The organism is Vibrio sp. 14N.309.X.WAT.E.F5 (genome assembly GCF_030397615.1).
Taxonomy (GTDB): domain Bacteria; phylum Pseudomonadota; class Gammaproteobacteria; order Enterobacterales; family Vibrionaceae; genus Vibrio; species Vibrio lentus.
Window position 1 is genome coordinate 230,686 of sequence record NZ_JAPNXR010000004.1, and the last position, 57,671, is coordinate 288,356.

Annotated in this window: 48 protein-coding genes and 1 pseudogene (2 of these 49 only partly in view); 12 read left to right on the forward strand and 37 right to left on the reverse strand. The window is 43.9% G+C overall.

What is annotated here, in order from left to right; translation table 11 throughout:
- Positions 1-361, forward strand: the 3' portion of a protein-coding gene (locus tag OW495_RS07255; RefSeq protein ID WP_102513552.1) for a symmetrical bis(5'-nucleosyl)-tetraphosphatase. 443 nt of this gene lie to the left of the window's left edge; only the last 361 of its 804 coding nucleotides appear in the window; its start codon lies off the left edge, out of view; its stop codon occupies positions 359-361.
- A 63-nt stretch (positions 362-424) separates the two neighbouring features.
- On the opposite strand, the gene folA is transcribed toward OW495_RS07255, so the two are convergent.
- From folA to rplU, 6 genes are all read right to left on the reverse strand, one after another.
- Positions 425-904, reverse strand: coding sequence for a type 3 dihydrofolate reductase (gene folA / locus OW495_RS07260; protein ID WP_099167444.1), 480 nt, complete (start codon positions 902-904; stop codon positions 425-427).
- Positions 905-944: 40 nt separating this feature from the next.
- On the reverse strand, positions 945-1,418 hold the full coding sequence (locus tag OW495_RS07265) for a threonine/serine exporter family protein (RefSeq protein WP_065113131.1): 474 nt from the start codon (positions 1,416-1,418) through the stop codon (positions 945-947).
- Positions 1,418-2,185: a threonine/serine exporter ThrE family protein gene (locus OW495_RS07270; protein WP_017109334.1), complete on the reverse strand. Its 768-nt coding sequence runs from the start codon at positions 2,183-2,185 to the stop codon at positions 1,418-1,420. The genes OW495_RS07265 and OW495_RS07270 overlap by 1 nt, the downstream gene beginning before the upstream one ends.
- Positions 2,186-2,513: 328 nt before the next feature.
- Positions 2,514-3,686 (reverse strand): Obg family GTPase CgtA, encoded by a 1,173-nt coding sequence (gene cgtA, locus OW495_RS07275; protein ID WP_009847831.1) that lies wholly within the window; start codon positions 3,684-3,686, stop codon positions 2,514-2,516.
- 323 nt (positions 3,687-4,009) lie between these two features.
- The gene (gene rpmA, locus OW495_RS07280; RefSeq protein WP_004735905.1) at positions 4,010-4,267 is read right to left on the reverse strand and encodes a 50S ribosomal protein L27; all 258 of its coding nucleotides are present in this window, start codon (positions 4,265-4,267) and stop codon (positions 4,010-4,012) included.
- 19 nt (positions 4,268-4,286) lie between these two features.
- Positions 4,287-4,598 carry a 50S ribosomal protein L21 gene (gene rplU / locus OW495_RS07285; RefSeq protein ID WP_004740823.1) on the reverse strand — a complete coding sequence of 104 codons (312 nt, stop codon included), beginning with the start codon at positions 4,596-4,598 and terminating at the stop codon, positions 4,287-4,289.
- 268 nt (positions 4,599-4,866) lie between these two features.
- Here rplU and ispB point away from each other — a divergent pair, with 268 nt between their 5' ends.
- A complete protein-coding gene (gene ispB, locus OW495_RS07290) occupies positions 4,867-5,838 on the forward strand; it encodes an octaprenyl diphosphate synthase (protein ID WP_102513553.1) in 972 nt (323 codons plus the stop codon).
- Between the two features lie 81 nt (positions 5,839-5,919).
- Here the strand turns inward: ispB and OW495_RS07295 are convergent, their stop codons facing one another.
- Together OW495_RS07295 and mdh are read right to left on the reverse strand one after the other, a co-directional pair.
- Positions 5,920-6,111 carry a hypothetical protein gene (locus tag OW495_RS07295; RefSeq protein WP_009847833.1) on the reverse strand — a complete coding sequence of 64 codons (192 nt, stop codon included), beginning with the start codon at positions 6,109-6,111 and terminating at the stop codon, positions 5,920-5,922.
- A gap of 129 nt (positions 6,112-6,240) precedes the next feature.
- Complete coding sequence (gene mdh, locus OW495_RS07300) at positions 6,241-7,176, reverse strand: malate dehydrogenase (RefSeq protein WP_010434414.1); 936 nt, start codon at positions 7,174-7,176, stop codon at positions 6,241-6,243.
- Positions 7,177-7,508: 332 nt separating this feature from the next.
- Here mdh and argR point away from each other — a divergent pair, with 332 nt between their 5' ends.
- The 4 genes from argR (at position 7,509) to OW495_RS07320 (ending at position 12,667) form a co-directional block, all read left to right on the forward strand.
- Positions 7,509-7,979: a transcriptional regulator ArgR gene (argR, locus tag OW495_RS07305; RefSeq protein WP_004735909.1), complete on the forward strand. Its 471-nt coding sequence runs from the start codon at positions 7,509-7,511 to the stop codon at positions 7,977-7,979.
- Between the two features lie 342 nt (positions 7,980-8,321).
- On the forward strand, positions 8,322-9,290 hold the full coding sequence (locus OW495_RS07310; protein WP_017078819.1) for a TAXI family TRAP transporter solute-binding subunit: 969 nt from the start codon (positions 8,322-8,324) through the stop codon (positions 9,288-9,290).
- A gap of 255 nt (positions 9,291-9,545) precedes the next feature.
- A complete protein-coding gene (locus tag OW495_RS07315; RefSeq protein WP_017109337.1) occupies positions 9,546-12,125 on the forward strand; it encodes a TRAP transporter permease in 2,580 nt (859 codons plus the stop codon).
- Positions 12,126-12,229: 104 nt separating this feature from the next.
- On the forward strand, positions 12,230-12,667 hold the full coding sequence (locus OW495_RS07320) for a universal stress protein (protein WP_029223337.1): 438 nt from the start codon (positions 12,230-12,232) through the stop codon (positions 12,665-12,667).
- 109 nt (positions 12,668-12,776) lie between these two features.
- On the opposite strand, the pseudogene OW495_RS07325 reads toward OW495_RS07320, so the two are convergent.
- Both OW495_RS07325 and rluA read right to left on the reverse strand, forming a co-directional pair.
- Positions 12,777-13,738: pseudogene (locus OW495_RS07325) on the reverse strand (D-2-hydroxyacid dehydrogenase).
- 34 nt (positions 13,739-13,772) lie between these two features.
- Positions 13,773-14,507, reverse strand: a complete 735-nt coding sequence (gene rluA / locus OW495_RS07330) for a bifunctional tRNA pseudouridine(32) synthase/23S rRNA pseudouridine(746) synthase RluA (protein ID WP_102513555.1) — start codon at positions 14,505-14,507, stop codon at positions 13,773-13,775.
- A gap of 158 nt (positions 14,508-14,665) precedes the next feature.
- On the opposite strand from rluA, the gene OW495_RS07335 reads away from it, so the two are divergent.
- Positions 14,666-15,937, forward strand: a complete 1,272-nt coding sequence (locus OW495_RS07335; RefSeq protein WP_102327024.1) for a divalent metal cation transporter — start codon at positions 14,666-14,668, stop codon at positions 15,935-15,937.
- Positions 15,938-16,064: 127 nt separating this feature from the next.
- Here OW495_RS07335 and rapA read toward each other — a convergent pair whose 3' ends face one another.
- Positions 16,065-18,974: an RNA polymerase-associated protein RapA gene (gene rapA / locus OW495_RS07340; protein WP_102513556.1), complete on the reverse strand. Its 2,910-nt coding sequence runs from the start codon at positions 18,972-18,974 to the stop codon at positions 16,065-16,067.
- Positions 18,975-19,430: 456 nt separating this feature from the next.
- Here rapA and OW495_RS07345 point away from each other — a divergent pair, with 456 nt between their 5' ends.
- A complete protein-coding gene (locus tag OW495_RS07345; RefSeq protein WP_289885802.1) occupies positions 19,431-20,810 on the forward strand; it encodes a PhoH family protein in 1,380 nt (459 codons plus the stop codon).
- A gap of 120 nt (positions 20,811-20,930) precedes the next feature.
- Here OW495_RS07345 and tldD read toward each other — a convergent pair whose 3' ends face one another.
- The 26 genes from tldD to OW495_RS07475 all read right to left on the reverse strand — a co-directional run bounded on the left by tldD (position 20,931) and on the right by OW495_RS07475 (position 51,978).
- Positions 20,931-22,376 carry a metalloprotease TldD gene (gene tldD, locus OW495_RS07350; RefSeq protein WP_102513558.1) on the reverse strand — a complete coding sequence of 482 codons (1,446 nt, stop codon included), beginning with the start codon at positions 22,374-22,376 and terminating at the stop codon, positions 20,931-20,933.
- Between the two features lie 19 nt (positions 22,377-22,395).
- Positions 22,396-23,208, reverse strand: coding sequence for a carbon-nitrogen hydrolase family protein (locus OW495_RS07355; RefSeq protein ID WP_099167454.1), 813 nt, complete (start codon positions 23,206-23,208; stop codon positions 22,396-22,398).
- Between the two features lie 74 nt (positions 23,209-23,282).
- Entirely contained in the window at positions 23,283-27,155 is a 3,873-nt protein-coding gene (locus OW495_RS07360) for a YhdP family protein (protein ID WP_102513559.1), read from the reverse strand.
- A 10-nt stretch (positions 27,156-27,165) separates the two neighbouring features.
- Positions 27,166-28,635 (reverse strand): ribonuclease G, encoded by a 1,470-nt coding sequence (gene rng, locus OW495_RS07365; protein WP_017105386.1) that lies wholly within the window; start codon positions 28,633-28,635, stop codon positions 27,166-27,168.
- 20 nt (positions 28,636-28,655) lie between these two features.
- On the reverse strand, positions 28,656-29,279 hold the full coding sequence (locus OW495_RS07370; protein ID WP_102513576.1) for a Maf family protein: 624 nt from the start codon (positions 29,277-29,279) through the stop codon (positions 28,656-28,658).
- 7 nt (positions 29,280-29,286) lie between these two features.
- The gene (mreD, locus tag OW495_RS07375; RefSeq protein ID WP_017073030.1) at positions 29,287-29,775 is read right to left on the reverse strand and encodes a rod shape-determining protein MreD; all 489 of its coding nucleotides are present in this window, start codon (positions 29,773-29,775) and stop codon (positions 29,287-29,289) included.
- A complete protein-coding gene (gene mreC / locus OW495_RS07380) occupies positions 29,765-30,652 on the reverse strand; it encodes a rod shape-determining protein MreC (RefSeq protein WP_017109347.1) in 888 nt (295 codons plus the stop codon). The genes mreD and mreC overlap by 11 nt, the downstream gene beginning before the upstream one ends.
- 94 nt (positions 30,653-30,746) lie before the next feature.
- Positions 30,747-31,790 (reverse strand): rod shape-determining protein, encoded by a 1,044-nt coding sequence (locus OW495_RS07385; RefSeq protein ID WP_017062957.1) that lies wholly within the window; start codon positions 31,788-31,790, stop codon positions 30,747-30,749.
- Positions 31,791-32,030: 240 nt separating this feature from the next.
- A complete protein-coding gene (locus tag OW495_RS07390; RefSeq protein ID WP_198599787.1) occupies positions 32,031-36,137 on the reverse strand; it encodes a LamG domain-containing protein in 4,107 nt (1,368 codons plus the stop codon).
- Entirely contained in the window at positions 36,127-36,552 is a 426-nt protein-coding gene (locus tag OW495_RS07395) for an MSHA biogenesis protein MshP (RefSeq protein ID WP_102513561.1), read from the reverse strand. Before OW495_RS07395 ends, OW495_RS07390 begins: the two co-directional genes overlap by 11 nt.
- Entirely contained in the window at positions 36,524-37,291 is a 768-nt protein-coding gene (locus OW495_RS07400; RefSeq protein WP_076670570.1) for a prepilin-type N-terminal cleavage/methylation domain-containing protein, read from the reverse strand. Before OW495_RS07400 ends, OW495_RS07395 begins: the two co-directional genes overlap by 29 nt.
- On the reverse strand, positions 37,291-37,896 hold the full coding sequence (locus tag OW495_RS07405; RefSeq protein ID WP_076676236.1) for a prepilin-type N-terminal cleavage/methylation domain-containing protein: 606 nt from the start codon (positions 37,894-37,896) through the stop codon (positions 37,291-37,293). Before OW495_RS07405 ends, OW495_RS07400 begins: the two co-directional genes overlap by 1 nt.
- A complete protein-coding gene (locus OW495_RS07410) occupies positions 37,886-38,386 on the reverse strand; it encodes a prepilin-type N-terminal cleavage/methylation domain-containing protein (protein WP_076670562.1) in 501 nt (166 codons plus the stop codon). Before OW495_RS07410 ends, OW495_RS07405 begins: the two co-directional genes overlap by 11 nt.
- A 142-nt stretch (positions 38,387-38,528) precedes the next feature.
- A complete protein-coding gene (locus OW495_RS07415) occupies positions 38,529-38,996 on the reverse strand; it encodes a type II secretion system protein (RefSeq protein WP_076670559.1) in 468 nt (155 codons plus the stop codon).
- A 35-nt stretch (positions 38,997-39,031) separates the two neighbouring features.
- The gene (locus OW495_RS07420) at positions 39,032-39,607 is read right to left on the reverse strand and encodes a prepilin-type N-terminal cleavage/methylation domain-containing protein (RefSeq protein WP_065105534.1); all 576 of its coding nucleotides are present in this window, start codon (positions 39,605-39,607) and stop codon (positions 39,032-39,034) included.
- Positions 39,608-39,687: 80 nt separating this feature from the next.
- A complete protein-coding gene (locus tag OW495_RS07425) occupies positions 39,688-40,143 on the reverse strand; it encodes an MSHA biogenesis protein MshF (protein WP_102513562.1) in 456 nt (151 codons plus the stop codon).
- Positions 40,144-40,146: 3 nt separating this feature from the next.
- Positions 40,147-41,370, reverse strand: coding sequence for a type II secretion system F family protein (locus OW495_RS07430; RefSeq protein WP_102513563.1), 1,224 nt, complete (start codon positions 41,368-41,370; stop codon positions 40,147-40,149).
- Positions 41,371-41,382: 12 nt separating this feature from the next.
- Positions 41,383-43,107 carry a GspE/PulE family protein gene (locus OW495_RS07435; protein WP_102513564.1) on the reverse strand — a complete coding sequence of 575 codons (1,725 nt, stop codon included), beginning with the start codon at positions 43,105-43,107 and terminating at the stop codon, positions 41,383-41,385.
- Positions 43,097-44,281, reverse strand: coding sequence for a tetratricopeptide repeat protein (locus OW495_RS07440; RefSeq protein WP_102513565.1), 1,185 nt, complete (start codon positions 44,279-44,281; stop codon positions 43,097-43,099). The genes OW495_RS07435 and OW495_RS07440 overlap by 11 nt, the downstream gene beginning before the upstream one ends.
- A gap of 2 nt (positions 44,282-44,283) precedes the next feature.
- On the reverse strand, positions 44,284-45,123 hold the full coding sequence (locus OW495_RS07445; protein WP_076670543.1) for an AAA family ATPase: 840 nt from the start codon (positions 45,121-45,123) through the stop codon (positions 44,284-44,286).
- A gap of 53 nt (positions 45,124-45,176) precedes the next feature.
- On the reverse strand, positions 45,177-46,814 hold the full coding sequence (gene mshL / locus OW495_RS07450) for a pilus (MSHA type) biogenesis protein MshL (RefSeq protein ID WP_102513566.1): 1,638 nt from the start codon (positions 46,812-46,814) through the stop codon (positions 45,177-45,179).
- Positions 46,815-46,829: 15 nt separating this feature from the next.
- Entirely contained in the window at positions 46,830-47,159 is a 330-nt protein-coding gene (locus OW495_RS07455; protein ID WP_102513567.1) for an MSHA biogenesis protein MshK, read from the reverse strand.
- Positions 47,152-47,799, reverse strand: coding sequence for a type 4a pilus biogenesis protein PilO (pilO, locus tag OW495_RS07460; protein ID WP_081276345.1), 648 nt, complete (start codon positions 47,797-47,799; stop codon positions 47,152-47,154). Before pilO ends, OW495_RS07455 begins: the two co-directional genes overlap by 8 nt.
- Positions 47,799-49,241, reverse strand: coding sequence for an MSHA biogenesis protein MshI (locus OW495_RS07465; protein WP_102513568.1), 1,443 nt, complete (start codon positions 49,239-49,241; stop codon positions 47,799-47,801). The genes pilO and OW495_RS07465 overlap by 1 nt, the downstream gene beginning before the upstream one ends.
- 2 nt (positions 49,242-49,243) lie before the next feature.
- Complete coding sequence (gene csrD, locus OW495_RS07470) at positions 49,244-51,259, reverse strand: RNase E specificity factor CsrD (protein WP_065113111.1); 2,016 nt, start codon at positions 51,257-51,259, stop codon at positions 49,244-49,246.
- A 161-nt stretch (positions 51,260-51,420) separates the two neighbouring features.
- On the reverse strand, positions 51,421-51,978 hold the full coding sequence (locus tag OW495_RS07475) for a single-stranded DNA-binding protein (RefSeq protein ID WP_102281886.1): 558 nt from the start codon (positions 51,976-51,978) through the stop codon (positions 51,421-51,423).
- Positions 51,979-52,256: 278 nt separating this feature from the next.
- Between OW495_RS07475 and OW495_RS07480 the strand changes: the two genes are divergently transcribed.
- The 4 genes from OW495_RS07480 to OW495_RS07495 form a co-directional block, all read left to right on the forward strand.
- Positions 52,257-52,904 (forward strand): LuxR C-terminal-related transcriptional regulator, encoded by a 648-nt coding sequence (locus tag OW495_RS07480; protein ID WP_065105522.1) that lies wholly within the window; start codon positions 52,257-52,259, stop codon positions 52,902-52,904.
- A 158-nt stretch (positions 52,905-53,062) separates the two neighbouring features.
- Positions 53,063-53,935, forward strand: coding sequence for a UTP--glucose-1-phosphate uridylyltransferase GalU (galU, locus tag OW495_RS07485; protein ID WP_102513569.1), 873 nt, complete (start codon positions 53,063-53,065; stop codon positions 53,933-53,935).
- 149 nt (positions 53,936-54,084) lie between these two features.
- Positions 54,085-56,916, forward strand: coding sequence for an excinuclease ABC subunit UvrA (gene uvrA, locus OW495_RS07490; protein ID WP_102513570.1), 2,832 nt, complete (start codon positions 54,085-54,087; stop codon positions 56,914-56,916).
- 96 nt (positions 56,917-57,012) lie between these two features.
- Positions 57,013-57,671, forward strand: partial view of a PglL family O-oligosaccharyltransferase gene (locus OW495_RS07495; protein ID WP_102513571.1) — the beginning only. The gene runs 1,105 nt beyond the window's last position; the window shows 659 of its 1,764 coding nt (coding positions 1-659); it begins with the start codon at positions 57,013-57,015; its stop codon lies off the right edge, out of view.

Consider the following 57,671-nt stretch of genomic DNA (forward strand, 5'->3'; position numbering starts at 1 on the left):
GCTTATCGAGAACATGTACAGCAACACGCCAGACCTCTGGAGTGAAGAGTTGCAAGACATAGAGCGCTATCGCTATGCGATCAACAGTTTCACTCGAATGCGCTTTTGCTCTCCCGATGGCCGACTCGACATGGCGTGCAAACTGCCGCCCAATGAAATTACGGATGAACCTTTGATACCTTGGTTTGATCTTTCACAACGTATTACGCTTGATAAAACCGTGCTCTTTGGACACTGGGCAGCCTTAGAAGGCTATTCCGGAAAAGATGTGATTGGCTTAGATACGGGATGTGTTTGGGGAGGAGAATTGACGATAGTTCGCTGGGAAGATAAAAAGTTTTTCACTCAAGATGCGTTATAAAAACACGAGATACGAGAAGCTTGCGTTACTGTTACAGTAACGCAAACATTTTAATTTCAGAACTTAACGCTCGAGAATCACAAACTCCATGTTGTGTTTATTCTTCTCATCGGCTTGATAAGTTTCACTAAAGCTCTGCTTCCAACCTTCTCCCCAACTAGGGAACTGTGTATCGCCATCAACTTCGAGGTCGATATAAGTCAGGTATAGCTTGTTCGCTTTAGGTAAGCAGCTTTCATAGATAGAACCGCCACCGATGATCATCACTTCATCAACATCACTTACCAGCTCTAGTGCTTTTTCAATCGAAGTTACCGTCGTTACGCCTTCGATTTCTAAACTCTCATCGCGGCTGATTACAACGTTCAACCTCCCCGGTAAAGGACGTCCAATTGAATCGTAAGTCTTACGTCCCATCACGACAGGTTTACCCATCGTTGAGCGTTTAAACCATGCGAAATCTGCAGGTAAATGCCATGGCATCTGATTATCTTTACCAATTACACGGTTGTTTGCCATTGCCGCTATCATACTGATGATCATAAATAGAAAGTCCTGTCCTTACCTGAAAATGAAATTGAAGTTAGACGATAGGTCTACGACGATAGAATAACAGCCCCGGCACCGCCAAGCCAATCGCTAGCCCTGCGATAATGAACATCGACTTTAAGAAGTTCTCCATCAACATGGCGAGCAACTCTGGGTTATACCCTGCTCTGTTGATTTCTACCATAGCGATCATCGCTTTGAACGCAAAGACTCCTGGAACCATCGGAATCAAAGCGGCGACGGTAAATACCTTTGGGTGCGCCAACAGTTTATGTGACCAATGAACCCCAATCATCCCGACAATAGTCGCAGCGAAGAACGTTGCCCATTCGATGGGGATGCCGAAATGCATCATTAAGTAACGGCTACCGTGGCCAATGGATCCTCCAAGAGCACAATAGATCAACGCACGTTGTGGCACGTTAAAGACCAGTGCAAAACCGACGGCAGGTATCGCCGCAAAAAACATATCATTCAAAAGGCCGAGCAATAATTCAAAGATAGTCATTAGCTTGCCCACCCCCACACGTCCGAAAGGCTCATAGCCGCAACAATGCCTAAGCTTGTTGCCAACGTTAACAAACTGGCCATGGTGAAGCGGGCTAGCCCCATATTAATATGGCCTTTAAGCATATCCGCAACAGAGTTAATTAAAGGGAAACCGGGTACAAGCATCAGCACAGAAGAAGCCATGACGATAGTGGGTTGGCCACCGATGTTATAAAGAACCGCTTGCGCTGAAATAGTTGTCGTAACAAACGCTGTGATAGCAAAGTTTAATAAGGGATTAAAATGGCGATGACCAATTTCTTGTCTGACGATCATGCCGCAAGCTGATGCGATAAAAGTCATCATGAAGACTTGCCAGTCTCCGCCCGCAAGGTGGCTAAAAGAGGCGCACGACAACCCTATCATCACAACCACTAACCAACGGTTGTAGCGCTCGGGGCTGATGTTTTGAATTTTTTTATACGCCAAATCATAATCGAGAATTCCCTTCTCCATCATGATGCAAATGCGTTGAATGTCGGTGATAACCTGCATGTTAATGCCACGATCAGCACAGCTTCGAGTAGTCGTTATGCAATGATCATCCATTACTGTTGTCACGACCAACGCATTGGCTGACAGTGCAACTTCAACCTCATTCACCCCACAAGCAATACCGATGCGGCGCATAATATCACCGACCAGTGTGCTCTCGGCGCCGTGTGCCAATAACATTTGTCCTGACTGAGCGACTAACCTTGAGATCGCTCTTTGTTCTGATGCCATGATTTCCTTCCCATAGGCGTTATACCAATCACAGTAAGTAAGTGATCAGAAATAGCGCAGAAAAAAAGCTTGAGAACAAGGCAGAGATTTTCGATAAGTAGTTATTCTACAATCAAAATCTCTAACGCAGTTATCGAGCGTTTTAACAAGCTAGGGTGACCAGTTATTTACTACGATTGGTAATAATTATCTAGAAATAAATTCTGCATTAAAATTCGACAAGACATAATGATTTAGATACAAAAAACCGCAATTTTCATTGCGGTTTAGTAAACTATCAGTGTGCTTAAGAAGAAGCGACCAAAGTATTTATAAGAAACTCTGAGGCTTAGTCACGAACATAGATAACATGACCGTCATCTTCTTCGTCATCCCAGTCATCCCAATCGTCGTCATCTTCAGTAACGACATTCTTACCGGCCATCGCATCTTTATGGTAGTCATCCCACATAAAGTTAACTTTTTCTTCTTCTTCAATTGCTTCGACTTCACGAGGTAGGTTCTCCATGAACTCACCCAGTTTAAAGCAAAGATCTTTCGTGCCGATCTTGTTTACAGCAGAGATCTTGAAGTACTCGCCTTCCCAACCTAAAGCTTCGACGATTTCTTGAATCTTTTCGTCCGCTTCTTCTTCAGGCATTAGATCAACTTTGTTGAATACTAACCAGCGAGGTTTCTGTGCCACTTTTTCGCTGTATTGCTCAAGCTCGTCAATGATCGTCAGTGCATTCTGAATAGGATCAGAACCATCAATCGGCAAAATATCGATCATATGCAGAAGAACACGACAACGCTCAAGGTGTTTCAAGAAACGAATACCCAGACCAGCGCCATCTGCAGCACCTTCGATTAGACCAGGGATATCAGCAACAACGAAGCTCTTTTCAGGGACAACACTAACAACACCTAAGCTAGGGATTAGCGTGGTGAACGGGTAATCAGCAACTTTCGGTTTCGCAGCAGATACTGAGCGAATAAAAGTAGATTTACCAGCGTTTGGCAAGCCAAGCATACCAACATCCGCTAATAGAAGAAGCTCTAAACGCAGTTCGCGAACTTCACCTTTAGTACCCATTGTCTTTTGACGAGGAGCACGGTTAACCGACGACTTAAAACGCGTGTTACCAAGACCGTGCCAACCACCTTTACCAACCATGACTTTCTTGCCATGTTCAGCAACTTCAGCAACGATTTCATTAGTGTGGATATCAACAGCGCGAGTACCTACAGGTACTTTCATGGTCATATCTTTACCACGTTTACCAGTACAGTTACCACCGCGGCCATTTTCGCCACGCTCTGCATTGTAAAAACGTTGGAAACGGTAATCGATCAGTGTGTTTAAGTTTTCATCCGCTTGAATGTAAACATCACCACCATCACCGCCATCACCGCCGTCAGGACCACCTTTAGCGACGAATTTTTCGCGCCAAAAGCTTACTGTACCATTACCGCCATCACCGGCTTCTATTTTTACTGATGCTTCATCAACGAATTTCATTTTTTAACTCCGCACTTACGTTGCGTTACCACTCATCAAGGAGTGATATAAATTCTAGCAGATCCGTGTTTAGATCGATCACCTAAGATCTAGATCGATCTGCAACCAAGGAACAAATAAGGAGAGGTTCTTTGCTTTCTGTTTCTTAAAAAACAAACGGCTTCTTGAAACTAAACGGTTTCTCAAACACCAAACTGCTTCTCAAAACTAAAGCCAGAGCGTCTACTTTTTTATTCTCGCTATAAATAAAAAACCCTGCCGAATCGGCAGGGCTTTTGAATTCAGCTTGAAAGCTAGTATAAATAATCTAATAAAAGATTAAATTACTCAGCTTCGATGCTTACAAACTTACGGTTTTTAGGACCTTTTACTGCAAATTTCACTTTACCTTCAGTAAGAGCGAAAAGAGTATGGTCTTTACCGATGCCAACGTTTGTGCCAGCGTGGAACTTAGTACCACGTTGACGAACGATGATGTTACCTGCAAGAACAGATTCACCACCAAAACGCTTAACACCAAGACGTTTGCTTTCTGAATCGCGGCCGTTATTAGTAGAACCGCCAGCTTTTTTATGTGCCATTGTTAAACTCTCCTAATACTTAAGCGTTAATGCCAGTGATTTTCACTTCTGTGAACCACTGACGGTGACCAGCTTGCTTACGCGAGTGCTTACGACGACGGAACTTAACGATTTTTACTTTATCGCCACGACCGTGTTGTACTACTTCTGCAGTAACCTTGCCACCTTCAACAAGAGGTGCACCAACAGCGATTTCTTCGCCGTTAGCAACAAGAAGAACTTTATCAAATTCTACAGTTGCACCAGTTTCAACGTCTAATTTCTCTAAACGAAGTGTTTGACCTTCGCTTACTCGGTGTTGTTTGCCACCAGATTGGAAAACAGCGTACATATTTTACTCCGCTTTTTCCGCACAGCCTATGGTTGTTAATTCTACAACTCGGGTGTGCGCTAAACTAATCAATAGGGCGCAGATTCTACGGGAATCATGCCGCTATGACAAGCCATATTTTTAAAATATTGGCGAAAACATGTTCGCCAAAGAAAAGTGCGGCAATGATGCCTTTAAGTGATGTATTAATCAACGTTTTTTAGTGTATTATTCAACAATTAAATACAACGTATAAGCCTTACAGGGTCTAACTTCAGCCGGATGAACAATGGATTTTAAAGCTATCCAAACGCTTACTGCCAATGATATGGCAAAAGTGAATGAAACAATTCAAGCCCAACTTAATTCTGACGTAAGTTTAATCAACCAGCTTGGTTTTTATATCGTTAGCGGTGGTGGCAAACGCCTACGCCCTTTGCTTGCTCTTTTATCAGCTCGCGCACTTGGTTACCAAGGAGAGGCTCATATAACCTCAGCCGCGTTTATTGAGTTTATCCACACAGCAACACTGCTTCATGACGATGTTGTCGACGAATCAGACATGCGACGTGGTAAAGCGACAGCGAATGCTGCTTTTGGTAATGCAGCCAGCGTTTTGGTTGGTGATTTTATTTACACCCGCTCATTCCAGATGATGACGACGCTAGGATCTTTAAGGATCCTTGAGCTAATGAGCGAATCAGTAAACGTGATTGCCGAGGGTGAAGTTCAACAATTGATGAACTGTAATAACCCAGACACCACAGAAGAAAGCTACATGCAGGTGATCTATTCAAAGACCGCTCGTTTGTTTGAAGCCGCAACCCAAATCGGCGCGATTCTTACAGAGTCTTCTCCTGAAATCGAAACAGCAATGCAAAACTACGGTAAGTACCTAGGCACTGCATTCCAGCTTATTGATGATGTAATGGACTACACCGCTGATGGTAAAGAGATGGGTAAAAATGTTGGTGATGACCTAGCAGAAGGCAAACCGACGTTACCGTTGCTTTACGCAATGCGTAATGGCTCACCAGACCAAGCGAGCATGATTCGTGAAGCGATTGAAAAAGCCAATGGTATGGAACGTCTCGACGACATTATGTCTGTAATGAAAGAGACAGGCTCGTTAGAATACACGACCAATAAAGCCTATGAAGAAGCTGATAAAGCCATTGCTGAGCTTTCTGTTCTTCCTGATTCCGAATATAAGCAGGCTTTAACTACGCTAGCTCACCTTGCAGTAAAACGTAGTAAGTAAATAGAAGCTAAGTAGACAGCTAAATAATAAAAAAGAGCCGCTTGGCTCTTTTTTTGATCCTGCTTGATATGACTCTGGCTTTCAATAACGACTCGATTCTAATGACAAAGGTAATTGCGCTTCGATCTCTTCAAGTTCTTCCAATGGAACCGCATATTGCTTATGACTATTATAAGACTCAAACAAAGCGAACTGCTCTTGCTCATCGATAACCAATATCTTGCCCAGGCGACCTAGATAGTTAACATTCATTCCTTTTTGTACTCTAGTCATCATTCAATACCCTAATTCTTCGTGGTTAGAAAAAGATTACGAGCGAGTTGAATGCAAGGATCAAAAAAGCCGATCATCATGATCGGCTTTCGTTAACTGTCTGTTTAGCAGAGTTCAGTTATCTATCGCTTATTTAGCGAATTCAACACCAATTTCAATATCGCCGTTTAGCGTTTCTAGCATGCTGTCTAGTGCATTGCGTTCGAAGTCGCTCAGTTCACCGTAGCTAAGAATCGCTTCTGCGCCCTCTTTGCCAAGTTTAACTGGTTGTGCGAAGAATGGTGCGTGCTCGCCTTCACCTTCAACGTATGCACATTCAATCACATTCTCTTCGCCTTGAAGTGCTTTCACTAGAGCAAGACCAAAGCGACAAGCCGCTTGACCCATAGATAGAGTAGCACTACCGCCACCCGCTTTAGCTTCTACTACTTCTGTACCCGCGTTTTGAATGCGAGTTGTTAGCGCTGCGATTTCTTCGTCAGTAAACTCAACACCTTCAACTTGAGAAAGAAGAGGAAGAATCGTTACGCCAGAGTGACCACCGATAACAGGAACACGAACATCACCTGGATCTTTATCTTTCAGCTCAGCAACGAACGTTTCAGAACGAATGACATCAAGAGTAGTAATACCAAATAAACGACGCTTGTCGTAAACGCCTGCTTTCTTAAGTACTTCAGCAGCGATTGGCACTGTTGTGTTTACTGGGTTAGTAATGATACCAACACAAGCAGTAGGACAAGTAACAGCAATTTTTTCAGCTAGAGACTTAACAATGCCAGCGTTCACATTGAAAAGATCCGCACGATCCATACCAGGTTTACGAGCAACACCCGCAGAAATAAGCACAACATCCGCACCTTCAAGTGCTGGAGTTGGATCTTCACCCGCGTAACCTTTGATCGAAACAGGCGTTGGGATGTGGCTAAGATCGGCAGCAACACCCGGAGTTACCGGAGCGATGTCGTAAAGAGCAAGATCTGAACCAGCAGGCAGGCGGTTCTTTAGTAGTAGGGCTAGGGCTTGACCGATGCCACCAGCGGCACCAATAACAGCTACTTTCATTGTTATTCTCCTTGAGAGATTTCTCTTATAGATTCTTTGTAGAGTAATTCTTGAGCTAAATTTAAGTTAAAAAACTATATTAATCACAAAGTGATTACAATCAATTAACGCCAGCTTTGCGACTTCGCGCAAGTCAATAAAACCGTGCCACACAGCGAGTTGGCATTATGGGGATAATCATCTGAAATAACAAAATAAGTCGTCACTAATAACACATTATTCTATTAAATTTTTACAGTGATATGACTAACAAATTACCGTGATATTTTGGCTAAGATTGAATATGTATGCGAGAATATGCAGATATCTTTATTAATGAATAAGAATGACATATGCGCAATACAGAAAAACAAGACAACTTAGTTCGTGCTTTTAAATCATTATTAAAAGAAGAACGTTTTGGTTCGCAAGGCGAGATTGTCGATGCCCTCAAACATGAAGGTTTTGAAAGCATCAACCAATCTAAAGTTTCGCGTATGTTAACTAAGTTTGGCGCTGTTCGAACGCGCAATGCAAAAATGGAGATGGTTTACTGCCTTCCAGCTGAACTTGGCGTCCCGACAGTTTCAAGCTCTTTAAGAGAGTTGGTGCTAGACATTGACCACAACAATGCATTAGTTGTGATACACACTGGCCCTGGTGCTGCGCAGCTTATTGCCCGCTTATTGGATTCATTAGGTAAGTCAGAAGGTATACTGGGCGTAGTCGCAGGCGATGACACTATCTTTATAACTCCAACCTTATCCGTGACCACTAAGCAACTGTTTGATTCAGTGTGCGAACTGTTTGAATACGCTGGATAATTGTCATAGTTTCATAACCATCACAGCTACTAATGGATCACGAACATCTATTCGCTTCGTGATCCAAATCACATCCTAAGATATCCATCCCCTCCTCTATTAAAACCCACTAAACCATTGATTTTAAAAAACTCAATAGCAAATTAAACACGAGATCTAACCATCATTTGTTAGATTTTTTAGCTATATCTTTTAACATTTGAGTAATTTTCTGCCAATTTTTGATATTATTCAGCCACTTTTTCATCACATGGATTGAAAAAGGTGCCGTTTCCAAATAGGAAACTCCAGAAACGACTACAATTGTTTCAGGGTTAATAATGAATAAAGGAAGGGAAATTCATGGCATTTACCAAACTTATTAAAGTTGGGGCTATTGCAGCTGCTGTAATGGGCGCTGGCGCAGTTAACGCTCAAGAGTTCATCACAATTGGTACTGGTTCAGTAACGGGTGTTTACTACCCAACTGGTGGTGCTATTTGTAAGCTAGTGAACAAAGGCCGCAAAGACCACAACATTCGTTGTTCTGTCGAGTCTACTGGTGGTTCAATCTACAACGTTAATACCATCCGTGCTGGTGAACTAGATTTCGGTGTTGTTCAATCGGATTGGCAATACCACGGCTACAACGGTACAAGTAAGTTCAAAGATCAGGGCGAATACAAGAAACTTCGCGCTATGTTCTCTCTACATACAGAACCGTTCAACATCATCGCTCGTACCGATGCTGGCATCAACAATGTGTCTGACCTAGCTGGTAAGCGTGTAAACATTGGGAACCCAGGTTCTGGTGACCGTGCAACGATGGGTGTTGTAATGGACGCTATGGGTTGGACTAACGATAGCTTCAAGCTTGCTTCTGAACTAAAAGGTTCTGAGCGTTCACAAGCACTTTGTGATAACAAGATTGATGCATTCATCTACATGGTTGGTCACCCGAACGGTTCAATCAAAGAAGCAACGACTTCTTGTGATGCAAAACTGGTTTCAGCAACTGGTCCACAGATCGACAAAATCGTAGCTGAAAACCCATACTACGCATACAGCACAGTTCCAGCTGGTATGTACCGTGGTACAGACGCTGACGTAAACAGCTTCGGTGTTGCTGCAACTATGGTAACAACGTCTGACGTTTCTGATGAAGTAGCATACAACGTTGCTAAAGCAGTATTTGAAAACTTCGCTACATTCAAACGCCTGCACCCAGCATTTGCGAACCTGAAGAAAGAAGACATGGTTAAAGCGGGTATCTCAATCCCTCTTCACCCTGGCGCAGTAAAATACTACAAAGAAGTAGGCCTTCTAAAGTAACTCTACTTTAAGCCTACTCTACCAATAAGGAGGCATGTCCTCCTTATTGGCTTTTCACGTTTTATAAAAATAACCCAAGTGAAAAGAGACAAACCTTTAAGTTTCTCCAATTTGGCGAACTTACCTTCGTATCAAGCCTAAGACAAAGACGAACAAAAAACGCATTTCCCTATCGATTCACTACACTAGATAGGAGATAAATAACGTCTCGTTGTTCGTAAGAAAGGCAGACCATCAATAATAAGGATAAAGTACATGACGCAGACAACATCACCGTCTCCAGATGTGCAAGAAATGGTGGCACAATCAGACACTGGTGCGCGTAGCCCTCGCGGTATCCAAGGCCGTATTTTATGGTTTGTGCCTCTATGTTGGTCATTGTTCCAACTTTGGTATGCTTCTCCGCTGCCGTTCATTTTTAACTTCGCAATTTTAAACGACACTGAAGCTCGAGCAATTCACCTTACGTTTGCCATCTTCCTAGCCTTTACCGCTTACCCAGCCATGAAAAATTCGCCTCGGGATAGAATTCCTGCGGTCGACTGGGTATTAGCGCTTGTAGGTAGTTTTTCAGCTTCGTATATCTATATTTTCTATACGGAACTTGCCGGTCGTTCAGGCGCGCCAACAACATTCGATATTGTTGCGGCTGTGTTCGGTATGATTCTACTGCTTGAAGCAACTCGACGCGCTTTGGGTCCACCTCTTATGGTTGTGGCAGCAGTATTCCTACTTTACACCTTTGGCGGTCCTCATATGCCAGACGTGATTGCCCATAAAGGTGCGAGCCTTAACAAGGCAATGTCACATCTATGGCTAACAACAGAAGGTGTATTCGGTGTTGCTCTTGGCGTATCTACGTCATTCGTATTCTTGTTTGTACTGTTTGGTGCAATGCTAGAGCGTGCAGGCGCAGGTGCTTACTTCATCAAAGTAGCATTCTCCTTGCTTGGCCACATGAAAGGCGGCCCAGCAAAAGCAGCCGTTGTTGCATCTGGCCTATCAGGTCTAGTGTCTGGTTCATCTATTGCTAACGTGGTTACTACGGGTACTTTCACAATCCCTCTAATGAAAAGAGTCGGATTCTCAGGTGAAAAAGCTGGTGCTGTAGAAGTAGCCGCTTCAACCAATGGTCAGTTAACCCCGCCAATCATGGGTGCTGCTGCATTCTTGATGGTTGAATATGTGGGTATCTCGTACGTAGAAGTGATTAAAGCGGCGCTATTGCCTGCTCTTATCTCTTACATCGCCCTGATTTACATTGTTCACTTAGAAGCATGTAAAGCTGGCATGACAGGCCTACCTCGTCGTCACACACCCACTATCGTACAAAGCCTACTGTCTTTCACTGGTACCATTCTTGGGCTATGTGTCATCAGTGCTGCGGTTTACTACGGTGTCGGTTGGACAAAAGATGTGTTTGGCGATGCAGCAACCCCAATTGTTACCGTTGCTCTATTGATCGCTTATGTAGCCTTGGTTCGAGTTTCAGCAAAATATGCGGCTGAAGGCGGTATGGACATTGATGCTGAGCTAACAGAAGTGCCAGATCCAGGCCCAACCATTAAGTCTGGTTTACATTTCCTATTGCCTATCGTGGTGCTTGTTTGGTGTCTGACTGTAGAGCGATTCTCTCCAGGTCTTTCTGCCTTCTGGGCAACGGTATTCATGATCTTCATTTTGATCACGCAGCGTCCTTTGATGACTCTGATGAACAAATCGGACGATCTTGCAGAGCAAACTAAAGCGGGTTTCGTTGACCTATTAGAAAGCTTGGTTTCAGGTGCACGTAACATGATCGGTATCGGTGTAGCAACAGCTGCAGCAGGTACGGTTGTCGGTGTGGTAACTCTGACGGGTATTGGCTTGGTAATGACGGACTTCGTTGAGTTTATCTCAGGCGGTAGCATCATTCTTATGCTGCTATTCACTGCGGTAATCAGCTTAATCCTAGGCATGGGCTTACCAACAACGGCAAACTACATCGTTGTATCAACGCTGATGGCTCCGGTAATTGTTACCTTAGGCGCTGCGCATGGCCTAATCATCCCTCTGATTGCGGTTCACTTGTTCGTGTTCTACTTCGGTATCTTAGCCGATGATACGCCTCCAGTTGGTTTGGCAGCCTTTGCGGCCGCCGCGATTGCAAAATCAGACCCGATTCGAACCGGTATTCAAGGCTTTACCTACGATATCCGAACAGCAATATTGCCATTCATGTTCATTTTCAATACTCAACTACTATTGATGGGCATTGATTCTTGGTGGCATCTATTCCTCACTATTTTCTCTTCTGTAACTGCGGTACTTATCTTTGCAGCTGCAACGCAAGGTTGGTGGTTTACCAAGAACAAATGGTGGGAAACGATCCTATTATTGGTTCTAACTTTCTCTTTCTTCCGCCCAGGCTTCTGGTGGGACATGATTTATCCAGAGAAAGTTCTTTCACCTGGAGTTGAGATCGCTCAAATCACAGAAGGTCTATCTGTGGGACAATCTCTTGAATTAAGAGTGGGTGGCGAAAACTTAGAAGGTGACTATTCTGAGAAGACGGTTCGCCTTCCATTTGAAGATTCTGCGACAACAAGTGAAGACCGCATTGCTTCAATGGGCTTAATGCTGACGAAATCTGAAGGCAAGATGATTGTCGACATGGTTGAGTTCGGTAGCCCAGCAGAAGCGGCTGGCATTGACTTTGATTGGGAAATTAAATCAGTTATCCAAGACGCGGAAAGACCAATGAAAGAGTGGGTATTCTTACCATCCCTACTGATTCTAATTGGCTTAGCGATGAACCAAAGAAGGCGTGCTCGTAAGGATGAGATTAGCGCGTAATGGATAGAGCCAAGTAGTGCTCAACTCTATTTGGCTTTATTACATGGAAAGGATAATCACAGCGCTTGGTCAATACTCAGCGCTGATAAAAAAGAGAAAAACACATGTATAAACAAATCCTTGTTCCTGTTGATCTTAACGACAAAGGCTTTTCTGACAAAGCTGTTGAATTAGCGGTCTGGCACGCAAAGCACAGTAATGCTGAAATCCACATCTTGAACGTATTGCCAGGCATTCACATGTCGATGGTTGCGTCTTACTTCCCGAAAGATGCCGCGAATCAAATGAAGCTTGATGTAAAAAATCAGCTAAAAGAGTTTGCTGACAAATACATCGACGATGAAGTGGTTTATAAGGTTCACGTTGCAGAAGGTAAAACCTACACAACGATTCTAGATTACGCAGAAAAGCTTGGGGCAGACCTGATTGTGATGCCTAGTCATAAGCGCTCGAAAATCGACAAAGTGGTATTGGGTTCAGTGGCGAGTAAAGTCGTACAGAATTCACCAATCAATGTATTGGTAGTTAAGCCGCAAGGCTAATGGCTTCTGGCTAATAGCTAAGTCGAATTGAAGAAAAACATCAAAAAAAGGTTGGCTCAAAGCCAACCTTTTTCTTTCTGAAACTTAGTCTACAACCGCTTACTATGAATTAACCGACGATATTCTGCGGCTTCCCTTCAGCAAACCTATCAATGTTATCGATCAGAATGTCTGAAAGTTTTTGAATTGAGCTATCACTGCCCACGCTACGTGTGGTGTTAATAACAGATTCGGTAAGTGACTATTCGCCAATAACGGATTCGAAATATCTGCGGGTTCTTGTGTGAACACATCCATGCCCGCACCAGCAATATCATGATTTATCAATGCTTCAACTAAGGCTTGCTCATCAACTAATCCACCGCGGCCAGCATTAATTAACACCGCACTTGGTTTCATCATTGTTAGCTCTCGCTCCGAAATCAGATTTCGGGTCGCTTCGGTGAGCGGGCAATGTAAGCTGATCGCATCTGCTTGCTGCAACACAGTCTCAAGAGGTAGATACCCTTTTCGACAAGAATCTGCCCCTTTACGCTCAGCAAAGATGACATTCATACCAATCGCCTTTGCTAATATTGCTGTCGCTTGTCCTAAGCCACCACTACCGATTAAGCCTAATGTACTGCCTGCAACATCTTGAATAGGATGAGTAAAGAAGCAGAATTGTTTGTCCTTTTGCCACTCGCCAGCCTCGATATCTTGATGATAACCAACGAGGTTTCGCTTAAGCGTAAACAGCATCGCGATAACATGTTCAGGTACCGATTGAGTCGCATAGCCTTGCACGTTTGTCACCGCTATGTTGTTACTCTTGCAGTAGCCAACATCGACATTGTTCACACCCGTTGCTGAAACAGCTATCAGCTTCAGTTGTTGTGCTTGAGCTAAATTATCAGCGTTGAGCACAACCTTATTGGTGATAACAACATCAGCGTCTTCAACTCGTTCAGACACTTGCTCCGGCGAAGTGAAATCATACTCAACCCATTGATGTTCAAAGCTGAGAGGTTTTAAATGGATTTGAGATGGGATGGTCGCTCGGTCGAGAAAGACCACTTTCAACTTCTGCATTGTACGTCCTTGAATTTATGTCAATTAAGTCATTCTAAGCTTTTAGCTTACTGTAGTCTGGAAGCTCAGGCGCAATTTCAAAGTGCTGTTCGATTTGTGGTGAAGCTTGAGGATAAAAATCACATGGCACGAAGGCTTTGAAAAGCTGGTTATTAACTGGATGATAAAAACTCAGTTCACATGCGTGCAAAGCTAGCCTATCGCTATACTCAAACGCCTCTGGCGTAGCATAAAACTCGTCGCCAACGATTGGGCTCCCTAGTTCCATGCAGTGAACACGCAACTGATGAGAGCGACCAGTAATCGGCAGCAATTTCAATAATGTCGTTTGAGGCTCTTGTTGCTCCACAATATATCGAGTCTGTGATGGTTTACCCTCGTCAAAACAGACTTTCTGCCTAGGGCGATTTGGCCAATCACAGATAAGCGGCAGATCAATCAAACCTTCAGCTTCACCTACTGAACCCCATACTCGCGCGTAATAGAGTTTGTGTGTCAGTCGATATTGGAATTGCTTCTTAAGATGGCGCTCAGCCTGCTTATGCTTAGCCAATAGCATCAAGCCCGATGTCGACATGTCCAACCGATGTACAACCTGAATCTCCGGAAAATCCACAACCAACCGACTCCACATACTGTCGTAGTGCTCTGGTAGTCTCCCCGGCACCGAAAGTAGACCTGCTGGCTTGTTCACCACAAGAATATCATCATCTTGATAAACAATATCAGTCCACGGTTCACGTGGTGGTGTGTACTGTTCTAACGCCATTAGAGCCTCTTAATTACTGGTTAATAAATAATTCACGATCGATTCGTTTATTAATAAATACAATTTCCAACATTTTCGTACATAAAAGTTGACGAAATTACGAAACATGGTATTGATAAGGTAACGGAAAACAAGAACTAAGCCTCAAAGGAAAAACGATGGAAAGTACGGCTAAAACCACCACAACACCAACCTCCGCACCACTTTCAAGCCTGATTAAGTCTCTTGGCCCAGGAATCATGATGGCCGCTGCTGCGGTCGGTGGATCTCACTTAGTCGCTTCAACGAAAGCTGGCGCTATTTATGGTTGGCAACTAGCCGCACTGATTCTTTTAGTTAACGTATTTAAGTACCCATTTTTTAGAGCCGGCATCCAATATACCCTTGGTACTGGGCAAAGCTTGGTGGAAGGATATTCTAACCTCGGTCGACCTTACCTTGTTATCTTTTCGATACTAAGTGCCATTTCCGCCGTGGTAAATACCGCGGCCTTACTGCTATTCAGTGCAAGCTTACTGAGTTACTTTATTCCTTTTGATTTAGCCACCAGCACGCTGTGCATGATCGTTTTAGCGACGTGCTTGATCATTCTATTCGCTGGCCATTATCGCGCGCTCGATACGCTGTCCAAAGCGATCATGGCGATCCTGACCATCACAACCTTGGCTGCCGTCGCCATTGCTATCGGCTCTCCAGTTGAACCTGATGCGGCTTTTGTTCCACCATCACCTTGGTCATTGGCGGCTATTGGCTTTATCGTTGTCACTATGGGTTGGATGCCTGCGCCTATCGAGATTTCAAGCATCACCTCTATGTGGCTAAAAAGCCAAAAAGAGAAGCAAGAGGTGACCGCTCAGTCTGCACTGTTCGATTTCAACGTAGGCTACATTGGTACGGCACTGCTTGCTTTGGTATTCGTTGCTTTAGGCGCACTGGTACTTCACGGAACAGGCGTTGAACTGTCTCGCTCTGGTGTTGGCTTTACCCATCAATTGGTCGGCATCTATGCTTCTACGATTGGTGAATGGTCGCGCCCACTGATCGCTCTTATCGCCTTCTTCTGTATTTTTGGCAGTACCATTACCGTTATCGATGGTTACTCACGCGTGCTTGCCGAATCACAGCGCCTGTTATTGAAAAAAGAATCGAGCCCAAGAATGCTGCAAGGCTGGATCATCATTGTCTCTATCGCTGCATTGGCGATTGTGATGTTCTTCAGCGCAGCACTGATGCCAATGCTTGATTTTGCGATGGTGCTTGCTTTTGCAACTACGCCATTCTTCGCATTGCTTAACTTCATCTTAGTAAGCAAAACTAAGCTTCCTGAAGCGCTGGCGATTGGCACTAAGCTAAAATGGTTGTCTGTGGCAGGCCTTGTTTACCTATTTGGCTTCTTAGCTCTGTTCGTTTGGTGGAAATGGTTGATGTAATCTGCTCTCCAAATTCGAACTAAACCGTTAACCACGCTCTTAACCAAACTGTTAACTAAGTTATAGATACAAATAAGGCCTTCATGATGAAGGCCTTATTTCGTTAAAGCATTTAGCTAATTCAAAACTAGTTGTGAGAAACCACAATCAAACGTAGCGAATCAAGCTGAACCTGAGCCTTGCTGATGTAACCCGTCAGTTCATTGATTTGAGCTTCGATAACCTCTAGCTCTTCATCACGAATGTTAGGGTTAACCGCTTTAAGCGCTTGTAGACGCTCTAACTCACCGTTCAAGTTAGTTTGCATATCTTTCTGAGCTTGTTGACGAACTTCTTCAACCTTCGGCAGTACATGCGTCTCACCGGCTTCGATTAGCTTGTGAATCTCACCTTGTACCGAGTTCACTAGCTTGCTCGCTAAATGACGGTTTACCGGACTTAGTTGACGGTTAAAGCTATCGAATTCAACCTGAGCAGATAAATCGTTACCACGACCATCCATCATCAAACGAATCGGCGTCTTAGGTAAGAACTGGCTGATACCGCTGCGCTTTGGCGCTTGTGCATCAACAAGGTAAACCAACTCAAGTAGAATAGTACCCACTGGCAACGCTTTGTTCTTCAGTAGAGATACCGCAGACGCACCCACACATTCACTCAATAGCAGATCAATACCGCCCTGAATCATTGGGTGTTCCCAGCTAATGAAGTTCATATCTTCACGAGAAAGCGCTGTTTCACGGTCAAACGTGATCGTTGCACCTTCATAAGGTAAGCCTGGGTAGCTTGGCACCATCATGTGTTCAGAAGGTGTCACGACTAATGCATTTTCACCCTTATCATCTTGGTTCAGACCAATGGTATCAAACAGGCTCAGTGCAAAAGACACTAGGTTAGTATCACCATCAGTAGACGCGATTTTTTCTGCAATCTCATGGGCTTTATCGCCACCATTTGAATGCATCTCTAGTAGGCGATCTCGGCCTTTTTCTAGATCCGATTTCAGGCTTTGATTGAGCTTCGCTGATTCTTCAATGACTTCATCAAGCTGATCGGTATTACCAGAAGCCAGCATTTCAATCAGTACATCAGAATACTTATCGTAAACTGTGCGACCAGTAGGACAAGTCTCTGCGAATGCATTCAGCCCTTCATCGAACCAACGCGCTAGAATCGCTTGCGATGTGCCTTTTAGGTAAGGGACATGAATGTCGATATCACGAAGCTGACCGATACGGTCCAAACGACCAATACGTTGTTCAAGCAAATCTGGGTTAAACGGAAGATCGAACATCACTAACTGGTTAGCAAATTGGAAGTTACGACCTTCAGAACCGATTTCGCTACAGATAAGCACCTGAGCGCCGCCCTCTTCTTGAGCAAAGTAAGCCGCAGCTTTATCACGCTCTAGAATCGACATGCCTTCGTGGAATACCGTTGCACGCACACCTTCACGCTCACGCAGAGCTTGTTCCAGTTGCAGAGCCGTACTCGCACGCGACGCGATCACTAGGATCTTTTCGCTGCGCTTGTCTTGGATCTTTTCAATCAACCAGTTAACACGAGAATCGAACTGCCACCAGCTTGAGTCTTCACCTTCAAACTCTTGGAAGATCTCTTCTGGGTACAACATCTTCATTGCACGAGCTTCTGGCGCCATCTTGCCACCGATCATGCCTGATACACGCATCGAGGTGGTGTACTGCGTTGGGATGTCCATCGGCAGTAGGTTTACATTACGCTTAGGGAAGCCTTTGATTGCAGCACGCGTGTTTCTGAATAGAACACGACCTGTACCATGGCGATCCATAAGGTTATCAATCAGTTCTTGGCGAGCTAACGCTTGCTCTTCTTCGCTGCTGTCGCCTTCGATAACGCGGAATAGAGGCTCAACATCTTGCTCAGATAGAAGTTCTGTAATTTGGTTCTTCGCGCTGTTTTCAAGCTTCACGCCAGAGAACAATGCCGTTACAGCATCAGCAACAGGGGCGTATTGGTCTTCTTCTTCAACGAATGCTTCGTAATCGTAGAAGCGATCAGGATCAAGCAGACGCAGACGCGCAAAGTGGCTCTCACGACCAAGCTGTTCAGGGGTCGCTGTCAGTAGTAGTACACCAGATGTATTTTCAGCTAAGCCTTCAACCACTTGGTATTCACGGCTTGGCTTATCTTGGCTCCACTCAAGGTGGTGTGCTTCATCGACAACCAATAGGTCCCATTCACCTTCAAGAGCTTGCTCGTAACGCTTGCGGCTCTTGCGTAGGAAGTCCAGTGAACACAGAACGTATTGTTGAGTATCAAATGGGTTATCTGATTCTGCAAAAGACTCAATGCAGCGCTCTTCATCAAAGATAGAAAAGTGCAGGTTGAAACGACGCATCATCTCTACAAGCCATTGATGTTGTAGCGTTTCAGGCACCACAATCAGAATACGTTCAGCACGGCCAGACAACACCTGTTGGTGGATGATCATGCCCGCTTCGATGGTTTTACCTAGGCCAACTTCATCGGCAAGTAAAACACGCGGAGCGTGACGACGACCCACTTCATGAGCAATGTAAAGCTGATGAGGGATAAGACCTGCACGCATACCACACAAGCCGCGCATTGGGCTTTTATGTTGTTGGTATTGATTGCTTAAAGCGCGGTAGCGCAAGACAAAGTTATCCATGCGATCAATTTGACCTGCATACAATTTATCTTGCGGTTTATTAAAACGGATTTGGTTGCTTAAGAAGATTTCTCGTAGAGTCACATCCGCTTCTTGAGTATCTTCACGAGTACCCATGTAAGTCAGAATGCCTTTGTCTTCGATCACTTGCTCAACCGATAAAGACCAACCCTCTTGGCACTCGATGACGTCGCCTACATTAAACGTTACTCGGGTTACGGGAGCATCCGTTCGTGCATACACACGATTCTCTTCTGATGCTGCAAACATTACTGTCACTGTTCGAGCATCCATTGCTACAACGGTACCTAAACCTAAATCGCTCTCCGTATCGCTTATCCAGCGTTGCCCCAAAGCAAATGTCATGAATCGACTACCTCAATCTTATAGTTGGAATTTGGTCTTTTTAACTACATTGTTATCAGAATTTTCTGACTCTCAAAATAAAAATATAGCTAAAAATGCCTAATTTGCAGCCACTTTTAAAGTGCGCTTAAGATAAAAATCATCTTAAGGAAATGGTGCAGAAAAAGGTCGCTAATCTTACTCGATGCTGTGATTTAGGTCACGTCTAAAGGCTGCTATTTCACGCTTTTTTTCTGTTTTCGCCAATGCAATCAAACTGTCAAAAATTCATGGTTACTCTAGAGGGAGTAGATAAGTTATTTCGAGCAGACTCTTCATATTTGAGCTATTACTACTAGAGGTAGGATCTACTCGGTGTACTTTTGATAAGTGCTTGATAGTAATGCCGTCAAACACATCAAGAGTTTGCTAGCGTTCAATCAACCCATTCGAGCCACGTGGTGGCAAGGAGATGCTATGGGCGATACCAATCGGAAATTATTTGTTCTAGATACCAATATCTTACTTCACGAACCCTTTGCTATATTTTCGTTTCAGGAACACGATGTCGTCATCCCTATGACGGTACTCGAAGAACTCGACAGAATTAAGGACAGTAAACGCGATGTTGCTCGCGATGCCAGAGTCGCAATCAGAGCATTAGAAGATCTTTTCCATGACGCAACCCCAGACAAAATATCCGAAGGCATTCCTTTCTCAACCGATGTAAGCGCTTCAGGCACTATTTCAATACTCGCAGACTACGAACTCCAAGAAAGCATTAAAGCCTTTGCCGACGATAAGGCTGGTGACAATCGCATTCTCAATGGTGTGTTGTACTTACAAAATAAACGCGCGCCACGAGAAGTGGTACTCATTACCAAAGACATCAACATGCGCTTACGAGCCAAAGGTGCTGGTGTACGCTTTGTTGAGGACTACCAAACCGACCAATTAATTGATGACGTTCAATATCTCACTAAGGGCTTTCAACAGCTTGAAGGTTCATTTTGGGATGGTATAGACAATGTTGAGAGTAAGAGTCTAGGAGGGAAAACACTGCACACCCTCGCAAGAACACCATTCGAACCTACGTTCATCAATCAATACATTATTGATCAAGACAGTGACTTTGCTGCTCGTGTCGAAGAGATTGAACCAGAAACCATCACCCTGCGAGACCTAAGCCGAGAACGATTGATGAACCGCAGGGCGTGGGACATTACGCCAAAGAACATCTACCAAGGCATGGCGATTGATGCGTTACTTGATCCCGATATTGATTTGGTGATTTTAACCGGTGCTGCGGGGAGCGGGAAAACCTTGTTAGCCATGGCTGCCGCCCTTGAACAAACCATTGAGCGCAAACATTTCGATAAGATCATCGTAACCCGAAATACACCTGACATCGGCGAATCCATTGGTTTTCTTCCCGGAACCGAGGAAGAGAAGATGTTGCCTTGGTTAGCTGCGGTGACCGATACGCTCGAAGCGCTGCACAAGAATGATCACTGCACCGAAGGATCGATGAAATACATCTGCGATAAAGCCAATATCCAGTTCAAATCGATCAACTTCATGCGTGGACGCTCGATCCAGAATGCGTTTGTACTGCTGGATGAGTGCCAGAACCTCACCGCTTCGCAAATCAAAACCATCATTACTCGTTGTGGTGAAGGCACCAAAATTGTCTGTTCAGGAAACCTGGCTCAGATAGATTCTTCTTACTTAACCCCTGTGACATCAGGCCTCACCTACATGGTCGAGCGTTTTAAAAACTTCGAAGGCAGTACCAATATCCACCTCAATGGAGTAGTGCGTAGCCGACTAGCCGAGTTTGCTGAAGAGAACATGTAGACAGTTATATTTGTTCGCTAAATCAGTAACCTAAAAACAAAAAAGCGCCTCACATTGGAGGCGCTTTCAATCTATTTTATGACGAGAGATTTTGAAGCTAACTCGTGCTGCTGACCTGAATTACTCAGTACCACCAACCGTTAGTGAGTCTAGTTTCAATGTTGGTTGACCAACACCGACAGGCACACTTTGACCAGCCTTACCACACACACCAACACCACGGTCGATGCTTAGGTCATTACCAACCATAGATACTTGCTGCATCGCTTCGATACCAGAACCGATTAGCGTTGCGCCTTTCACTGGGTGAGTGATCTTACCGTTTTCAATCATGTACGCTTCAGAAGCCGAGAACACGAACTTACCAGAAGTAATATCAACCTGACCACCACCGAAGTTCGGTGCGTAGATGCCTTTATCAACCGTAGCAATGATCTCTTCCGGTGTGTGCTCACCCGGTAGCATGTATGTGTTGGTCATACGCGGCATTGGAAGATGTGCGTAAGACTCACGACGTCCGTTACCTGTTGGTGCTACACCCATTAGGCGAGCATTCAACTTGTCTTGCATGTAGCCTTTTAGGATGCCGTTTTCGATTAGTGTGTTGTACTGGCCATTCACACCTTCATCATCCACGTTCAATGAACCACGAAGATCAGTCAATGTACCGTCATCAACAATCGTACATAGGCTTGAAGTGACTTGCTCGCCTACCTTGCCAGAAAACACTGAAGATTCTTTACGGTTAAAGTCACCTTCTAAACCGTGACCCACTGCTTCATGTAGAAGAACACCCGGCCAACCAGAACCCAGAACAACTGGCATTGCGCCCGCAGGAGCAGCGACAGCCTCAAGATTAACTAGCGCTTGGCGAATAGCCTCATCAGCAAATTGGTAAGCAACTTGAGAGCCATCAACATCACTTAAGAAGAAATCGTAACCAAAACGACCACCGCCACCAGCGCTGCCACGTTCACGACGATCGCCTTTCTGCGCAAGTACGCTGATTGATAGACGAACTAACGGGCGAATATCACCAGCGAAAGTGCCGTCAGTCGCGGCAACAAGCATCTGCTCGTGTACACCGCTTAGACTCACTGATACTTCAGTGATCATAGGTTCTTTGGTGCGAATGTAAGCATCAAGTGCTTTTAGTAATTCTGTTTTCTGCTGTTTTTCCCAGCTTGCTAGCGGGTTAACTGCGTCATAGTAAGCTTGGTTCGAGTTACGCTTGAATGCATGGACTTTACCGTTCTGACCTTGCTTCGCAATACCACGAGCTGCAATTGCACTCTGCTTAAGACCATCCAATTGGATTTGATCTGAATAAGCAAAACCGGTTTTTTCGCCAGATACTGCACGAACACCAACACCGCAGTCGATATTAAAAGAGCCATCTTTAATAATGCTATCTTCTAGTACCAACGACTCGTGCCAGCTCGATTGGAAATAGATATCAGCATAATCAATTTGGCGGGTAGCAATGCTCGCCAGTGTATCTGCGATATTTTGCTCCGTCAGCCCTGTCGGGTTTAGTAGCGCTTCTTCAATTTGATTAATGCTCATAAATGGCTCTTGTTTAAAATTAAAATTGATTGGTAAATCGAGAGTGCTGCGCTATTGGCATATTCTGCCTGATCGATTCGCAACTGGATGTGTCTATCTCAACCACCATACTTTTAGGGTCTTGGTCTAACTGTGCGACCACTCGCCCCCATGGATCAACCACCATCGAGTGTCCCCATGTTTCTCTTTGGCAAGGATGCTTTCCTCCTTGCCCTACCGCGACAATCCAAGACTGAGTCTCGATGGCACGGCATCTTAATAAAGCTTCCCAATGTGCTTGGCCAGTAACAGCGGTAAACGCTGCGGGAACCACGATGATCTGCGCCCCTTGCTTGCGTAACTCTGAATACAAGTGAGGGAAGCGCACATCATAACAAATACTCAAACCTAAGCGACCAAAAGGCGTTTCCGTTGTCACAACTCGGTCACCCGGCGTGAAAATATCGGACTCGCGATAACATTTATGGGCATCAGCCACATCCACGTCAAACATATGCAGCTTATCGTAATGAGTCACTAGAGCGCCAAAATCATCAATAACCAATGTAGTCGTGGTGACGCCTGCAGCCGTTCGGATTGGCATGCTACCGACAACGATCCAAACACGGTGTCGCTTTGCTAGCTCTGATAGTTTCTGCTGCAAAGGTCCATTATTCAGAGGTTCTGCATATTGGTGATAATCGGCTTTATTGCCGAACACTAATGCATTCTCAGGACAAACAACCCACTTCGCCCCTAACGCTTTGCACTTTGCTACCTCGTGTTCAAGGTAATCAAGGTTCTGCTCAGGAACTGGGCCTGAAGTCATTTGAATCAATCCAACACAATCCATGTGCACCGCTTCTCCATTCATTATGATTCAGAAATCCGAATTTAGCCGCAAATAAACTGACTCGCATCTAACGACTATTCCGCTAATTTCCTCAGTTTCTCTGGTAACTGAAACTCACCTGAGCTACGCGAAAGCTCGCTGACTACTGGCGAATCCAGCGGCCCTTTTACTGAATAATTTACTTGAGTAAAGACCTCAACAACCGGTGAAATAACCGTGGTCACCGCCAATACATACAGCGCCGTTTGTGGGGTTACCGCAAACGCCGTTAATACTGGGATGCCTGACGTGATATCTGGAGTGAAGTTGACCTCTGCATCGACCTGACGAGTGTTCAGATTCGCGATACCTTTAATCTTCATCTCACCAGCAACCGCATCCATGTTCAGATCATTGGTTAAGAAGATACCATTTTGGATTTCGCCAGTACCTGTAATACTGTTGAATGCCATGCCTTTATCAAACACATCAGAGAAATCGAGCTGCATCTTACGGATAATTGAATCTAGACTAAACAGGCCAAGTAATCGAGCCGCGCCACTTACGTCCGAGATGAAGCCTTTACCCAGCTTGGTTTTAACGTTGCCGTCAATGGTATCCATTTGAATACCCCACGGGGAACCGTCCCACTCAAGCTGACCTTCCAATGCAAAAGGTGCTTTTTGAATCCCGGAAGTGATACCGAAGCGCTCCATTAACTCACTGTTATTTTCACCTTCGACATCAATAGATAACGATGAATGACTCTTATCACCATTCAGAGCCCACCAGCCGCTCACATCGGCTTTATTGTTTCCGCTTCGGACTTGAATCTTGCTCCACTCAATACGATCATCTTGCCTTGCTAGCTCAACATCGACCTTACCGACTTTATAGCCTTGTAACCAAAAATCGTTCAGTGTGAGCTTAAGATTAGGCATCGCATCATAGATCTTTTTATCGAGTTCAGAGATCAAGGGTGCTTCTTGCTCTTTTCGTTGCAGCAGTTGTTCTTGGTTTGCTTTATCACTCCACTCAGGAACGAACAAATGCAGGCGATCTAGAGACACCGTTAAGTCGTAAGGGGGCAAATAATTGATATCCCCTTCAATCTCTTGGCTAGAAACTTCCATCTGCCACGCTTGCTTGTTCTTGCGAGCACTAAAATCGACATCATTCCAAGCTATGCCGCCTAAGATCAGCTCTTTACTCTCAAAAGTAATACGGCTAGGTGCTGGAATGGTTGGCGTATTCATTTGGCTAAGTACAGCGGTTGATGGCTTCACCGGTTCCATCACAACCGACAACCAATCATCGGCATTAAATTTATCAGTACGGATTAAGGCATGATGCCCAACAACAGGACTAATTTTATAACCACCACGCCCCAACACTAAATTGGTTGCAGTCAGCTTGGGAACCTCACCCGTAATATCAATTTCAGCCTGATACTTGGTATTCGGCAGTTGCAGACGCGCAGTAATAGCTTCTTGGTTGCCCGAGGCTTGTAGCCTAGCAGAACCACTCTCCAAGGATTTTTTCGCCAATGGATAAGGGTAATCACTGGCTAAATACTTAAGATCTGACTGTAAGTCTAACTGGTAACTGAAACCTATATCGTTGAGCTGAATATCAATCTGACTTTGCCATTGCGCATGACCCGATAGGCGACTCAACCACTGTTCGCCAATATAAGGCTCTAGAGGTTTCACGTCCCAATCACCTAAAACATCGATATCTACCGCATAACCAGGACCGTCATTAAGGCCTTTAAAATCAACAGAGATGCCTTGTTTTAGTAGGTCAGCGGCTAAGCCATTCGCCGTGATTACATCATTATCAAACTCAATACGTCCGGTGGTGTTTTCGAGCACCATTGGCGGAGCTTCAATCTCAACATGGTTATCTTTAAGATCGGCATAGCCCCACGCTCTTGGCTCTTTTTCGGAATCAAACGGAATATTGAGTTGGAATTCAGACGATACATCACCACTCACTTGCAGCGCCGTTAACGCAGCACCCACAGAGTCGACCAATGGCGAGGCCGTCATATAATCACGAACCGCATTACCCGAAGCCGTAGCCTTCGCTTCAATCTCGATATGACCGCCTTCCCCTAAGTAAGGAATACGCCCAGTAATACGGTCAGCCGTTACGTCCATCAATTGAGCAGAGCGCGAATCAAGATGCATCGCATCATTTTCAAACAGGAGATCAAGCTGAAGATCGGTAATCAGTGGCCACGCCGTATCAAAACTGAACTTCGCGTTTTCTAGGCCAACCCAAACTTGGAAGATCCCATCATGGTGAGTATATGGGTATTGACCCAGCTCGCCGTGCCATAACAATTTCACCGTATCGGCTTTGCCCGCTTGAATCGCAGTTGAAAGGTAATCGGTTAGATCTTGCCCAAGTGCCAACGTCGGTAAATAACGCCATGTTTCGCCGACATTGTAAGCGTCCGCTTCACCGTAGAAAGACAAGAAAGGGCTAGCATCATTCGGGAAGTCCAAACGAAATGCACCTAAGACTTGTAAGTCTGGCGTTGCTGCGGTGATCTTATCTGACCAAAGCTTCCAGCCGTTTTCATCTTGCTGCCAAACAATATCAACCTGACCTTGCTTGATATTGAGAGGCGCTTGGAATACGTCGCCATAAGGGAACACATCATCAATAACGTGCAAACTGGCTTTCGCTTGTGATGCAGAACCAAACACGCTGCCTGATACTTGGCTAAAGCCCGGGACGAGTTCCCATTGCTCGATGGCAAGATCACTAAAGCTCGCTGAATAACGTAAGCTTTCGATGTCTGAATCCATTGAGACTCGAATATCAGAAACTGATCCACCCGGCTTCAACGAATTGATCATTTTGGTTGATTGCGCAGAATCTGGCATCAACTTGATTAACGGGGTAATAGTTTCCACATCAAGTTCAGAAACATTAAGTTCCCACGGGCCTTTATTCCATTTGAAGGCAACATCGAGTTCAGGCCAAGGCCTATCATCAGTTCTAAGGTTAAGTGAGTGACCATTCACTTGCCAACCATCATCAATGGGAGACAACTTAAAAACGCCTGATTCAAACATCAAATCATGTTGGCCATCTTCGTTCCAGCTCAACTCCGAAGGCAGCACTTCTACGTAGGCATTTACCGGCTTGCTGTTTTGCAGGGTAACCCAACTATTCAAGCTAACCGTGCCCGTTTCTATACCGGATTCAGCCTGCATGTAACGGGTTAACCATGGTTTAACCGAGATATTGTCTGCACTCACATAGAACTCACCAGTTACGTCGGTCAATGAGCCACCATCGACAAAGTTAGCGCTTACTGACAACGAGTTAAGATTGGCGTCTTTAATGCTAACCACACCTTCCGCGAGGTGGTGCTTACCTGAGTTTTTCCACTTTAAGGTTTCGATATCGAGCTGACGTTCTTCATCAGAGATGGTTCGATAAAGAAGAGAGGAATCTTTGGCGGTCACATCCACTAACGTTTTGAGGAGTAAGTTATCCAGCTCTTGCATCACCCGCTTTGAAGAGCCTGATTTTTTAGGTTTATCTTTGCCGTTCTGACCGGCAAACAGATCAACCGAACGTATATCCAGATACATTCGATTCATTACAAGGTCGGCAACAACAGGGCGCATCTGTACCAGAGATTGAATCAAATCAAATTCAACTTCGACACGTTCGACAGAGAAGGTTACATCTTCAGCATTAGGAAGACGGGCTTGAACGCCTTGCAGCGCAATAGAGGGATGAGTGTTACGCCAAAAGCCACCCACATCTTGAATAGAAAACTCAAAACCGGAATGTTGGTTTACCCAAAGCTCAATTTCAGATTGATACTTATTTAAATTGGGCAAGGCGACACGCAGTGTAGTCACAGCAATGGCTAGCGTTACTAAGAGAGTAACCACTAACCACAGACACGTACGTAAAATCAGAGTAACACTAGAACTCACAAAATATCCATTACATCATAACGACATCAAACTGCTCTTGTATGTACAGAGGCTCAGCCTGAATTTTCACTTGTTTACCAATAAAGACTTCAAGCTCAGCAAGCGCATGAGACTCTTCACCCTCTAATGCCTCGGCAACCGCTGCTGCCGCATAAACCACGAACTTATCCGCATCGTACGCACGATTTACACGAGTAATTTCTCGAAGTATTTCATAACAAACGGTTTCGACTGTCTTCACACTGCCACGACCTTCACAGGCAGGACAGCTAGAACACAGAATATGCTCAATACTTTCACGGGTACGTTTACGAGTCATCTCAACCAAACCAAGCTGTGTGAAGCCATTAATGTTGGTTTTCACACGGTCTTTATCGAGCGCCGCTTCTAAAGAAGTTAGTACTCGCTTACGGTGTTCTTCAGACAACATATCAATAAAGTCGATAATGATGATGCCACCTAAATTACGCAGGCGAAGTTGACGAGCAATAGCTTGTGTCGCTTCTACGTTGGTATTAAAAATCGTCTCTTCTAGATTACGACGACCAACAAAGGCACCAGTATTGATGTCGACGGTGGTCATCGCTTCTGTTTGGTCGATAATCAGATACCCACCAGACTTCAATTCTACTTTACGATCCAGTGAACGTTGAATCTCATTCTCCGTGTCATACATATCGAAGATGGGTTTATCACCTTCGTATAGCTCAAGCTTGTCGGTAAGCTCAGGTACATACTCCGAAGTAAACTCTTTCAGATTTTCAAATTCGAGTCGAGAATCGACCTGAATCTTACTCAGCTCAGTACCCACAAAATCACGTAAGATACGCTGACTTAAACACAGTTCACCATATAAGCGCGTGCGGGCCTTATGCTTGCCACGGCGCTCGACTACCTTGAGCCACAAACGCTTCAAGAAAGCAGCATCTTGCTCAAGCTCATGAAAATCAGCGCCTTCAGCGGCAGTACGGATGATAAAACCACCGTGCTCATCACAGTAACGAGATACGGCTTTTTTAAGACGATTACGTTCTGACTCGCTTTCAATACGCTGGGAAACACCGACATGACTTGCTCCCGGCATAAACACCAAGTAACGAGATGGCAAGGTGATATCAGTCGTTAAACGAGCGCCTTTTGTTCCAAGAGGATCTTTAACAACCTGAACCACAATATCCTGACCTTGACGAACAAGCTCAGAAATATCACGGACCTGAAACTGCTTCTTTTCATTTTCAGCAACACATTCAGTGTGCGGAACAATGTCTGAGGCATGTAAAAATGCTGCTTTCTCAAGGCCTATATCCACAAATGCAGCCTGCATTCCAGGAAGAACACGGCTTACACGTCCTTTATAGATATTTCCTACGATACCGCGTCGAGCATCTCGTTCGACATGGATCTCTTGAAGAGCTCCCCCTTCAATCATGGCCACACGAGTTTCACTCGGGGTCACGTTCAGCAACAATTCAGCACTCATGGTGCACCTCAGATTAGTAATTATAAGAATTCTTGCAGTAGCTGGTCCGTTTCAAACAAAGGTAAGCCGACAACGGCGTAATAACTACCTTCAATTCGGGTGACAAAGCGTCCACCCAAACCTTGAATCCCATAGCTACCGGCTTTGTCGCATGGCTCCCCTGTTTGCCAGTATTGTTCTATTTCTTTTTCACTGAGGGGTTTAAACCATACGTCGGTAATAATGATTTCTGTTTTTTGTTTTTCAGCAGAAACGACAGAAACGGCCGTCATTACTTGATGACGTTCATTCGCTAACTGAGTAAGCATACGCTTAGAATCAGCAAGGTCTGCAGGCTTCTCGAGCACTTGTCCTTGGCTTACGACTACGGTATCAGAACCGAGTACAACAGCATCTAAGCTAGGAACTACAGTATCAGAACCAGGAACGACATGCTGCTCTTCAGAAGCATTAACTTGTAATAAAGAAAGTGCCGCTAAGGCCTTATCTAAAGATAGTCGCTTAACGTACTCTTCGGCGGTTTCTTGGGTGTGTTTACACTCTTCCACATTAGTCACAAGGACAGAAAACTCATAACCAAGTTGGGATAGCAATTCTTTGCGGCGTGGTGAACCGGATGCCAAAACTAAATGTTTCTTTTCCATTGTCATATTACCTCACATGCCAATGGCGACGGACTCGTCTCATTAATAAAAACATCCACGGCCAAAGTATACAGTTAATCAATGCGCTCCATAGCGATAATGGATTAAAAACGACATCTTGGATCAAATATTCACCAAAGAAGATCAATACCTCGAACAATACCGTCAAAGCCGCGATGATCATCGCTTGTTGCCACAACGCCATGTTACGGATTACCAGGAAGTTCATCGCAATAATGTACATCACAATTGCCATCATCATCCCTCGAATGCCTAACGTCGAACCGATCAAAAGATCCCACAATAAGCCTAAAATCAAAGCGCTACCCACGTTAACACGGTGAGGTAAAGCTAACACCCAGTAACAAGTCACCAATAGTAACCAAGATGGTCTGAATAGATCCAAACTACCGGGCCAAGGGATCGTTTGCAGAATAAGCGCTATCAAAAATGAGCAACCAATTACTACCTTGCTTCTTAAAACGCTATTGGCCATCTTCGCCCTCTAACAATGCTTGTTCTATGCTGGATTGTTCCGCTTGCATCTGTTTGTTTTCATCAGGCCATACAAGCAGCAAGTACCTGAGCTTATCAAACTCAACCACTGGTTCTGCTTTGATAACGGCGAACTCACGTTTCGGGTCGTAATCAACCGCAGAAACATAAGCCACTGGATAACCTTCTGGATATACCCCACCCAAACCAGAGGTCACAAGTAGATCTTCTTCTTGAATATCAGTACTGGTTGGAATGTGTTCTAGCTGAATCTCATCGATGTTGCCATTACCCGAAGCGATCACACGAATGTCGTTACGAATAACCTGCACGGGAATCGCATTGTTGGCATCAGTGAGTAGAAGGACACGACTATTATGAGCAGCAACGAAGGTAACTTGACCGACAATGCCTTTCTCGTTGATCACCGGTTGACCTTCATATACTCCATCAATCTGACCTTTGTCGATCACGACTTGGTGACGATAGGGTGAAGTATCAACGGCCATAACTTCTGTGACGACTTTCTTCTCATCACGGATAAACGGTGAGCCTAATAGCTTACGAAGGCGCTTGTTTTCCTCTTGATATTGCTCAAGCAGAATCAGCTCGCTCTTCAGGCGCAAGACTTCTCGTTTAATATTATGGTTGGATTCGATTAGCCCTTTGCGAGTGCTAAAACGGTCGTATACACCATCGAACATAGTGCGAGGCAAGTTGGCTGCATACTGGATAGGCGCAACCATGCTGTTCAATAGATAGCGGACATTTGAGAAAGCATCTAAACGACTATCAGCCAGCATAAGGCTGGCTGATAAAATTACAGCAAAAAACAGGCGCAATTGTAGAGAGGGACCTCTACCAAAAATTGGCTTCATTCTATATTTGGTCCTAGAGCTACATTTGATCCTATAGACAAGGTCCTAGGCTCTTTACATAAAACTAGATAAGAAAAGAGCCTAACACTAGATATTATTCTTCGCTGAACAGATCGCCGCCGTGCATGTCGATCATCTCTAGGGCTTTACCGCCACCTAGAGCAACACACGTTAGTGGCTCTTCTGCAACAACAACAGGGATGCCTGTTTCTTCTGTTAGCAGACGATCAAGGTCTTTAAGCAGTGCACCACCACCAGTTAGTACCATACCGTTTTCTGAGATATCAGAAGCCAGCTCTGGTGGACACTGTTCAAGTGCAACCATGACTGCAGATACGATGCCAGATAGAGGCTCTTGAAGCGCTTCAAGGATTTCGTTTGAGTTTAGGCTAAAGCTACGAGGAACACCTTCTGCAAGGTTACGACCACGCACTTCGATCTCTTCCACTTCATCGCCAGGGTAAGCTGAACCGATTTCGTGTTTGATCTTCTCTGCTGTCGCTTCACCGATCAAGCTGCCGTAGTTACGACGAACGTAGTTGATGATCGCTTCATCAAAACGGTCACCACCAATACGAACAGAAGACGAGTAAACCACACCGTTCAGTGAGATAACCGCAACTTCAGTAGTACCACCACCGATATCAACCACCATTGAACCTGTTGGCTCAGATACGCGTAGGCCAGCACCAATCGCTGCAGCCATAGGCTCATCGATAAGGTAAACCTCACGAGCACCAGCACCCAGCGCTGATTCACGGATAGCACGACGCTCAACTTGCGTTGAACCACAAGGAACACAAACCAAGACACGAGGACTTGGTTTAAGAACACTGTTGTCATGCACTTGTTTGATGAAATGCTGAAGCATTTTTTCGGTTACGTAAAAGTCGGCAATTACACCGTCTTTCATCGGACGGATCGCTGAGATGTTACCAGGCGTACGACCAAGCATTTGCTTAGCAGCGTGACCAACAGCAGCGACACTCTTTGCAGAACCCGCGCGATCTTGGCGAATAGCTACAACTGAAGGCTCATCAAGAACAATGCCTTGGCCTTTTACATATATAAGGGTATTGGCTGTACCTAAATCAATCGATAGGTCGTTTGAAAACATGCCACGAAGTTTTTTAAACATATTCTTCGCTCATCCTGCAAGAATTAGAAGACAAAAATTGCACTAAATGTACCAATGCCTTGCTGTCACGGCAAGGCATTGAAGTATAAACATGGACTGAAACCCGCAATTTCTTACAGATTCCTAACTTAAGGGGCAAAAATTATATTTTTACTGACCTGTTAAACCACTTTCACCTCGGTAGATCACACGATCGTTACCGCGGTAGATGCCGAATATACGTAACACTAATAGGTGGTACTAGTTTTGTTCACTCCACCAAATCACTCGATCACTCCCCCTATACAAACCAAAACGAACTTCGGACGATATAGTATCGTCAAAAATACCATCTTGGTTATAATCGTTTCTCAACCACGGAAACAACTCAAACCCAAGCGTACTTTCTAGAGATCCCCGATTCCCCTCACCAGGCGCACTGTAAGATATATATCCCTGGCCATTCTGAAGAATAGGCGTCGACTCTATGGTGGCAGCAGTAACACCACCTCCAACGGGTAGAGCACTTGAATCATTACCAACATCAAAGCTCAAATCCACAACCGAAAAGTCACTGCAAGAGTCACTGGTATTCGTTTTAAAGCTTAAACCATCAAAATAGTAGCTTGTTACAGCGGATTGCACCCTTGAAGTTTCAGGGCCAAAAGTATCTGCTAGAGCTAGGTATCCCCAACGTTGACGTTGTGAATCTGAAACTGAAAAATCAAAACCGGAACAAGAAGCACTTCCATTCGTTTGATAACAAACACCATCAAGATCTTTTGTGTCATTAACCGCTAAACGAACGACAACCCCTTCATTGATTGGCCCTAAGGAGGTTAGCGGTTTCACATAAGCTATCTGAGCCTCTTCTAAGCTTGCCAATTGAAGGTTAGATTCAAAAGTGACTTGTCCCGGCCAGGCAAAACCTTGGGTTTTAACAACTTTACTGGAATCGGTATCAATAATTGACAATGTTGAGCTTTCTGCCCAAAAAGTTCTAAAGTCCCAAGGATTAGCATATCGCCACCAACCGTCAATTTTATAATTAGTCGTTTCTTGCTCTCCGTTACTGCCCACGTTATCAAACGACCGTCCCGTAACAGTTAATTCAGGTAAACGACTAAACTCCATCGCTTGTCCTAAATAAGTGGACGTTGAACAGGCTGCCGTAAAACTCGGAGTGTTGCTATCTAGATGAAGATAATAAGGTATAAATCGCCCCACAGAACCAGTTTGAGCACCTTGGATCGTAAAGGAACTGCTGCCTAAATAGGAAGGTAACTCTTCAACCAAAAAATTAAATACTCCCACTTCAGAAACACTTTGAGTGACAGAGTTAATGCCTGAACTAATTGCGGTATGACTGTAAGAAATATTACCAAGTAAACCAGGTTCTGTACCGGTAACTACTGGGGCCTTAAGTTCATGACTCAAAGCAATATCTTGCGAGCTAAAATTAGGAGTAACGACACCGTTATCGCCCGAAGCCCAAATATTTAATGTAAAAGCTTCACCTGCTTTCGCAAAAACGGAGCAACTTAAATCTTTGGTTACACAGGAGCCACTATTTCCAGCTGTATTTTTAGCTTGGATATTGAGCTGCTTAGGGAAGCTTACGAACTGGGCACTCCCTCGCATATTCAATCCAAGTTCATCATCTGCACCTTCATACTGAGCATTAAGTTGTAACTTTCCTGCGTCAACGTAACTGACATCAAATTCAGCTTCCCCATCATTATCAAAGTCGACAGCAAAGGCTTTTAAGGAAGAGCTGCTCATTGCCAGATCTTTTTCAACACTACCAACTTTTAAACCAATAGTAGGACTACCAATAATGACAGAAGAATCGGGGGTAATGTACTTACCAAAGAATTCGATATTCTTTGAAGTGTTCTGGAAGCTTGGTAAACACTTTTGAGAATCATCAGAGCTTTTAACCGCTTTGATACGACCTGTTACTGGTCTGTTTGCTATTTTATCGGGTACATCTAAGACAAAACCACTACTAAAAAACTCAATGCTACAGTTGCCGCTTCCCAGACCACCTCCAGCACTCGAACATAATGTTTCCCCTCCTGGCTTGACTGCAGGATCAGAGTCAATAACGCCAATGCTCAAGTTACCCACAGTATTCTTTCGAACTGAATATATCCCTGTACCGCTAGATAACTGAATTTGATTACCACCAACCCAACCTCCACCACCTATTACGACTGCAGGAGATAAAGTGACATCAACATCTCCGGTTACCAGTTCTGAACAGGATTCATTAGCACAGGCACGAATGGTAACCTCTTCTGCATTACATGTAAGTTCACTACCTGAATGATAAAACTCAAAGTGATCGATCAAGTTACCTGGCACATCTGAGCATAAGTGTTTTTGGTCATATAACAGCATAATTTGAGCATCGGTTAACGTAGTATCAAAAATCTGAACTTCATCAATATAACCATCGAAAGCTCGCCCTGAAAAATTCTGATCTTGGCCTATCTGCAAAGGTTTTGTATTGGTTACTAGTTTTCTATTTCCATTAATGTTCAACTGAGCACGTTGCTGGCCATTTATAAATATACTGGCTATTGATTTATTATTCTTATCTATAAATTCATATTTAATGGTAATAAATGACCAATCATTTCGTGGAATAGCCACTTCACTGGTTAATGTTCTAGTCTTAATGCCTCCATTCCCATTTTGATTAACATCCTGCCACCACCAGAATATTTTACCACTTGAGTTTAAGTGAAACTCATAGTTATTATCTTTCGATAAAATAGAATACAAACCGGTTCTAGGGTAACTAACAGGCTTAACCCAAGCTGATATTGTGAAGTTTTCATCTATATTTAAATCATTATCATGAGGTATATTAATATATTGATTTGAATCATTATTAAAGCCTCCGAAACCACAAGTTCCAATAGAATCAATAGTTGGGATCGCAGATAATTCAGATGCAGGCTCTGATGTTACTCCATTCACCGATTTACCATGTAATTGGTTACCAGAGCTATCTACTACCTCATTGTTCGAGCCATTCCATGTTGTTTCATCTAAATGATATAAGGCAATCGGATCTGGTAACTCCTTCGCCCCACACGCGTTTTCTGGCACTGTTTGATATAAGCATGTCCCATCTACACTACTGTTCGAATTAACAAATACCGTTCCTTTGTCTTTCGGCCCTGCGGTGACATCACCGACAACATGAGTTTTTGTTCCAAGTACTATGTCATTCTCGGAACTATCAATATCACCCGTTATACTAGAGATCGTTGAAGATACATCTGTCCCGTTACTTAAATGGTTAATATTAATTGCTTTCTTAGCTATAACATTGTCGGTCACATTAGTACTAACCAATCGAACTGATTCATCACGGCTCACCACTTGCCCACCGACTTCAGTTCTTGTATTTGTAGCGTAGGTACCGTTGTTCAATACGTTAATGTTAACGGAAAGCTTCGCGTCAACTTCATCGGTGACAGTAGCATTTAGAATCCGAATTGAATTATCACTGCTTTTTACTTTCCCGCCGACACTAACATCGCTGTTAGGCACATAAGCACCATTACTTAATTCATTAATATTGACCGACTGTTTCGCATCTACATCATCAGTTATGCTGGCGTTTATAATTCGAATTGAACCATCACTGCTTTTTACTTTTCCTCCAACGCTAACGTGGCTATTAAAAACATATGACTCATTGCTTAAAACATTTATATTGATAGATTGTTTCGCATCTATATCATCATCAATTCGCGCATCGATTACTCGAATAGAACTGTCGTGACTTTTAATCTTTCCTTCTATAATAGATGCACGTGAAGCAGCAAACGCTCCATTACTCCGCACATTGATGTTCACCGACTGTTTAGCATCTACATCACCACGCACATCTGTATTTATCATTCGAATTGTGCTGTCCGAGCTTTTCACTTTACCGAGTATGAAAGAATAATGATTACTGTTATAGCTGCCGTTAGCGTATTCATTGATGACTATAGACTGTTTAGCTTGCGCTGCACCATAAATGACCGTATCAATAATTCTCAAGTGACCATCTTTACTTTTTACAGATATCCCACTAAAACTTGGGTTGCCAATGATATTGGATTCAAAATAGATGTTATTTTTGACTTCTAATTTTGATGTCTTATAAGCAATAATTTCATCGCCACTTTGCAGAGTCAGTGAACCATCACATTCATATTTGCTTCCATTGATATCCCAATTTCCAGTACAAGGAGGTAGTGGATACCGATTAGGCCAATTGTAATTTGTTAGATAGTAATACGCGGCTGCAGACGGAAATGAGACTAGCAACATAGATACTAATATAAATACTCTAGCTATCATCACGAAGTCCAACCTCTATTATTCTTTGTAAAACCAAGCTCCCAACCGAACAACTTCCTTTCGAGGTTAGTTGATATACATTGATACCATTGTCCAAAACTCCAATAAACTTACAACTGACATCCGTTACGCATTGAGCTAATCCTTCACCGGAAAAGCTTATGATTTGTGGGGTAGATGCATGGCAACTACCTTCTGTCGTCGTTTGATAAAAGCGGCTAATTTCTATTTGTGCTCCAGATCGCGCAGCCATTTCAGCCCGAGTACCGATCAGGGTTGAAATCAAATGTTCACTGTTACGTTGTTGGTTCTGATTAGCAACCATCGCAACCGAAGCCATAACCACTAGTATAAAGACAACTAGGATCAAACTTCCCCCCGTTTGTTTACGGAGCGTTATAGATAAGGGCATCATGGACAAACTGAATCTCCTCTCCTTTATCAGCAAACAATAACTCAAACCTAACCAACCCATTTCTTTGCAATTCAGGCGCTAAGTTTTGAAAATCTGCATTTTTTACATTCTCAGCCATCAGTACGCCATTCCCTAGTGCTTCTGGGGAGAGTGATGAGCGAGACAAGGCGTAACTAGCATAACGAAAAATACTAGAATTGACGTGACAATAAGCTACGGGAGAAAGATAAAAATAAAGGCGCTTGCCTGGAGAGCTAATCTCAAAACCTGTAGTTTGCGTTAACTTAACATCAACCATCACTGCAGCAGAGGTATTAAAGTCAACATTCTCTTTTACCTCTGCAATTTGACCTTCAGTCGTTGGATCAAGACGCATCGCATTCGGGTCGTTAGGATAAACAATAACTCGCTCCCCTTGAGAAATGCTTTTGCCTATTGGCAATATTCGTATCACTGCTGATTTTGCTTCTGGCGCCGGAAGTTCTTGATAAATGGCACTATTGATGATGGGCAAAAATTCAATACAATCATTTTCAATCAAAATACTGTTAGGGACGGCTTCTCTTAATTCTCGAGTCAATCGCTCCGTGACAAATTTACCTTGTTGTATCAAAGCTTCACGAGCGGTGCTATCAGCATAAATCCCCATACCTTGTTGGATAATATTTCCTAGAAATAGCCCAACAATAGAAAGTAGTAGAATAGTAATAATCATCTCTATCAGTGTAAAACCGCGCATTAAAAATTCCCTTTAATCGCAGAAAAAGGATAGCGGTTTCCCTGAGTATCAATAATCACAACTTCAACTCGTTTATAGTGTGTACGGCTAATCGATGGCTCACCAGACATCATCAAAGTATTGCCACTGACAACAGCAGCATCATAAAAGACATCTATTTCAACGTTGAAATTACGATAACCCGCATCACTGAGATCACTATCAAGAACATCTTCGACGCGCCCTCTAAGGCCATGAAAATCATCAACATCATTAGCCAAGCTCTTTACCAGTACACCATTAACGTCAGTTTCTCCATTTTCAGGCCCTAAATCATTAGGTAACGTGCATAATTGTTGACTAGGAGTAGACATCGTTGAGACTGCACATTCAGGCACTCCGCCGTTCACGCCTGAAAAGTGGTCATACCCTCGCCCCATTACTTCATCAAGCACGGAGCGACCAAGATCAGCAGCTTTAACTGATGTTATTTGTTCCGCCGTCTGAATTGAACGCGGATACAAAGAGGCAGTAAGTCCAGCAAGAGCAAAACCAATAAGAGTAATCACAATGACCATTTCTATTAGGGAAAAACCTTGGGGGCGTTTTTTTTGTTTAACATCCATAGATATATCCTTCAGTGTTAATGCACACTGAAATTGAATCATCGTTGACAGTCGAAGATATCTCAAGCTGACAATTCGACATTAAACATTGCAGAGCTCGGCCCGAACTATCAAAATCAAGGTACGGAACATTGGTATCAGTTTGTAGCTTAAAGGCCACTTTATTCTGTGTGCCATCAACAAAACTGGGATCTGTAACGTCAGAAGGAAATACCTTGGAACACATATCTTCAACACTAGAGGGAGACACCTGAATAGCTTGAGTTTGGTTTGGATTTAACAGCCAACGGTTACAATAATCCGAACGATTCATCGCACGGTTTTGTACTAATCGTAATGCGGCTAACACTTCGCTTTGAACAAGATAGGTAGAAAAAGAAGAGGAGCCAACATAACGGCTAGATGCGAACAGGGAAACAATACCAATCAATATAATAACGATGATCAGCTCTACCAGAGTAAAGCCGCTGGATTTGGGGCTGTTATCCATAATGAGCCTCTAACTGCCTAGCGAATACTGATTATACAAGATAACGAAGCTTACGATCTTATGTATATGAATAGTTTTGATATTTGTGTAACAGATGGAAAAAAGGCCAGCACAGGTGCTGGCCTCAATTTTAACTGATGTGCTAAGGAGCACAGTTTGAGTCTTCTACCATGTTTGCTGTTGCTTCAACGTTAGCAGCTGTTGCTTGGGTATATACAACACAGTTAGTAGTGTATCCATTAATACCAAACAATGCTGATGTAGCGCCGCTTGTCTTAATAAATTCAAAGTCCTCATCAGTACCAACACCTTGAACGATTGCTGAGATTGCTGTCGATGATGCTTCAGGATATCCAAAAACAGTCTGAATACTTTGAGTACCGAAACCAGTGCTAACTGCACCTGAAGTAGATTCAATACCTGCGATTGCAGCCTTACCGTAAATAATACCTGAAGCACCTTGAATAGCCCCAGCTAGACCTTCAAGAGTTGCATTTTTTGCATCATCTTGCAGGTTTAGGAAACGTGGTGCCGCAGTTACAGCAAGAATACCTAGAATAACAATAACAACCACTAGTTCGATTAGGGTGAAACCGCCTTGTCTTTTCATAGTTAAGCTCTCTCTATGTTTAATTTTACGCAGACTTACTGCAAAGTTACGGTCACACGACCAGTTTTAATTTCGTAAACAAATTCGTGCTCGGTACTACCTTCTAATTGAACATAAGTACACGTTGCATCACCTGAATTCGCTTGCGCTGAATATTTGTAATTTGAGCCGCTATCGACTTCCGAAACCGCACCTACTTTAGGTGGATTTTGCAGCAAGTTTTCCATCAATTCAGAACATGTTTTATCTGAAATGTCTTGTGGCGCGGTGCTAGAATTATTATTCAGAGTCCATGGATAGCCGTCTCGAAAGTCGGTATCTTCGTTGTTACTGTTCTTTGATCTTGTTAACCAAAAATCAACACCATCATAATTTACAGTATTGTATGTTTCAACACCAATCTTCTCCGATGGTCGCGCTTCTGCTTCCCACTGTGCTCTCGCCGACAAAACTGCCGTAGCAAAACCACCAGCGACGCCTTCAATGCTTGATTTCTTGGCTTCATCTGTCACATCGAGAAAACGAGGTAAAGCAGCCACCGCCAATAAACCAACGACTACAATCACTATGACTAATTCGACAAGGGAGAAACCCTTTTGATTCTTAAGCATTTTCTACCTACTCATCTAATTATTAACGCGCATTATACATTCGCGCTCGTATAAAACCATACAAAAAACTGTCAATATTTTCACAAAGCCAAAATATTGGCTTTAACACTAAATCTTTCTTTTTTGAGTAATATATCTATCTGATACTTATCACTATAATGATAACTACAATGAAACTGTATGTTATCACTTTTATCTTCAACACTTGGAGACCTTAGCCCTAAAATACTCCTCTGAGGATACAATTGATCCAGCCAGTAATTGCAGTCCCGTTCTGAGCCTTGGATCGGCATTATCCAACCCGTTCGGCTATATAACCTTGGTTGCTCTGGAATACCATTTAGCTCAACACCCGTTAATAAATACTGCTGCTTAAAACGATTGGCTCGCTCTAGCATTTGCTTACTCGCCACGATAAACGCCGTGTTAGTCGCTTCTTCTTCTACCGTTTTCGATACCGAAAGTAGGCCTACAATCAGAAAAAGAATAACCACACTCCAAATAACAAAACGTGAGCGCTGTAGGTTATTTAGCATTCCCTAACCTTTGATTGCATCCAGCATTCCCCACATAGGTAAGAAAATACCTAGCGCTAAAATCAGCACCATGCCTGCAACTACCGTCAGCAAAATCGGTTCAATTCTGGCCGTTAAAGTTTTCAGATCGTAATCGACCTCTCGATCGTAAAAATCAGCCACTTCAAGCAGCAACTCATCAATGCGACCTGTCTCTTCACCTACGGAAATCATTTGTATCACGAGCGGTGTGAAAATTTCGCTGTTGATCGCGGTAGATGAAACCGTACTACCCGCTTCTATTGCCGATTTCATGGCTTGAACTCGCAGTTCTAGAAAACGATTGTCCAAAGCCTCAGCTGATAACGCTAATGATTGGTTAAGTGGCACACCCGCTTTTAGCATCAAAGCAAAAGTACGTGAGAAGCGCGACAACAGTGCTCGATTCACAACGCCACCAATAACCGGCATTTTTAAACGCAACCTATCCCACTTTTCCAGCCCTTTGTCTGTTTTAACCCACGCTTTAAACGCAAAGATAAGACCGAAAATAGCCGCGAGCATTAAGCCCCAATAATTTACAAAGAACTCCGACATACCAATCAGGATACGAGTTGGCAGTGGCAAATCGACACCAAAGCGCGCGAACATACTAGAAAACTGTGGGATAACCTTGATGTTCAGAATGAACATCGCAATCAAAATAAAGCTGATAACAAAGGTTGGATAACGCATCGCGGTCTTGATTCGCTTACGAGTCTCAACTTCCTGCTCGTAGTATCCAGCTAATTGCAGCAAAGCCTGATCTAAACGACCGGTGTTTTCACCAACACCGATCATAGATACAAACAGCGGGCTAAATACTTTTGGGTGCATCTGCATCGATGCCGATAATCCACGACCATTGGTTAACTCTGCAACCACGTCTTCTAAAGCCGCTTTCAACTGTTTGTTTTCGCAGTTTTGGGTTAGGCCTTTCATCGACCTCAATAATGGAACACCCGCTTTAGTGAGGCTGTATAACTGTCGGCAAAATAGAACTAATACTTCTAGAGGCACATTAGGAGAAAACAGGCTAGATACATCCATATCTAACACTGATCCACCACTTTTCCCCAGTTTGATAGAAGTAGGAATGATCCCCTTGCTCATCAAGCTTTCAGCAGCAAGATCTTCGTTATTCGCATCCAGCTGACCAGTCACTTGACTGCCATCAGAACTGCGACCTACATAACGATACGTTGGCATACTAGTCTACCCTTACAGATAAATTGGATCGGTTGCACCGGAGGCATCGCCTTCACCAAGGTGCATGATCTCATCAAGGCTCACAACACCTTGTAAAGCCAGTTCCATAGCAGAAGCCAATAACGGTTTGTAATTGTCAGACTGTCTAGCCGTTTGAGCGAAACCAACAGCGTCGTTGGCTCTGAGCGCATCCATCATGTTTTGCTCTAGTTCTAGCATTTCAAAAACACCAATACGCCCGCGGTAGCCCGTCAAATTACAGTTCTGACAACCACGTCCCTTCATGAAAGGCACATCGACTTGATTTGGGAAACGTACACTCAGCCACTGCTTACGAGGCTCATCGAGTTCGTCATCGACCTTACAATCAGTACACACTTTACGAACTAATCGCTGTGCGACAACCGCTCTCACAGCACTTGCCACGAGATAACCGGGAGCACCCATGTCCATCATACGCAGTGCACTATCTACTGCATCATTGGTATGGAGCGTACTTAATACTAAGTGACCGGTTAAGGCTGCCCTTAGGCCAATCTCAACGGTTTCATGATCACGCATCTCACCAATAAGAATGATATCGGGATCCTGACGTAGAAAGGTTCTCAAGACAGTCGAGAAGTCGAGGTTGATCTTAGAGTTTACTTGAACCTGATTCACGCGAGGAAGACGATATTCGACCGGGTCTTCCGCGGTAATGATTTTTTTACCCGGTTCGTTTAACTCGCTTAACGCACCATATAAGGTCGTTGTTTTACCAGAACCTGTTGGGCCAGTAACCAAGATCATGCCATGAGGACGGCGTAATTGTTGGCGAAGACGAACAAGAAGATCATTGGGGATACCCGATGCTTCTAGCTTACGGAGGCCTGCTGATTGGTTAAGCAAACGCATCACCACAGACTCACCATGCTGTACCGGCATGGTCGACATACGAATATCAACCGACTGGCCTTTAGCTCGAATATTGAAACGACCATCTTGAGGTAGACGCTTCTCAGAAATATCCAAGTTTGCCATCAGTTTCAAGCGCAGCACCAAAGCAGAGGCAATGTTGACTTCATTCAATAGCGTTTCATGCAGCACACCATCAATACGCTGACGAAGACGCAAGACGTTTGAATCGGGCTCAATATGGATATCAGAAGCACCAACTTGGATTGCATCCTCAAACAAAGAGTTGATGAGTTTAACAACCGTCACTTCGTCGCTGTCTTCACCTGCGATATCAAAGTCAAAGGCATCATTAACTTGGTGCTCGGCATGCAACTGCTCAGCAAAAGAAGCGATCTCTTTGGTACGACGATAGTAACGGTCAAAACCATCGACTAACTGTCTCTCTTGAGCGACGACAAATTCAAGTGCGTAATCGCCTAGTTGGCCAAGCAATGATTCCTGAGCAAACAAATCAGCAGGATCACTCATTGCAACACGTAAAGTATCGCCTTGACGACCAATTACTAATGCTCGAAGACGACGAGCATGTACCTCGGGTAAAAGTTGAACCGCTTCTACATCTACATTGGCTCGACTTAAATCAATCAGAGGAATCGCTAGCTGTTGAGACAAAAAGCTCAGCATCTGCTGTTCAGACAAGAAACCAAGTTCAATCAAGGCATCGCCAAGCTTGCGCCCGGTACTTTTCTGAGCGGCCAGTGCTTGTGCAACTTGAGCTTCAGTAATGATGCCTTCTTCTACGAGCAAATCACCAAGTCGCTTCCTTAATCTAATTTGCATCGTCGTTCTCCTCTAAGGCATCGATTATTTTTAATCTGTCGCGGACAAAATTTTGCGATTGAGATGAGATTCCAACTCGGGTTAAAGCGCCTTGGTACGATTCTTTAGCGGCACTAAAATCAAGCTGACGCTCTTGTTGAATCGCAAGGCCTAGCCACCAGCGAGCATTGGCTGAATCGACTTCGACCAACTTTTTGTAACTCTCCAAGGCAATCTCTTCTTGTTGCGATTTTTGACTCAAAGCCGCACGCATTGCTAAATAATCTTTGGTCGGATTTGGCGGTAAATGTACTAATGGACTCAAGGCGGCTTCCGCTTGATTCGCTTTGACGAGCAATTTTGATAAACCTAGACGTAACTTTTCACTATTGGTATTCAGCTTTATACCTGACTGATAAAGCTCATAGGCTTTACGAGTATCACCCTTACCAAAATAGAGAATCGCAAGCTTCTGGCGGACATCCTCATTTCTCGGGGCATAACGCAGAGCTTCGGTATAACCTTTTAGAGCACCAGCAAGATCATTCGCATCGAGAGCTTTCTGAGCTCGGCCTACTGCATTATCGGATAGCTGTTGAGAAGTCAGCTCAATCTGCTCGATCAACATGCCATCGCCAGCTGAATTCACAGATGAAGCTGACGACGTTTCTACACTCGCCTGCTCATTGACTGACGAAGACTTTTGTTTCGATACGCTTGCCACATAAATCGGCTCTTGAGGAGCGACCCTCACCGCTTTAGGTGCTGTTAGATTTTGTGACTGTTCCGCGACACTGGTCGTTTTCGATGGCGACTTAGTGGTTATCGACTGAGTTGTTACAGATGGTTGAGACTTTTCAACCTTTGAGTGAGATGTCACTGACGTCAATTCAGAGTCGACAACAACCAGTTTTTGAGTTGGAGACAAAGGCACCGCTGGCGTAACAACACGATTAGCTTGTCCCGAACTATCGACAAGCGACACTTCTACCTGTGGGGCCCTTACAGAAATAGGGTTATCAAGTTTAGGGGCTTGCGACACAGCCCAACCACCCATAGCCAAACTTAAGGTAAAGCCACCCACAACCCAAACCAATGGCGAGCGCGTTTTGACTTTGGGCACAACAGCCGCTTCTATCGATGTTGTTGATTCTTTCTTTGCCAATTCAGACAAGGCGTTATTAATGACGCTCATAATTAATTCCAACCCCACAGTATTGGCGTTTTAAATTTAGGCTTACATACATCGTATGTTTCGTGCATTGCAGCAAATAAGTGTTGGTTTTCAAGCGTTTTTTTATCTTCGCTAAACGAAAGCAATAAGGCTTTGTGACACAACTGATTAATCAACCTTGGAATTCCGAGAGAAGAGCGCCAGATTGCTTTTTTATGATTCAAACTAAATAGGTTTTGATTGCCACCCGACTTGGTTATTCGGTTATCGATATAAGCTACCGCTTCATCAAGATTAAGCGGCCTTAGAGTTGAGCTAAAACTGATTCTTTGACGAAACTGCCTAAGGTGATAAGCCTCTAAGCGGGTATCCAATTCAGGCTGGCCGAGTAAGACAATTTGTAATAATTTCTTATCTTCTGTCTCTAAATTACCGAACAACCTTAATGTTTCGAGCGCCTCATCCGATAGAGCTTGAGCTTCATCGAGTATCGCGACGACTCTTAGCCCTGAGCTGTGCAACTCAATCAACTTATGCTGAATGCTATCGACTAAGGTCGCTTCGCTCTCGACCACAACATCAAGTTCTTTAGCGATGGCTTGACGTAAGTCAGCACCAGATAACATTGGGTTGGGAAGGTAAATTAGCGCAGTACAGTCTTGCAGATGGTTCACCAACATTCGGCATACCATCGTTTTTCCCGTGCCGACCTCACCAGTAACCTTTATCACGCCTTCACCCATCTCTAACGCCGAGATAACCGTTTGAATCGCCTCAAAGTGAGGCGCCAAACCATAAAAGAAGTCGGTATTCGGCGTTAAAGTAAACGGCAGTTGTTCAAAGCCAAAATGAGCTTGATACATAAGGTGACCTACCTTAATTCTGCGCTGCCAATCTACATGGAGAAGATGAGTGGCTACTCTTCATCAGGGAACCATTCTTGTAGAAGGTCTCGAGAACGCTCCAACTCAGACTGCCAAGTATTGACACCCACAATGGTCGGTTTCAATAAGATCACAAGCTCAGTTTTTTGAGTTAATTGACTGGTATTACGGAACAAGTGGCCGAGTGCTGGGATATCACCAAGGAATGGGACTTTAGACGTCACATCACTAGTGTTAGATTTCATCAAACCACCAATCACAACCACATCGCCATCTTTTGCGCGAATGACTGAGTCAGACTCACGAATAGAGCTTTTCGCCAAAGGAAGTTGTACCAAGCCCGTTGTTGAACCTAGGTTGAGCTCTTTCACTTCTTCCTCGACCTCAATAACGGCAGGGTGAACATGTAAGAATACGCTACCTTTATCGTCTATCTGCGGAGTCACATCCAAAGAGATACCAGAGAAGAACGGAGTTAGCTCGACTTCAGGAGCGACATTGGCGTTATCACCACTGCCTACCGAGCTTGATAAATCTGTTACGTAATACTCATCAGTACCCACTTTGATAACCGCTTTTTGGTTATTCGCCGCTGTTACTCGCGGGCTAGACAGAACATTCAAGTCACCTTGAGTATCCATAAAGCTCAAAACTGCTTCAAAACTGCCATCTGAAATGGTTACGTTGGTTTGTCCGCCTAACAAAGAGCTGATTGCATCTAAAGGAGGCAATGTTCCACCAGGTCGGTCAATTACAACACCGCCGCTACCAATCGATTTCGATAAATTAGACCAGCTAATCCCCTGTTGATAGCCATCACTCAAGGTCACTTCCATGATCTTGGCTTCTAAGATAACTTGACGCTGCAAGCGTTTCTGAGAAATACCTAAAAACTCTCGAACTTCACGAATTTCATCAGGGTAAGCGCGTACCGTAATGACACTGGCTTGTGGGGTAACCACAACACTTTGTCCTTCACCAGATCCGATTAGGTGAGCAACTGCAGCTTCAAGCTGTGGCCAAAAATCACTTTCAGATGTCGTTTCAATCTCTGTTCCGCCATTCGACGTCGAATTCGATGAATTGGACGAATTAGAAGAGTTAGATGAGTTTGAGTTCGAATTTGAAGAGCTTGAAGAGTTAGAGTCTGAGTTAGAGATCGTGCCGGTGGTAATCGTCGTTAATGAGCGACCAGAACGCTTCACTTGCAAGTAATCGACAGGAATCGTTACCGTTCGAAGGCCGGCAGGGTAAACCTGAATCACTTTGCCACGCTTCTCAATATCGTAGCCATACATATCTTGAGCAACAGCCAACACTTCATCTAGCGTCACATCGGTTAGATTCAACGTAAGGCTCCCAGCCACGCTTGGATGAATAGCAGCACTGTATTCAGTACCTTTAACTAAACTAGCAAAGAAGGTTCTCGCTTCGACACCATTCGCCTGAATACGAAAGCGCTTAACCGTTTCCATACTCGGAGACATAGAATCTGAATCAAGTTGTGGCATAAGGTCGTCTTGAACCGATGAAGGAAGCTCATGAAGCGCTTTGCTATTGGCTTCATTAATAGATTCGTTCAAAGACTCTTTTATCTCAACAGGGTCACGATGCCCCATTGAACAACCGACTAAAGATGACACTAGAATTGCTACTACAAGTTTACGCATGTCTTCACTCAAACCTTAATTATTCTTAATATCTAAAGAGAACATCTCTAATTTCCACTGCTTAGAGTTTCTCTGCAGAGTGACGTATTCTGGATCGATATTCTTAACTCGATACCCTCTGACCGTTTCTCCTTGAGCGAGAATTTGGCCATTTAGAATCGCATAACAAGGTGTATCACCTTTACAAACAATGCTCTCTAATGCCGGTAGACGATACTGAGTCGGCGCTTTTTTAGCTGGTGCGGCTTGCTGTGGCGTTAACCAGCCTAATGGCGCCGTGGGATCTTGTTCAGCCCATGCTACTTGTCCACAAAAGAGTAGGGACAACAGGATAATTCTAACCACCGATAAACTCCTGTCTGGTACCTAGCGTATAAACCTCAAACACAAGTCGAGCATTTGGGTACTCTTCTACCGAGTATTTAAATGTACGCCAGTAATAACTCACAGGCAGAGATTCAAGCGCTTGAAGGTAGGCTGAAATACTAAAGTAGCTCCCCGTCAGCTCCATTCTTACAGGATGAAGAAAGTAGCCCGAGTACTCACTGGTTTCTTTATTATTCGAAATCGGTTCTGGTTTTAATGACTCTAAAGATTCAAGCTTTAATCCACTGCCAGCGTTAAGCACACTTTCTAACAACTGTGACATTTGAGACGGCGAGATCAGCCCATCAATGATTTCTGATAACTGAACAGAAAGGTCTTGGCTCTCCACCAGCAGTTTTTTGTACTCAAGATTAATCTCTTTATCCGGGTCTTTGTTCAGCTTGGCTTGAATCACCAGCAGCTCACCCTGTTGTCTTTGGTTTGACTGAGTCAAGCTCATCGACTTAGCTTTTTTAGCTTGTAAATCGAGATACGCAGGTTCAACCAACAGCGTAAAAAGCAACATAGATAGACCAACAAAACCACATACGAAAAGCAGCCATTTTTCTCTTTGACTTAATGCAAGAAACTTATCGCTAAGCTGATTCCACTGTTGCACTATTTGCTCTCCCTACGAGTACTCAATTCAAAAGTCACCACATCTTGATCATTGCGACCGATTTTTAATTTTTCGAACGTTCGTCCAACCAAATTCAGTTCGCTTTGAAATTGGCCAATCCAGTTTGGAACAACATTTGCGTTACGTGCAAAGCCACTCAAATCTAAGGTATCGTGAGTCATATAGATGTTCGAAAGTGAGATATCATTTCGCCCTAATTTAGCTAAGGCATTCATGACGCCAGAATACCCGACTTGCTGTGATTCGTCGTATTGCCCTACCGCCTTCAACGCTTCTTTCTTTGCTTGTGTCTCACGTTTGAGACGCGCAACGGCAGCCACTTTCTCTGGTGAAGGTTTATGTCGAGTTAGTTGACTATTCAACTGGTTAACTTGCTTGTTAAGCTGTTTGGAGTCATGTTGCAAAGTGGTTAATTCTGCGTCCAGATTGGAGACTTGATATTGCATCACAAAATAACTACCGAGAAGCAGCACACAGATGATCGCCCAACTCGCGACAACATTCGCGAGAGTAAAATACTCTTTTTGGGGCTTTAGATGTTCAGGGTAAAGGTTAACGTTAAAATCATTTTTCTCTGCCGCAAGTTGAACCAGCAAGCTTTCTGAATTTTCACGATCCTTGTCTACTAACAAAGAAACACTCGAACTTAACGTGTCGTTTAGGACGCTTTGCAGTTCGGCTTCATCCTCTTCATCACAGCAGATTTTGAGCTGGTGAAGTTGAGTGCCTTTAATTTGAGAGGAAAGGTAATCAATTGAACGCTGTAACTCTAATGCTAAACCATCAAGCTGTAAGGCACTTGAAGCCACTCCAGTTAATGGTGGAACTACACTCCGAATCGTTCTTTGAAAACAAACCGTATGCTCAACAAAAGCACCTAACTTAAAGTGTGCGTTCTGACTACGTTGAAGAAGAATAAAGTTAGAGAGCTCACCCGCACTGTACCCCCAGATTTCATCTTCAGGGGCAATACCTTTGAGCTCAACCTGTACCGAATTGGTCACAATAAGGAGCTTATCTAATAGCTTCTTAGGTAAAACATAAACTTGCAGTTTGTTCGAGGTCGGTAATGCCACCGCGCTCGCGGTAATATCCGTCACTCGCTCAGAAACAAGATCTTTCAATAAGAATGGCAGCGCAACCGACCATTCGTTCTCTGGAATATCAGGCTTATCTATTTGGTAGGTTTGGTAATAATTGGCACATACGATCAGCTGAAGGCTGCCACTAGTAAACGCCTCACTATTGAGAAACTGTTTCAGCGCGCTTTCCCAATCCCCATTAACCAATGAGATACGAGTAATTTGAGGGGATTGCTCTGTCGGTGAAATGTAAATGGCATCATTGGCCAACATAACAACTTGAGCACTGCCTTTATTACTCGTTGGCCTTACCTTGTCTAAAATCGCTTTGAAATTCATGCTTAATTACTACTCTTACGCCATCGATTTCTTCGACCGACTTTTACTACGGATTCGGTTTTTACTGCCTTTTCGCCTTGATGAGGCAAAGGAATGATTTGTTGCTCTTCTTCAAAATATCGACCTTGATAACCATTGATGCCTAACTCTATCAAAGTGTTCTTTTCTTGTTTTGTCTCGACCCCAACAGCAATCACTTGAGTTGGTGAATCACCACACGCCCCAATCAAGCTGCGAACAAACAGTTGATTCTCATGTCTTTGGTCTATTTTCTTAATAAGACTTCGATGAAGCTTAATATAATTGACCTTTAAATCTTTTATATAGTGAGTGCTAACAATGGTTCGCCCTGCTTGACCAACAATCACTGTACACCCTAACCCCGACAACATCTTTGCCACCGGTCTCATATAATCTAAATGAGCAATCAAATGCCCTTCAGGAAATTCGAATGCAAGCAGAGAGCGATGCAAGGCAGAGAGCTGTAACAACTCACTTCTAAACCATTTAAAGTGCTGCTTATTAGCAAATGGAGTCACATTCAAATTAATCGAATAATGTATAGGTTGAGTGGATTCTTTCACCAACTTCAACATCACCTTCAGAACCGATTGATCCATTTGAGCTTGATAACCGACTTGCTCGACAGCTGGCATAAAGCGAGATGATTTCAATAAACCCTTTTCAGGGTCCTGAATTCTAGTGAATATTTCTCTATGTAATTCATTAGCTTGACCAGATTCCGGCATAAGGTAACATCGCTGAGCAAAGATTACTAAATTTTCTGGGAGCAAAGCTTTATCGAGTAATGTTCTCCAACGAACACTGCCGCGATCAAGCTCATTTTTATTTGATTTAGGGTAGCGGCTCCAGTTATTGATGCGCTCTAACTGAGCACTTTTTAGCGCGGTTTCCGTTTCATCCATGATCTGGCTATGGCGCTCACCTTCCGTGTACATGGTCACACCAATATGGCACCAGTTATCCGATTCCAGAGGTTCCGGCGGGGTTAACTTATCTAACTGCCTTAAGCATTGAGCCGCCAACGTCGCAATATCTTTTGCTCCCTGATGTGGGATAAATACAGCGAAGTCCGCTTCATAATAACGAGAGAAAATAACATCGGGGTAACGCTGAACAATATTCGACAATACTTCACCGACTTCAATAATAAAGCCATCGGTGATTTGCTTGTCGTTCACATCACGAACCTGACCCCATTCATCAATACGTATCAGTAAAACGCCGCCCCGAGCACCACTTTCATGCAATGCCGATTCGAGCTTGTTATCAAATAGAACGCGATTGGCTGTACCTGTCAGCTTATCTAAGAAGGTATGGGTGCGAATAAAGGTATCAAACCGGCTTCTTTCTTGACGAGCATCTTGTAGCTCTTCAATTAACACATCAAGCGCTTCACTTGCCGTATAGGGCCATTCCCGCTCATCCCCTTTAGCATGAGCTTCAACTTGCCCAGCAAGAAGCATTCTTCCTCGTTCCTCTAGCATTTCTGACCCCATCAACTGCTCTTTGAGCCATCGAACGCCACGAGCTAAGCAGAAAATAATGAGAGCAACCGCTAGAGTAATTGACCACATGGCTTCAAGCGAATAGCTATAGCCTATATAAGGAGGAAGCGCCTTAAACTCGATTCGATAACCTTCATTGCGCTCAAGGACAAAGCTTTTTTCATAAAGTCGATTAGGATCAATCTGAGGAGAGGTATCTTTGAAGCGATACACAATGCCGGTTTTGTTCGAGAGTTTCATCTCAACAATGTTGGATGCCTGCAACATCTTAGGCATCCAACGCTGCATTGAATACGCGGCGTCAGGATCTTCCATCTCTTTATCAACAACGTCGACAATACCCACCAAATAATGGTCTAAATATTCTTGCCCGATACGCTTAAAAGAAAGTGTCCCGCCGATAAAAAGAATGAACATCGCACTGATGACACTCACGGTGACAAAGGCGACTAAGCGAGTGCTCAATTTTAGTGTGGGGGTATATCTCATGAATAACGAAATCCTTTTCAACTCACATTATACCGTATTGCTACTTATACTATAAATTGACGTTGTAAATAAAGCGTTAAGAATTCTAGGTAACAAAAAGCCGCGATAAACGCGGCTTTTTCCAATTTAATACTGTCTTTATAATATATTAAAAACAGGGCTTAAAATGGGATGTCATCATCAAAATCCATCGGTGGCTCATTATATTGAGGTTGAGCCTGTTGTGGAGCTTGTTGAGGTGCTTTTGGCTGCTGTTGAGCTGGAGCACTGTATTGCTGCTGCTGTTGTGGCTGCTGTGGCTGACCCCAACCACCTTGCTGTTGGTTGTTGTTACCCATACCGCCTTGAGCAGGAGCACCACCTTGAGCACGGCCACCAAGCATTTGCATTACACCGTTGAAGCCTTGAACAACCACTTCTGTCGTGTAACGGTCTTGACCGCTTTGATCTTGCCATTTACGAGTTTGAAGTTGACCTTCAATGTAAACTTGAGAACCTTTACGTAGGTACTCACCAGCAACTTCCGCCAGCTTGCCAAACAGAGCAACACGGTGCCATTCTGTTTTTTCACGCTGTTCGCCAGTTGCTTTGTCACGCCATGACTCTGACGTTGCAATGGTAATGTTCGCTACTGCGCCGCCATTTGGCATGTAACGAATTTCAGGGTCATTACCTAGGTTACCCACTAATATAACTTTATTAACTCCACGGCTAGCCATGATTTGCTCCGTCTAAATTCATAGTCTCAGAAAATTTTAGCGCACAAGAATAGCATGCTTTTCTACAGTGATAAATCGCATTCCTATTCTCGCCTCACTACAAAGAATAAAAACGTAACAAATCATGATATTCAGATCGATGTTGCTTTTTTCTCCACTTACAAACCTCTCATTTACTTTCCAAGTTGATATTCAACGCAAGTCACAAGAAACGCTCTAGAGAAGCGAAAGCATGCATGACAACGTGAAATCTCATCCCAGTTCAACAAGGAGTTTCAATGAGAAAATCTCGATATGCTCGCACGTTACATTTTATCTGTATCGATCCGAGTAACACCTATTTACATGTAAAAGAGATAGAAAAGTTTTTGTCTCTAACCCTTTTCAAGATGACACCAGATGATCTGATGTTATTTGACCGAAAGCAGAGCAACCGAATTTTGCTCGTTGATTACAAAGAGGTACCTCAATTAACGAACCTTCATCCAAATCTACCCGTAATGTGGAAAAATCATGAGATCATTCTATTCAATGTCCCCAAGGCACTGCCTACCTCGGAGCTGATTACGTTTGGCGTATTAAAAGGTCTGTTTTACAACACTGAAGAGAAGGCCAAAATAGCGAAGGGACTTGAAGAGGTGATCAATGGAGACAATTGGCTACCTAGAAAAGTGGCAAGCCAATTGTTGTTCTACTATCGAAACATCGTGAGCACCAATACAACCCCCACTAATGTCGACTTAACCATTAGAGAGCTGCAAGTCATTCGTTGCCTTCAATCTGGCTCATCAAACACTCAAATAGCCGATGATTTGTTTATTAGCGAATTCACGGTTAAATCTCACCTTTATCAGATATTCCGTAAATTGGCCGTTAAAAATAGAGTCCAAGCCATCGCATGGGCCAACCAGAACTTGCTTGCATAATTGATCAGCCTCTTAAACTGACGATAATTTTGAGGAAAACTCTAGTGAACCATACGGATTGTTGCTGAATTTTTGCCATTACTTATGCTAGAGTTGCCCTCAGAAAATATCAACCACTCCGGTTGAATCCATAATTATTATAGATAAAGGGTCTTATCATGATCAAAAAGTGCCTTTTCCCGGCAGCTGGCTACGGTACTCGCTTCTTACCTGCAACCAAGTCAATGCCGAAAGAAATGATGCCCGTTGTAAACAAACCTCTAATTGAATACGGCGTTGAAGAAGCAATTGAAGCCGGCATGGATGGAATGTGCATCGTGACTGGCCGTGGTAAGCATTCATTGATGGACCACTTTGATAAGAACTACGAGCTTGAGCACCAGATCAGCGGCACCAATAAAGAAGATTTGCTGATCAATATTCGTGAGACAATTGAAGCAGCAAACTTCACCTACATTCGTCAACGCGAAATGAAAGGTCTAGGCCATGCTATCTTGACTGGTCGTGAGCTTGTGGGTGATGAACCTTTTGCCGTTGTGCTTGCTGATGACCTTTGTGTGAACGAACAGCAAGGCGTACTGGCTCAAATGGTTGCGCTATACAAACAGTTCCGTTGCTCAATCGTTGCAGTGCAAGAAGTGCCTGAAAACGAAACGCACAAATACGGTGTTATCTCGGGCGAGATGATCAAAGATGATCTTTTCCGTGTCGATGACATGGTAGAAAAGCCAGAACCAGGTACTGCCCCAAGCAATCTAGCGATCATTGGTCGTTACATTCTGACTCCAGATATCTTTGAGCTTATTGAGCAGACTGAACCAGGTAAAGGCGGTGAAATCCAAATCACTGATGCATTGCTAAAACAAGCAAAAGCAGGCTGTGTATTGGCTTACAAATTTAAAGGCCAGCGTTTTGACTGCGGTAGCGTAGAAGGCTACATCGAAGCGACAAACTACTGCTTTGAAAACCTATACAAGAAAGACCAACAGCAAATCGAGCTAGGTAAACACTCGACAAAGAAAGAAGCATAACGACGGGTTAGTAGTCAACGTTACTGATTGTAGAAAGGGCGACTCTTTGAGTCGCCCTTTTTGTTTACTGTTTTTTTATCCAGTAAAACTTTGCACAAATCTCACTCTATGTAATACTTTAGCCACTTAAAATTACATGGTCTGTTGAGATGGATAAAATAGAAATTAGAGGCGCTCGTACGCATAACCTCAAAGACATTAACCTAACCATACCTCGTGATAAGCTGACAGTTATCACCGGCTTATCAGGTTCAGGAAAGTCGTCACTTGCGTTTGATACCCTCTACGCAGAAGGTCAACGTCGTTATGTTGAGTCTTTGTCGGCCTACGCTCGTCAATTTCTATCTCTCATGGAAAAACCCGATGTCGACCACATCGAAGGTTTATCTCCAGCCATCTCCATCGAACAGAAATCAACTTCTCACAATCCTCGTTCAACTGTTGGCACCATCACTGAAGTCTATGATTACCTAAGACTACTTTATGCTCGTGTCGGTGAACCGCGCTGCCCTGATCACAATACCCCTCTTGCAGCACAAACCATCAGTCAAATGGTCGATAAAGTCTTAGAACTGCCTGCTGGTTCAAAGATGATGCTGTTGGCTCCGATAGTCAAAGAACGTAAAGGTGAGCACGTTAAAACGCTTGAGAACCTAGCGGCTCAAGGCTTTATCCGTGCTCGTATTGATGGCGAGACCTGTGATTTGTCCGATCCACCCACATTGGAGCTGCACAAGAAGCACACCATCGAAGTCGTCGTTGACCGCTTTAAGGTTCGCCCAGATCTTCAACAGCGTTTAGCTGAATCGTTTGAGACAACATTAGAGCTCTCTGGCGGTATCGCTGTAGTCGGTTGGATGGATGATACAAAACAAGAAGAGATAGTGTTCTCTGCAAACTTCGCTTGTCCAAAATGTGGTTACAGCATGCAGGAACTTGAGCCTCGTCTGTTTTCATTCAACAACCCAGCAGGGGCGTGTGGTACGTGTGATGGTCTTGGCGTTCAACAGTATTTCGATCCAAGTCGAGTGATCTTGGATGAGAACCTAAGTATTGCTGAAGGTGCGATTAAAGGCTGGGATCAGAAAAATTATTACTATTTTCAGATGCTAACGTCGTTATCAGACCATTATGGTTTTGACCTCTATGCGCCATTTAACTCTCTACCAAAGAAAACTCAAGAGATCATCCTCAAGGGCTCTGGTAGAACTGAAGTTGAATTCAAATACATCAATGATCGTGGTGATATCCGAGTAAAACGCCACCCCTTTGAAGGCATTTTAAATACGTTAGAACGCCGTTACCGCGACACTGAATCTAGCGCGGTGCGTGAAGATCTTGCCAAGTACATATCAACGAAATCATGTTCTAGCTGTGATGGTACGCGCTTAAGATTAGAAGCTCGAAATGTCTTTATTGGCGATACCACACTGCCAGAAATCGTTCAGCTCAGTATTGCTGATGCACTAGAGTTTTTCCAAAACTTATCGCTTAGCGGCCAGCGTGGGCAAATCGCTGATAAAGTGATGAAAGAGATCAATGATCGTCTGCACTTCTTGGTGAACGTGGGTTTGAATTATCTGAACTTATCACGCAGTGCAGAAACACTGTCTGGTGGTGAAGCGCAAAGAATTCGTCTCGCAAGTCAAATTGGTGCCGGTTTAGTTGGCGTTATGTATGTGCTGGATGAGCCATCGATTGGCCTCCACCAGCGTGATAATGAACGTCTACTGCAAACTCTGGTTCACCTAAGAGATTTAGGAAATACCGTGCTTGTTGTTGAGCATGACGAAGATGCAATTCGTTGCGCTGACCATGTTATCGATATCGGCCCTGGGGCTGGTGTTCATGGTGGTCATGTGGTCGCTGAAGGCACCATGCAAGACATCATCGAAAACCCGAATTCTTTAACTGGGCAATACCTGAGCGGCGCCAAAGAAATTGTGGTACCAAAACAAAGAACGCCTATCAACAAGAAAAAGGTCGTCGAGATCGTTGGCGCGACAGGAAATAACCTAAAGAATGTCACTGCGACGATCCCTGTAGGCTTGTTCAGCTGTATTACGGGTGTATCGGGGTCAGGAAAATCTACACTAATTAATGACACCTTCTTTAAAGTCGCTCACACTCAATTAAACGGTGCAACCACTGCAGTTCCGGCGCAGCACAAAAAGATAAAAGGCTTAGAGCATTTCGACAAAGTGATCGATATTGACCAAAGCCCCATCGGTCGTACACCAAGATCAAACCCTGCAACCTACACTGGTATTTTTACTCCAATTCGAGAGTTATTTGCAGGTACACAAGAATCACGATCTCGTGGCTACAAGCCAGGTCGATTCAGTTTCAACGTTCGTGGTGGTCGCTGTGAAGCGTGTCAGGGAGACGGTGTCATCAAAGTAGAGATGCATTTCTTGCCAGATGTGTATGTACCGTGTGATGTGTGTAAAGGTAAGCGTTATAACCGTGAGACTCTAGAGGTCCGCTACAAGGGTAAAACCATTGACGAAGTTCTAGAGATGACTGTCGAAGATGCTCGTGAATACTTCAACCCGGTACCCGTTATCGCTCGTAAGCTGCAAACATTAATGGATGTTGGCCTTTCCTACATTCGCCTCGGACAAGCAGCGACAACCTTGTCTGGCGGTGAAGCTCAACGTGTTAAGTTGGCAAGAGAGTTGTCTAAACGAGACACGGGGAAAACCTTATACATCCTCGATGAGCCAACAACAGGCCTGCATTTCCACGATATCCAGCAACTGTTAACGGTACTGCATAGATTACGTGATCACGGTAATACGGTTGTCGTGATTGAGCATAACCTAGACGTCGTCAAAACAGCGGACTGGATCCTAGATCTTGGCCCTGAAGGTGGTCAAGGAGGCGGTGAAATTGTTGCAGAAGGTACACCTGAAGATGTGGCGTTAGTCGAAGGTTCGCACACTGCTCGCTTCCTTAAGCCTATGTTAAATTTGAAGTAGGTGTAAAATAGCTCCCTGCGAGCAGACAGAAAAATGTTAAAGTAACAGAGCTTGTTTCAGAAGGAACAAGCTCTGTTTTTATAAGGTTAGGGATTTATGGCAACAATACATACTAGCGGTACCCAGCTAGAAAATCAGAGAACTCAGCTTCCGCTTAACAAGGCATTCCTTGCCTCTTTAGCTGTTGTATTCTTATTAGCCATGCATTTTTTCATGCCCAATCCTGGAGGCTCAGGCCTCGCTTTATCCTTTAATCCAACCACTTGGTTAGCTCTTAGCTTTACGTTGGCGATTGGCTTCTACCAGCTTGCCACTAACCGAGCACTCAAATATTCAAAGTTAACCGTTGGCTTACTAATAAGTTGCGTGATACTGACGCTGCCCATTCTTTACAGCAACACCTCTCCTCAAGCCGCATCAGGCCGACTACTGGGATTGTGGGCGGGCTTCGCTTTATTCGTGGTGCTTCAGCAATTTAAATTCAGTAACAAACACAAACAACGCATGTTGTGGTTCATTGTTCTTGCCGTCGTCCTACAAGCACTTTTTGGCTATGTGCAATATTTCTTACTCGAACCTGACAACCTATTTGGTTACAACACTGCGGCCAATAGACCTTATGGGATATTCCAACAACCGAATGTTATGGCAAGCTTTCTAGCTACAGGTTTTGTGCTTTCAGCGTATCTTTTAGCAAGACAGCCCGCTAAATATAATCACAAAATTAGCGAGTCGTTCTTACTATACCTGACACC

Excerpts from the sequence above, each read along its gene's own strand:
- OW495_RS07395 (WP_102513561.1), bottom strand. The coding sequence starts at position 36,552 with ATGATGCCCTTATCTATAACGCTCCGTAAACAAACGGGGGGAAGTTTG.
- OW495_RS07415 (WP_076670559.1), bottom strand. The coding sequence starts at position 38,996 with ATGAAAAGACAAGGCGGTTTCACCCTAATCGAACTAGTGGTTGTTATT.
- OW495_RS07430 (WP_102513563.1), bottom strand. The coding sequence starts at position 41,370 with ATGCCAACGTATCGTTATGTAGGTCGCAGTTCTGATGGCAGTCAAGTG.
- OW495_RS07445 (WP_076670543.1), bottom strand. The coding sequence starts at position 45,123 with ATGTATCAAGCTCATTTTGGCTTTGAACAACTGCCGTTTACTTTAACG.
- OW495_RS07355 (WP_099167454.1), bottom strand. The coding sequence starts at position 23,208 with ATGGATTGTGTTGGATTGATTCAAATGACTTCAGGCCCAGTTCCTGAG.
- csrD (WP_065113111.1), bottom strand. The coding sequence starts at position 51,259 with ATGAGATATACCCCCACACTAAAATTGAGCACTCGCTTAGTCGCCTTT.
- rplU (WP_004740823.1), bottom strand. The coding sequence starts at position 4,598 with ATGTACGCTGTTTTCCAATCTGGTGGCAAACAACACCGAGTAAGCGAA.
- tldD (WP_102513558.1), bottom strand. The coding sequence starts at position 22,376 with ATGAGCATTAATCAAATTGAAGAAGCGCTACTAAACCCGACAGGGCTG.
- rng (WP_017105386.1), bottom strand. The coding sequence starts at position 28,635 with ATGAGTGCTGAATTGTTGCTGAACGTGACCCCGAGTGAAACTCGTGTG.
- OW495_RS07480 (WP_065105522.1), top strand. The coding sequence starts at position 52,257 with ATGAGAAAATCTCGATATGCTCGCACGTTACATTTTATCTGTATCGAT.
- mreD (WP_017073030.1), bottom strand. The coding sequence starts at position 29,775 with ATGGCCAATAGCGTTTTAAGAAGCAAGGTAGTAATTGGTTGCTCATTT.
- OW495_RS07385 (WP_017062957.1), bottom strand. The coding sequence starts at position 31,790 with ATGTTTAAAAAACTTCGTGGCATGTTTTCAAACGACCTATCGATTGAT.
- cgtA (WP_009847831.1), bottom strand. The coding sequence starts at position 3,686 with ATGAAATTCGTTGATGAAGCATCAGTAAAAATAGAAGCCGGTGATGGC.
- mdh (WP_010434414.1), bottom strand. The coding sequence starts at position 7,176 with ATGAAAGTAGCTGTTATTGGTGCCGCTGGTGGCATCGGTCAAGCCCTA.
- OW495_RS07405 (WP_076676236.1), bottom strand. The coding sequence starts at position 37,896 with ATGGATGTTAAACAAAAAAAACGCCCCCAAGGTTTTTCCCTAATAGAA.
- OW495_RS07390 (WP_198599787.1), bottom strand. The coding sequence starts at position 36,137 with ATGATAGCTAGAGTATTTATATTAGTATCTATGTTGCTAGTCTCATTT.
- OW495_RS07420 (WP_065105534.1), bottom strand. The coding sequence starts at position 39,607 with ATGCTTAAGAATCAAAAGGGTTTCTCCCTTGTCGAATTAGTCATAGTG.
- OW495_RS07310 (WP_017078819.1), top strand. The coding sequence starts at position 8,322 with ATGGCATTTACCAAACTTATTAAAGTTGGGGCTATTGCAGCTGCTGTA.
- ispB (WP_102513553.1), top strand. The coding sequence starts at position 4,867 with ATGGATTTTAAAGCTATCCAAACGCTTACTGCCAATGATATGGCAAAA.
- mshL (WP_102513566.1), bottom strand. The coding sequence starts at position 46,814 with ATGCGTAAACTTGTAGTAGCAATTCTAGTGTCATCTTTAGTCGGTTGT.
- rluA (WP_102513555.1), bottom strand. The coding sequence starts at position 14,507 with ATGGCGTTAGAACAGTACACACCACCACGTGAACCGTGGACTGATATT.
- OW495_RS07370 (WP_102513576.1), bottom strand. The coding sequence starts at position 29,279 with ATGGAAAAGAAACATTTAGTTTTGGCATCCGGTTCACCACGCCGCAAA.
- OW495_RS07270 (WP_017109334.1), bottom strand. The coding sequence starts at position 2,185 with ATGGCATCAGAACAAAGAGCGATCTCAAGGTTAGTCGCTCAGTCAGGA.
- rpmA (WP_004735905.1), bottom strand. The coding sequence starts at position 4,267 with ATGGCACATAAAAAAGCTGGCGGTTCTACTAATAACGGCCGCGATTCA.
- OW495_RS07320 (WP_029223337.1), top strand. The coding sequence starts at position 12,230 with ATGTATAAACAAATCCTTGTTCCTGTTGATCTTAACGACAAAGGCTTT.
- OW495_RS07315 (WP_017109337.1), top strand. The coding sequence starts at position 9,546 with ATGACGCAGACAACATCACCGTCTCCAGATGTGCAAGAAATGGTGGCA.
- OW495_RS07425 (WP_102513562.1), bottom strand. The coding sequence starts at position 40,143 with ATGCTAAATAACCTACAGCGCTCACGTTTTGTTATTTGGAGTGTGGTT.
- OW495_RS07400 (WP_076670570.1), bottom strand. The coding sequence starts at position 37,291 with ATGCGCGGTTTTACACTGATAGAGATGATTATTACTATTCTACTACTT.
- OW495_RS07265 (WP_065113131.1), bottom strand. The coding sequence starts at position 1,418 with ATGACTATCTTTGAATTATTGCTCGGCCTTTTGAATGATATGTTTTTT.
- folA (WP_099167444.1), bottom strand. The coding sequence starts at position 904 with ATGATCATCAGTATGATAGCGGCAATGGCAAACAACCGTGTAATTGGT.
- OW495_RS07410 (WP_076670562.1), bottom strand. The coding sequence starts at position 38,386 with ATGGATAACAGCCCCAAATCCAGCGGCTTTACTCTGGTAGAGCTGATC.
- OW495_RS07435 (WP_102513564.1), bottom strand. The coding sequence starts at position 43,107 with ATGCAAATTAGATTAAGGAAGCGACTTGGTGATTTGCTCGTAGAAGAA.
- argR (WP_004735909.1), top strand. The coding sequence starts at position 7,509 with ATGCGCAATACAGAAAAACAAGACAACTTAGTTCGTGCTTTTAAATCA.
- OW495_RS07475 (WP_102281886.1), bottom strand. The coding sequence starts at position 51,978 with ATGGCTAGCCGTGGAGTTAATAAAGTTATATTAGTGGGTAACCTAGGT.
- mreC (WP_017109347.1), bottom strand. The coding sequence starts at position 30,652 with ATGAAGCCAATTTTTGGTAGAGGTCCCTCTCTACAATTGCGCCTGTTT.
- rapA (WP_102513556.1), bottom strand. The coding sequence starts at position 18,974 with ATGACATTTGCTTTGGGGCAACGCTGGATAAGCGATACGGAGAGCGAT.
- OW495_RS07335 (WP_102327024.1), top strand. The coding sequence starts at position 14,666 with ATGGAAAGTACGGCTAAAACCACCACAACACCAACCTCCGCACCACTT.
- uvrA (WP_102513570.1), top strand. The coding sequence starts at position 54,085 with ATGGATAAAATAGAAATTAGAGGCGCTCGTACGCATAACCTCAAAGAC.
- OW495_RS07295 (WP_009847833.1), bottom strand. The coding sequence starts at position 6,111 with ATGACTAGAGTACAAAAAGGAATGAATGTTAACTATCTAGGTCGCCTG.
- OW495_RS07440 (WP_102513565.1), bottom strand. The coding sequence starts at position 44,281 with ATGAGCGTCATTAATAACGCCTTGTCTGAATTGGCAAAGAAAGAATCA.
- galU (WP_102513569.1), top strand. The coding sequence starts at position 53,063 with ATGATCAAAAAGTGCCTTTTCCCGGCAGCTGGCTACGGTACTCGCTTC.
- OW495_RS07345 (WP_289885802.1), top strand. The coding sequence starts at position 19,431 with ATGGGCGATACCAATCGGAAATTATTTGTTCTAGATACCAATATCTTA.
- OW495_RS07465 (WP_102513568.1), bottom strand. The coding sequence starts at position 49,241 with ATGAATTTCAAAGCGATTTTAGACAAGGTAAGGCCAACGAGTAATAAA.